This window comes from Streptomyces sp. NPDC126510 (assembly GCF_040302345.1).
In the GTDB taxonomy this organism is placed as follows: Bacteria; Actinomycetota; Actinomycetes; order Streptomycetales; family Streptomycetaceae; genus Streptomyces.
Genome location: NZ_JBEORR010000013.1, coordinates 56,277 through 110,917, shown reverse-complemented (window position 1 = coordinate 110,917; position 54,641 = coordinate 56,277). Strand labels below are relative to the sequence as shown.

Here is a 54,641-nt window from a genome sequence, read left to right as displayed (position 1 = left end):
CCTGGGCTTCGATTGGCCGGGCACCGGCAAGCCCGCCGCGGAGCCGACCCACGCCAAGCCCCCGGAGGACTTCCCGGCCGCCTACGAACCGGCTTGGGCCCACGAGGACACCGCGGACTCCACCGGCGACCCGGCCCGCGACCTGGACCGTCTGCTCGACCGCTTCCGGGACGACATCCGTGACGCGGCTCGCGACCACGGCGTGACCCCCGGCCAACTGCACGACGCCCGCCGCCATCTGTCGACGGCGGCGGCCCACATAGGAGCCCTCCTGCGCGCGCAGCAGAAGTAGGCACCCGGCGCGCAGCCTTTCAGCCGGCCTTGGCCTCGCCGCCACTCCCGTACAGCACCCGCGTCAGGGACGCGTACGTCACCCCGCGGTCGGCGAGGACCTCGGCCGGCACTCCGGGACGGATGGTCAGCGCCAGCAGGATGTGCTCGTCCCCGATGTGCCGGTCCCGCTGGGCGAGTGCGACCCGCAAGGAACGCTCCAGCACATCCTTGGCCCCCCGCCCGAAGGAGGTACGGCCCGACCACCACCGCTTGTCCGTCCGGTCACCGGCCAGGGCGCCGACCCCGTGCGTCTCCTCCACCCGGGCGACGATCTCCGCCACGTCGATCCCCAGCCCCGCGAGCGCATCGGTCTCGGCCTGCGTCAGCCCGGCTCGCCGCCGCGCCTCACGCAGCGCCTCGCGCACGGACTCCCGGCCCTCACCGAGCCCGAGAGCGGCGAGCGCGAAGGACCCCCGACTCCCCTCCTTGTCCAGCAGGGCCAGCAGCAGGTGCTCGGGCTCCACGCACCGCCCGCCTTCACCGCTCCCCTCCACATACGCGTAAGCACTCTTCACTACATCCCGGGCGTCTTTGGTGAACCGCTCGAACATCAATGCCTCCCGTACTTCTTGTGCACGGCCTGCCTGCTCACACCGAGTTCGGTGGCGATCTCCTGCCACGACCAGCCCTGGTTGCGCGCGCTGCGCACCTGTACGGCTTCCAGCTGCTCCAGCAGCCGACGCAGCGCGGCGACGGCCCGCAGGCCGACCCGTGGATCACGGTCACCCGCACGCTCGGCCAGATCCGTTGCTTCGGTCATGAAGTCAACCTACGTTGACAATCCCCTCGCGTCAACCACAGTTGACAGACGAAAACGGCCGGTCCACCCGGGACCGACCGTCAACGCACCTCTGAGGGCACTCAGGAATTCGTCAGCACGATCTTCCCGAACTGCTCACCCGAGGCCAGGCGCTCGAAGCCCTCACGCGCCCGGTCCATCGGCATGACCTCGTCGATGACCGGCCGCACCCCGGTGGCGGCACAGAAGGACAGCAGGTCCTCCAGCTCGTCCTTGGTGCCCATCGTGGACCCGACGACCTTGAGTTCGAGGAAGAAGATCCTGGTCAGCTCGGCGTGCGAAGGCCGGTCGCCACTGGTGGCGCCGGAGATGACCAGCGTGCCGCCGGGCTTCAGCGACTTCACCGAATGCGACCAGGTGGCGGCCCCGACGGTCTCGATGACGGCGTCCACCCGCTGCGGCAGCCGCGCCCCCGACTCCAGCGCCTCCACGGCCCCCAGCTCCACGGCCCGCTTCCGCTTGGCCTCGTCGCGGCTGGTGGCGAAGACCCGGAGCCCGGCGGCCTTGCCCAGCACGATCGCGGCCGTCGCGACACCGCCGCCGGCGCCCTGCACCAGCACGGAGTCCCCGGGCCGTACCCCCGCATTGGTGAACAGCATCCGGTACGCGGTCAGCCACGCCGTGGGCAGACAGGCGGCTTCCGCGAAGGAGAGCTCCTTGGGCTTGGGCAGGAGGTTCCAGGTCGGCACGGAGACCTGCTCCGCGAAGGTGCCCTGATAACGCTCGGTGAGGATGGAACGGGGCTCCTTCGGGCCGACCCCGTGCCCGCTCTGTCCGATCACGGAGTGCAGGACGACCTCGTTGCCGTCCTCGTCGACACCGGCGGCGTCACAACCGAGGATCATCGGCAGCTTGTCCTCTGCGAGGCCCACGCCCCGCAGGGACCAGAGGTCATGGTGGTTGAGGGAGGCGGCCTTGACCGTGACGGTGCTCCAGCCGGGACGGGCCTCGGGAGCCGGACGCTCCCCCAACTCCAGGCCGGACAGCGGCTGGTCGCGGTCGATTCGGGCGGCGTAGACAGCGAACATGACCTTGACGATAGGTTCCGCGAGGGACCGAAGGAACCATCCGCCCCTGTGAGACACGCCCTCTTGCCAGGCAGGCGGCGGTGCTGTGCGGATTCGACGCGAGGCGGGACGCTCCCGCACCCGCGTACGGCGAGAAGGGGCCGTGTCGGGGGGTGTCCGCCCGCAACGGTTGGCGCGTCAACGGACAGTCAGTCGGCGTGGGATCCCATCGCGCCGTTCCGAGGACGGACACCCCCGGCGCGGCCCCGACCCACCACCCGGCGTCACGCGAAGCCGCGCACCCCGCACCACCCGAACAGCCCCACCCCAGCGCAAAGAAATGGCCCCACCCGATCCCGGGCGGGGCCACCTCACACCAGCGTCGGCATCACCGTCAGCGCCGGGCCACGCCCTCCGCCCGAGCAGCCGCCGCCACCGCGGCCGTGACAGCCGGAGCGACCCGCTCGTCGAACGGCGACGGGATGACGTAGTCGGCGGCGAGATCGTCCCCGACCACGGCCGCCAGCGCCTCCGCGGCGGCCAGCTTCATCCCCTCGGTGATCCGGGAGGCCCGCACCTGCAGCGCCCCGGCGAAGATCCCCGGGAAAGCCAGCACGTTGTTGATCTGGTTCGGGAAGTCCGACCGCCCGGTCGCGACGACCGCCGCGTACTTGTGGGCGACCTCGGGATGCACCTCGGGGTTCGGGTTCGCCATGGCGAAAACGAACGCGCCCTTGGCCATCGTCGCCACCGCGGACTCCGCAACCGTCCCACCGGACACGCCGATGAACACATCGGCCCCGTCCAGCGCCGCCTCCAGCGACCCGGTGATCCCGGCCTTGTTCGTGAATCCGGCCAGCTCCTTCTTCACCGGCGTGAGGTCGTCCCGGTCCGCCGACACGACACCCTTGCGGTCGGCCACCGCGACATCCCCGATGCCGGCCTCGACCAGCATCTTCGCGATGGCGACACCGGCCGCGCCGGCGCCGGAGATGACGGCCCGCAGCTCCCCGAGGGCCCGCCCGCTCAGCCGCGCGGCGTTCCGCAGGGCCGCCAGCGTCACCACGGCCGTGCCGTGCTGGTCGTCGTGGAAGACCGGGATGTCCAGCCGCTCCTGCAGCTTCCGCTCGACCTCGAAGCACCGCGGTGCCGAGATGTCCTCCAGGTTGACGCCGCCGAACGACGGCGCGAGCCGCACCACGGTCTCGACGATCTCGTCGACGTCCGTGCAGTTCAGGGCGATCGGAACCGCGTCCACGCCACCGAACTGCTTGAACAGGATCGCCTTGCCCTCCATGACCGGGAGGGAGGCCTCGGGCCCGATGTCACCGAGCCCCAGCACGGCCGTACCGTCCGTCACGACGGCGACGACCGACGACTTCCACGTGTAGTCGTGCACGAGCTCCGGCTGCTCCGCGATCGCGCTGCACACCTTCGCGACGCCGGGCGTGTACGCCAGGGACAGGTCGTCCTTGTCGCGGACCGGCACGGTGGCCTGCACGGCCATCTTGCCGCCGCGGTGCAGTGCGAACGCCGGGTCGAAGGAGTCGAGGGGCTCCGCACTGCCCTCGTGATCCGTATCGCCGGTCTTGCTCTCGCTGCGAGGATTGACGATCTCCGCTGCCACTTCGTTTTACCCCTTAGATCTTCATTGTTTTGAGGGTGGCCACTCCTGGTGAGGGGTGGGCGGGCACCGCGTAGACCCATGTCGTGCTTGTACGGGTATCCGTACGGGCGCGTACGCGACGGGCGCGCCGCACACGCGCCCTGAGCCCCGGATGAGGGGTGTAAAGACCCTTCTTACCGGACGGACCGCGTCGCCGACGAGTCCATAACGCGAAGGTCACATGACGGGGGCCTGACTCTTCGTCCAAAATAGGGACAAGACCTGGACAAACGAGCTACACCCACTCAACCATCAGTGAAGTTCGCGGTCCCCGTATCGAAATCTCGGGATTTACCGAAGATCTTCCTGCCGGAACGGGTGATTCCCATAGAAGGTCCGGCCGTGATGTACCGGAGTGATGCGGTTCGGGGGTCGCCCGTTATCCGATTTTGACATGGCTGGCCCCCAGAATCGCGCAGTCCGAATGGCAAGATGCCGTAATCACACGAGGTCGCGGCACTCGAAGAGGTGTGCTCTCGTCGACCCACGGCACTGCCGAAACCTTCGGCGTGCCCCGGCCGTGCCGATCCCATCGGCGGCGGCCCGCCCCATCGGCAACTCCACCCATCCGCCGGAGGAACCCACCATGACCGCAAGCTCCACCCGTCGTACGACCGCCGCGCACTCCCGGCTAGCAGCGGTCGGTGCGATCGCGGTCGCAGGCGCGCTGATGCTCACCGGATGCGGTGACCAGACCAAGGACACCGGCTCCAGCGACACCGCGGCCTCCGCCCCGCTCGCGGACAAGCTGCCGCAGGCCATCCGCGACAAGGGCGTCATCAAGGTCGGCTCCGACATCGCCTATGCCCCGGTCGAGTTCAAGGACGGCTCCGGCAAGGTGGTCGGCATCGACCCGGACCTCGCCGCTGCCATGGGCAAGCAGCTCGGGGTCGACTTCCAGTTCGAGAACGGCACCTTCGACACGCTGATCACGGGTCTGCGCTCCAAGCGGTACGACATCGCCATGTCCGCGATGACCGACACCAAGGACCGCCAGGAGGGCATCGACTCCGACACCGGCAAGAAGGTCGGCGAGGGCGTCGACTTCGTCGACTACTTCACCGCCGGTGTGTCGATCTACACCAAGAAGGGTGACGACCAGGGCATCAAGACCTGGTCCGACCTGTGCGGCAAGAAGATCGTGCTGCAGCGCGGCACGGTCTCGGAGGACCTCGCCAAGGCCGAGTCGAAGAAGTGCCCGGCCGGCAAGAAGATCGCCATCGAGGCCTTCGACAACGACCAGCAGGCCCAGACCCGTCTGCGCGCTGGTGGCGCGGCCGCCGGCTCGTCCGACTTCCCGGTCGCCGCGTACGCGGTGAAGACCTCCGGTGGCGGCAAGGACTTCCAGATCGTCGGCGAGCAGGTCGAGGCCGCCCCGTACGGCATCGCGGTCGCCAAGAACCAGGCGCAGCTGCGTGACGCCCTGAAGGCCGCTCTCGACGCCGTCATCAAGAGCGGCGAGTACGAGAAGATCATGAAGAAGTGGGGCGTCACGGACGGCTCCATCGACGCGGCCACCATCAACGGCGGCAAGTGACCGCAGCGCAGCGGCACTGAAAGGCAACACCCGTGACTGTTGACATCGACAAGACGCCGGCCGACACGCCCCCGGCCGGACCGGAGGCCATCAAGGCCATCCCGGTCCGGCACTACGGGCGGTACGTCTCCGCCGTCGTCGCGCTCGCCCTGCTGGGCGGCATCGTCTACGCGTTCTCCCAGGGCAAGATCAACTGGGGCGCGATCCCGGACTACTTCTTCGACGACCGCATCCTGGACGGCGTCGGCAAGACCCTCCTGCTGACCGTCCTGTCCATGGCGATCGGCATCATCGGCGGCGTCCTGCTCGCCGTGATGCGCCTGTCGAAGAACCCGGTGACCTCGTCGATCGCGTGGTTCTACATCTGGTTCTTCCGCGGCACCCCGGTCCTGGTCCAGCTGATCGTCTGGTTCAACCTGGGCCTGGTCTTCGAGTACATCAACCTCGGGCCGTTCTACAAGGACGAGTGGTCGGACTTCATGACCCCGTTCCTGACGGCGCTGCTGGGCCTCGGCCTGAACGAGGCCGCGTACATGGCGGAGATCTGCCGTGCCGGTCTGCTCTCGGTCGACGAGGGCCAGACCGAGGCGTCGCACGCCCTGGGCATGAGCCACGCCAGGACGCTGCGCCGGATCGTCATCCCGCAGGCGATGCGCGTGATCGTGCCGCCGACGGGCAACGAGGTCATCAACATGCTGAAGACGACCTCGCTGGTCTCGGTCGTCCAGTATCCGGAACTGCTGCGCGCGGCCCAGGACATCGGCCAGACATCCGGTGCCCCCGCCGAGATGCTGTTCCTGGCGGCGGCTTGGTACCTGCTGCTGACCTCGGTCTTCAGCGTCGGCCAGTACTACCTGGAGCGGTACTACGCGCGTGGTTCGAGCCGGTCCCTGCCGGCCACGCCGTTCCAGAAGATCAGGGCGAACGTGCTCTCCCTGTCCAGCCGCTCCAAGCCGAAGGGAGGCACCGCATGACCGTCATGGTCAAGGCCGAGGGCGTCCACAAGTCCTTCGGCCCCGTAGAAGTCCTCACGGGCATCGACCTGGAGGTGAAGACCGGCGAGGTGTTCTGCCTCATCGGCCCCTCCGGCTCCGGCAAGTCGACCTTCCTGCGGTGCATCAACCACCTGGAGAAGATCAACGCCGGCCGTCTGTACGTCGACGGCGAGCTGGTCGGCTACCGGCAGAAGGGCGACAAGCTCTACGAGCTGAAGGACAGCGAGGTCGCGGTCAAGCGCCGGGACATCGGCATGGTCTTCCAGCGCTTCAACCTGTTCCCGCACATGACGTCCGTGGAGAACGTCATGGAGGCGCCGGTCCAGGTCAAGGGCGTGAGCAGGGGCAAGGCCCGCGAGCGCGCCCTGGAACTGCTGGACCGGGTGGGCCTGGCCGACAAGGCGGGCAACTACCCCTCCCAGCTCTCCGGCGGTCAGCAGCAGCGCGTCGCCATCGCCCGGGCCCTCGCCATGGACCCGAAGCTGATGCTGTTCGACGAGCCGACCTCGGCGCTGGACCCGGAGCTGGTCGGTGACGTCCTGGACGTCATGCGCGACCTGGCCGAGTCCGGCATGACGATGATCGTCGTCACCCACGAGATGGGCTTCGCCCGCGAGGTGGGCGACAGCCTGGTCTTCATGGACGGCGGCGTGGTGGTCGAATCCGGCCACCCGCGCGAGGTGCTGACCAACCCGCAGCACGAGCGGACGAAGTCGTTCCTGTCCAAGGTGCTCTGACGGTACGCACGGCGAGGGGGCGGCACGGAGTTTCCGTGCCGCCCCCTTCGTCTGCGCTACTTGAGGGCCAGCAGCAGGGTGTCCGAGGGCGAGCACCACACCGGCCTGGCCTCGCCGAACCCGTTGTCGCGCAGTTCGCGCGCGTGCCACTGCGCCGACGGCATGTCGCCGTCCGCGTGCTCGCCGTAGATCTCGTAGCGCCGGGCGGTGGGTCCCGCGAGAACCGGGTCCTCGGCCGCGAGCCGCCACCACTCGGCCCAGTCGAGGATGCCGTCCCGTTTGGCCTGATCCATACGGGCGTGCCGTTGCGCGCGCTCCGCCGCGTTGATCCGGGGCGTCGACTCGTCGATCATGTGGTCCGCGTTCATGAAGACACCGCCGGCGCGGACGAGTCCCGCGACCTGGCCGTAGAGGTCCGCGAGGGGTTCCCGGTGCAGCCAGTGCAGGGCCGTCGCGGTCAGGACGGCATCGTAGGAGTCGTACGGCAGCTTCGAGGGCCAGTCGGGATCCCTGAGGTCGGCGGTGACCAGGCCGACCCGCTCGTCACCGGCGAAGGTGCCCTCGGCGATGGCCAGGAGCGCCGGGTCGAGGTCGACGCCGGTGCTGGTGGCTGCCGGGAAGCGGGCGAGCAGCCGGGCGGTGATGCTGCCGGTTCCGCAGGCGAGGTCGAGGACGCGCGGGGCGGTGCCCACGAGTGCCTCCACCATGTCGAGCATGATCCGGAACCGCTCCTCGCGGTCGGGCAGGTACCACTCCTGCTGCCGGTCCCAGCTCTTCTGCCAGGCGTGCCAGTCGGCGGTGGCCGTGGTGGTGTCGGCGTCCGTCATCGAGCCCCTCCCTCGTAATACCCTGGAAGCATCATCAGCTCTTACACGTGCACGCCCTCGACCTCAAAGCCCCTCCGTAAGGACTACAAGTGGAACTGGCCTATTACTCGGACTACGCCGTGCGCCTCGTCAACACCGAGGAACCGGCCCGGGGCAAGGACGCCCTGACGTCGGTGGAGGCCGTCCGCGACCTGTTCGGGCCCAGCCAGTCGGCGGCCCGCCGCGCCACCGACGCGGACGTGACCCGCTTCCGCTCGGTCCGGGCGCGGCTGCGTGCCGTCTTCGAGGCGGCCGACACCGGGGACGAGAGGCTCGCCGTCGACCTGCTGAACTCACTGCTGCTGGAGTTCCCGGTGAGCCCGCAGATCTCCGGGCACGACTTCCGCGACGACGACGGCCGCCCCCTGTGGCACATGCACCTGGCGGACCACCCGTCGAACGCGACGGCGGGCTACGCGGCGATCGCGGCGATGGGTCTGGCGTTCCATCTGACCGAGCACGGCGCGGACCGCCTCGGTCTGTGCGAGGCCGCGCCCTGCCGCAACGCCTATCTCGACACCTCCACCAACCGCTCCCGGCGCTACTGCTCCGACCGCTGCGCGACCCGCGCCAACGTGGCGGCCTACCGCGCCCGCAAACGCCTGGAGGCCACCCGGCCCGACCTGCCCGAGAGCACGGGCCTGGCCGCCGACAGCGCCCAGCCCAGCAGCGCCCAGGGCGACCGCCGGCCGGACCTGCGCGGCCGGTAGCGGAACCGGACCCGTCCCAGCACGAGTTCATCGGGCACGACGCCGTAGTCGGTGCTGTCGCCGCCGGCGTACGCGTTGTCCCCGAGCACCCACCAGCCGCTGTCACGGCGCTGGGCGACCCGCTTGACGACCAGCAGGTCCTGCTGGAAGGGATGCCGCAGCACCACGACGTCGCCGGGCCTGACCCGGGCCCCGTAGTGCACCAGGAGCCGGTCCCCGTGGTAGAGCGTGGGCACCATGGACGGCCCGGTGACCTCGGCCACCCCGAAGGGCGGGGCCGGTCTCCCCCGCTCGGACTCCTGCGACAGCTCCGGCATCACCCGGCACCTCCCCGGTTCTTCGTCCACCAGTCTCAGTCTCACCCCGGACTTTTGTCCTAAGCCCATGGGGGCACCCGCGAAAAGCCGTCCCTCACGGAGTAATGTCCCCTGTGAGAAGACGATCACGAGGAAGGAATGCTCCATGCTTTCCCGCCTGTTTGCCCCCAAGGTCAAGGTCAGTGCCCACTGCGACCTTCCCTGCGGTGTGTACGACCCCGCCCAGGCCCGCATCGAGGCGGAGTCGGTGAAGGCCGTGCAGGAGAAGATGGCCGCCAACGACGACCCGCACTTCCAGGCGCGCGCCACCGTCATCAAGGAGCAGCGCGCCGAGCTCGCGAAGCACCACGTCTCGGTGCTCTGGAGCGACTACTTCAAGCCCCCGCACTTCGAGAAGTACCCGGAGCTGCACCAGCTGGTCAACGACACCCTGAAGGCCCTCTCGGCCGCCAAGGGCTCGACCGACCCGGCCACCGGCCAGAAGGCGCTGGACTACATCGCCCAGATCGACAAGATCTTCTGGGAGACCAAGAAGGCTTGATCTTCCTCCGTATCGCCCGGCCCGCGATGTCGCCGGCCGAGTGAAAGGGGACGGTGGGCCCCGTATCCGTTGCCGGGTACGGGGCCTTCGCTCTCCCTACGCCTCCGGCGGGCCGGGGCGGGCGTCTCCACGCTCGCGTCACCGTCGCTCAGGCGGCCGTGCCGACCTTGGCCGACGGCTCGGTGTGACGGGTGCCGTCCCGGGCGTCGTTGACGTTGTGCGCGTCCACCGGGTCGCGGCGCGAGATGGCGACGATGGCGACGGCGAGGGCCGCGCCGGTCGCGGCGACGGCAGCCGTGCCGATGTCGCCGCCGATGCGCACGATCGCGGCGGCCAGTCCGCCGACCAGCGCGGCGGCGGGCAGGGTGACCGCCCAGGCGACCGCCATCCGACCCGCTACGCCCCAGCGGACCTCCGCGAGCCTGCGGCCGAGGCCCGCCCCCAGGATGCTGCCCGAGGCCACCTGGGTGGTGGACAGCGCGAAGCCGAGGTGCGTGGAGGTCAGGATGACCGCCGCGGAGGCGGTCTCGGCGGCGAAGCCCTGCGGCGACCGGATCTCGGCGAGGCCCTTGCCCAGGGTGCGGATGATCCGCCAGCCGCCGAGGTAGGTGCCGAGGCCGATGGCCAGGCCCGCGGACGCGACGACCCACAGGGGCGGCCCGGCATGGTGGCCGAGGGCGCCGGCGGAGATCAGTGTGAGGGTGATGACGCCCATGGTCTTCTGTGCGTCGTTCGTGCCGTGGGCGAGGGAGACCAGCGAGGCGGAGGCGATCTGGCCGACGCGGAAGCTCCGGGTGACGCAGTCCCCGTCGGCCCGGTCGGTGAGCCGGTAGGCGAGGTGGGTGGCGAGCAGCGCGGCGACACCGGCCACGACGGGCGAGGCCACCGCCGGCACCAGCACCTTCTCGACGACCTTGCCGAAGTCCACGCCGTGGCTGCCCGCCCCGACCCACACGGCCCCGATCAGCCCGCCGAACAGGGCGTGCGAGGAGCTCGAGGGCAGACCGATCAGCCAGGTCAGCAGATTCCACAGGATGGCGCCGACCAGCCCCGCGAAGATCATGCCCGGGGAGACGAGCGTGTCGTTCACGATGCCGTCCGAGACGGTCCTGGCCACCTCGGTGGACAGGAAGGCGCCGACGACGTTGAGGACACCGCTGATCAGGACCGCCGTACGAGGTGCGAGCGCGCCGGTGGCGATGGACGTGGCCATCGCGTTCGCCGTGTCGTGGAAACCGTTGGTGAAGTCGAAGGCGAGTGCCGTGATGATGACGGCCGCCACGAGGAACGTGATGTGGTCCATTGCTGAATGCAAACAGCGCGGGCCGGTGGATCGGGATCGGTGCGGCGAGGGCCGGTCGAGGTTCACGCAGGTGGCGGTGGAACGTCCCTCTACGATCGCGCCCATGAGGATCAGATGGACGTACGCCTTCATCGACCGCCCGCGTCAGGACTTCGGCGCCGCCTGCGGCTTCTGGACGGCGGTCACGGACACCCGCCTGTCCGAACTGCGGGGGGAGCACGACGAGTTCGTCACTCTGCTCCCCGAAGGCGCCGACGCGTACGTGAAAGTGCAGGCGGTCGGCCCGGGTTCCGGCGGTGCGCACCTCGACTTCTGCGTGGACGACGTGGCGGAGTTCGCCGCCGCGGCGGTACGGCTCGGCGCGGGTGTGGTGGCCGACCTCGGGTCGCTCGTCGTGCTGCGTTCGCCCGGCGGGCAGTTGTTCTGCGCGGATCCCTGGCGCGGTCAGTCGTCGCGGCCGGGTGTGGTGCGGGGCAGCCGGCTCGACCAGGTGTGCGTGGACGTCCCGCCCTCGGCCTACGAGGGCGAGGTCGCCTTCTGGAGCGCGCTGCTCGACGGCTGGGAGTCGCTGCCGGGCGCCCTGCCGGAGTTCCACGTGGTGAAGCCGCCGCCCGGCCTGCCGGTCCGTCTGCTCCTGCAACGCCTCGGGGAGGAGGGGCCGGCCTCGGCTCACCTCGACCTCGCCTGCGCGGACGTCACGGCGACCCGGGCACACCACGAGCGGCTCGGGGCCGCCTTCGTCGCCGGTTTCTCCGGCTGGACGGTGATGCGCGACCCGTCGGGCGGCACGTACTGCCTGACGACCCGGGATCCCGTGACGGGCGGGTCGCGCGGTCAGGGGGTGTCGACGTAGGCGCAGGCGGCGAGCCCGGCTTCCCCGGTCGTCGGGCAGGGCGGCAGGTCCGGTGGCTCGTCGGGATTCGTCCGCTGCCAGACGTACGGCCCCCGCGGCTCCGTGGAGTCCTGCATCCACAGCGTCAGACCGCCCGCGACGGCCACGAGCAGCGCCCACCCGATCACCACCCGGCGCCACACCGTGCGGCGCCGCTCCCCCGGAACACCCATGCCTCTCAGGCTAGTCGCCCAACCGCGCCGCCCGGGACCGGAGATAACGCTGCTCGGACAGGCTGAGGGTCTGCGCCGCCGCCGACTCGTAGGCGGCCCGGGTGGCTTCGGGCGCACCCGCCCGCTCCAGGAGGTGACCTCGTACGGCGTCCAGGCGGTGGCCCCTCAACTCGCCCGTCAGGGTATGGACTTCGGCGAGGCCTGCTTTCGGGCCGTGGACCGTGGCGACGGCGACCGCGCGGTTGAGGCGTTCGACCGGGCCGGGGGCCAGGCCCACCAGGACGTCGTCCAGGCCCATCCCGCAGCTGGAACGGCCCCGGGACAGGGCCCGGGTGACCAGTGCGACGCCCTCCTCGACCGCCGCCCGGTGCCAGCGTCCGCGGTCCTGCTCGTCGAGGGGGATCAGCTCGCCGTGCGGACCGCTGCGCGCGTCACCGGGCGCCGGTGAGCAGCATCAGTGCGAGCAGACCTGCCACCTCGGGGTCGCCGGGCAGCAGCCGGTGGACCGTGCGGGTCAGCCGCACGGCCTCGCCCGCGAGGTCCCGGAGTTGCAGCGCGGCGCCGGAGGTGGCCGTGTAGCCCTCGTTGAAGATCAGACAGAGGGTCTGCAGGACGGACGGCGGCCGCTGCTCGTGGCCGGGGCCTCGTCCACGGCCTCGGCGAGGTCGGGGCGCGGGTCGCAGCGGTCCGGGCGGCCGAAGCCCAGGCCCCGCACCTTCTGCTTGGCCCGGCTGTCCCTCCCCCGAGTTCTCGCGCGCGATCTCCCGGGTGTGCGGGCGCCCCGCGAGGACGACACGCTGTGCGCGGACGGCGGGCCTTCCTGATCCCGGAACCCCGGGAGGCGGGGCCGTGAAGGCGTCCCGGGGCGTGAGCGCGGCAGCCCGCTCCTCGGGCTGCCGCCGGGCCCGGTCGCTGCGCAGGGCGTCGGCGAGCCGCCGCGAGGCGACCTTGATCAGCCAGCCGCGCGGATTGCCGGGCACGCCCGCTTCGGGCCGCTGTCCTGCCGCCGCGAGCAGCGCCTCCTGTACGGGCGTCCTCGGCGGCGTCGAAGTGCCCGTACCGTCTGACCAGCGCACCGAGGACCTGGGGCGTTGCCGCGCGGCAGGTCCTCGATCTCGGGCATGGTCCTCACGGGCGGGCCCGTCGCTGCCGGCCGTCCGTCAGAGGTCCCCGGAGCCGTCCATGATCGGGCGGATCACGACCGGATGGGCGGGGGCACCGGCCGGCTGGGGGCAGCGTGAGACGCGGTCGGCGATCTCCGTGACCCGCTCCAGGCTCTCGCACTCCAGGACCCAGTAACCGGCCAGCAGCTCCTTGGTCTCGCTGTACGGCCCGTCGGTGATCACGGCCTTGCCGTCGTCCCCGAGGGTGACGTGCCGGGTCTGCGCCGGCTCGGCCAGGCCCTGGGCGTCGACGAGCTCACCGCTCTCGGAGAGGTCGTCGTTGATGGCGCCCATGTAGGCGAACATCGTCTGCACCTCTTCCTCGCTCCAGGCCGGGGAGTCCGCCGACGCCTCGCCCCGCATGGCCTCGTAGTCCGCCTGCGTGCCCTGCACCATGACCAGGTACTTCATCAGTCCGCTCCTTCGGCTCTCACCGCCCCGGTGGGCGGCTCTTCACAGGGGACGTCGGAGCCGGGTGGCGCATCTCGACACGGGCTCAGGAATTTTCGGCGACGGTTTCCCCGGGGGCCGTTCCGGGCCCGTCCGGGGTGGTCTCCTCGGGGGTCGCGGGGACCTCCCTGCTGCGAGCGCCCTCGACCGGGTGGCCGCTCTCGGCGGCTTCCGCGTCGTAGGACCCGCACTCCGGGTTGCGGCACGGGCCCGCCACCCATCGGGGGACCCAGGTGCCCAGCGTCTTGTGACGCCGGACGACCGTGTCCACCGGCTGTCCGCACCCGGGACAGACGTGCTCTTCGCTGCCCATGTCCTCAGCGTAGGCCGGTCCGGGGCTCAGCGCTTCCTGCTGTACGTGCGCACCAGAGCGCCGTTGCCGAACGTGCGCACCGACTCCAGGGCGAACTCCGAGATCGCGAACCCGGAACCGAACATCGGCATGCCCGCGCCGTAGACGAGCGGGTAGGTCTTGATGACGAGCTCGTCGATCTCGTCGCGCAGTTCCCCCGCGACCTGCGAGCCACCGCAGAGGTAGATGTCGAAGCCGCTGTCCTCCGCCTTCAGTTCGCGGACCTTTCCGGCCAGGTCGTCCGCGATGATCTCGACGCTCGGATCGGGCGACTCCTTCAGGGTGCTGGAGGCGACGTACTCCCGCAGATGGGCGTAGGGGCTGGTGATGCCCTCGTCGAGGGCGAGGTCGTAACTGCCGCGCCCCTGGATGACGGTGTCGAAGCGCTTGTTCGGCAGGTCGTCGATGCCCATGGCCCGGCGGCCGTGGGTGGGAATCGTCTCGGGGTATTCCGTCTTCAGGAAGTCGAGGAACTCCTCGTCGAGGAGGCGCATCATCGCCGTGCCGTCGCCGCCCGGGTCGCCGATGAAGCCGTCGAGGGAACAGGCGATGTAGTACGTGAGCTTTCGCAAGCCGGTCTCTTTTCGTAGGCTGTCGCTGCAACAACTTAAGTTGTAGTACTTCTGGTGTAGTGGTTGCAAGGGAGCAACCCGGAATCATCGAAAGTGGGAGAAGGGACTCCGCATGGTCAGCAACCCCGGGCGCCGGGCAGCGCTCGTCGACGCCGGTGTCGAGGTGCTCGCGCGTGAGGGGGCGCGCGGGCTGACGTTCCGCGCGGTGGACGCCGAGGCCGGGGTGCCCGTGGGCACCGCCTCCAACTACTTCACGGGGCGGGCCGACCTGCTGCGCCAGATCGACACCCGGCTGCACGTACGGCTCGCGCCCGACCCCGAGGTGGTCGCCGACTTGATGACCCGGCCGAAGGACCGCTCCCTGGTGACAGCCTTCATGCACGACCTCATGGCCCGCGCGACCCGCGACCGCACGGGCTACCTGGCCCTCATGGAGCTACGCCTGGAGGCCACCCGGCGCCCCGAACTGCTCGCCTCCTACACCAAGTCGGTGCGTGGCGACCTGGAGGAGGCCATGGAGTTCCACCGCACGGCCGGACTCCCCGGCGGCGACGAGTCCGTCGCCGTGCTGTATCTGGCCATGCTCGGACTGCTCCTGGAGCATCTGACCCTGCCGGGCGTGCTGGAGGGCGTCCTGCCCGGGGTGGGCGTACCGGACGGGCTCGTGGAACGGATCGTGGCGACGGTGCTGCCGGAGGAGGGCCGGGCGGGACAGCACAGCTAGGGCCGGTGGTGCCGGAGCGGGTCGGGCGGAGGAGAGCCCACCGGTGTCGCCGGAAGCCGGGCGGAGGAGAGCCGCCACCGCGGTCGCGCAGTGGGTGCGGCCGGCCCCGCTGTCGTGCGGTCGGGCCTAGGCGGGCTGCCGGTGCGGGCCGGGCTCGCGCCACATGGGCCACATCGCCGGGCCGTCCGGGAGGTCGAGGACCGGGCCTGCGAGCTCGAAGCCCAGGCGCTCGTACAGCGTCCGGCTGCGGGCGCTGCTGGCCTCCAGGTAGGCGGGCAGGGCCTCACGGTCGCAGCGGTCGAGGACGGCCTCGATGAGCGCGGTGCCGAGACCCTCGCCCTGGCGGCCGGGTGCCACGCCGATCATCCACAGGTACTCGTGGGCCCGCCCGGTGGGGTGGATCGCGGCCGTCAGCCTGCCGATCAGCTCGATGCGTTCGTTGTCGGGGTCGACGGCCTCCCGCACCTGGGCCGGTCCTTCGTCCTCGGCGGCGCCGTCGTGCTCGTCGGGGCCGTCCTGGGCGGGCATGGAGAGCCACAGGGCGCAGGCCGAGCCGTCCTCGGTGACATCTATGCGGCCGGCCGCGAGCACGATGTCGGTGAAGGCGGCCATGAGCCCGGGGTGCTTGGCTCGGCGCTCCTCCACTCCGGGGAAGACCCAGCCGCTCACGGGGTCGTCCTGGAACGCCTCGTCCAGCAGCCGGACGATCAGCTCCCTGTCCCCTGCGCCCGCCGTCCGGATGGCCACACCCATGCCCCGCCCCTTCGGTCGTCCCGACGGGCGTTGATCGTAGGGGGGTTGGCCCGCACGGAGCGATGCGAGCAGGATCTTGGCGGGATTCAGTCGAACGTTTGCCCAAAGTCGATCGATACGGCAGCCGTACGGAAGGCGGTCCGGACCTCCGGGATCGTCCGGGAAACCGTCCCGGGAAGGAGGCGGGCCCCGCACACCGTGGGGCAGTGCGGGACCCGCCAACCGGAGGCCGGTGACCGTGCGGGGTCAGGAGCCGCACGGCCCCGGGCGCTCCGGGGTCTTGCCCGCCGGTGGCCTGAGGAGCGTCGCCGGTGCTGCCGCTCGTCGGCCCTGGCCGATCACCGGTTGCTGACGGCCGCCCGCTTGCCGCGGGCGTCAGCCGGCCCGCCGGGTCACGAACTCGGCGAGGGCCAGCAGACCGCCCGCCGCCTCCGGGTCCGGCACCGCACGGGCCAGTTGCTGCATCGCCCGGGCCATCCGGTCGGCCGCCTGGCCCTGGCCCAGTCACGGCCGCCCGCACGCTCCACTGCCAGGGCGATGTGCTCCAGGTCGTCCGTCTCGCCGGGTCGTGCGTACAGCGCGGCGAGTTCGGCCGCCGCCGGGTGGCCGGAGGCGAAGGCCGCCACCACCGGCAGCGACTTCTTGCGGGCGGCCAGGTCGGCACCGACGGGCTTGCCGGTGCGTCGAGGGTCGCCCCATATGCCGATGACGTCGTCGATGAGCCGGAAGGCGAGCCCGGCCTCCCGTCCGAACGCGTCCAGCGCCGTCACGTCCGCCTCCGGGGCGCCCGCGTACAACCCGCCGATGGCGCAGGCGCTCCCGAGCAGGGCGCCCGTCTTGGCCTCGGCCATGGCGAGCACCTCGTCGAGCGTGACCTCCACCGGGGCGCGGCGTTCCATCGCCGTGTCCGCGTGCTGCCCCGCGCACAGTTCGACCACACAGTCCGCGAGCCGGGCGGCGGCGGCCGGGGCCGCCGGGTGCGGGTCCTGGGCGAGCAGCCGCAGGGCCAGCGCCTGCAGGGCGTCCCCGGCGAGGATGGCGTCGGCGTCGCCGAACACGGACCACGCGGTGGGGCGATGGCGGCGGGTGGTGTCCCGGTCCATCACGTCGTCGTGCAGCAGTGTGAAGTTGTGGACGAGCTCCACCGCGGCCGCCGCCCGAGCCGCCCCCGCCCGCGCCTCGGACCCGCCGCCGGCGGCCGCAGCGGCGAGGACCAGAGCGGGCCGGACGGCCTTGCCGGAGTTCCCCTCCGCCGCGGTGCCGTCGGCGTGTTCCCAGCCGAAGTGGTAAAGCGCGATCCGGCGCATCGGCCCGGGCAGCGAGCCGAGCGCGGTCCGCAGCACCGGATCGACCTCCGCCCGGGCCCGCTCCAGCACCATGACCGCCTCGTGTCCCTCGGTCGGCGCCGGCCGGCCGTCCCGCTGTGTCCCGATGGTCCCTCGTCGTCCCGGTGTTCCGGCGGCCTGCCGGGGCTCGGCGTACCTCTGCCGGCCCGGGGCGGGCAGCGTCGGCTCCGTCCTGGACTCCGTGAGGGACTCACTCATGGGACCGCCTCGGAGGATGAGCGGAGGGTGGTGCCTCCGCTGTCGCTGGGCGCGTGCCCCGAGGGTGTACCCGCCCCGACGGGCGGGGACACGGCCGGTCTGCCGGCAGCGTCACTGCCAGCGGCCGATCTCGACGTTCTCCAGGACGCCGAGCGCGTCCGGTACCAGGACCGCGGCGGAGTAGTACGCCGTGACCAGGTACTTGATGATGGCTTGTTCGTTGATGCCCATGAAGCGCACCGACAGGCTCGGCTCGATCTCGTCCGGGATGCCGGAGGCGCGCAGACCGATGACGCCCTGGTCGGCCTCGCCGGTACGCAGGGCGATGATGGACGTCGTACGGGCGTCAGAGACCGGGATCTTGTTGCACGGGAAGATCGGCACACCGCGCCAGGTCGGGATGCGGTTGCCCGTCATGTCGATGGTCTCGGGCACCAGCCCGCGCTTGTTGAGTTCGCGGCCGAACGCGGCGATGGCCCGCGGGTGCGCGAGGAGCATCTTGGTGCCGCGGCGCCTGCTGAGCAGCTCGTCGAGGTCGTCCGGGCTGGGCACACCGTCGTGCGGCTGGATCCGCTGGTCGTACTCGCAGTTGTGCAGCAGCCCGAAGTCCCGGTTGTTGATGAGCTCGTGCTCCTGGCGCTCCTTCAGCGCCTCGACCGTCAGCCGGATCTGCTGCTCGGTCTGGTTCATGGGCTGGTTGTAGAGGTCGGCCACGCGCGTGTGGATGCGCAGTACGGTCTGGGCGACGCTCAGTTCGTACTCACGGGGGCTGCCCTCGTAGTCGACGAACGTGTGCGGGATGTCCGGCTCGCCGGAGTGACCGGCGGAGAGGTCGATCTCCTTCTCGCCGTATTTGTTGGAGCGCTGCGAGGGGATCGAGCGGCGCCGCTGGAGGTGTTCGCGCAGGGTGTCCGAGCGCTCCGCGATCTGCTGGAAGTCCTGGCGGGGCAGCACGAGCACGGTGCACGCGGTGAGGGCACGGGCCGTGAACTCCCAGATCGCGTCCTCGTTGAGCAGCGCCTCGTCGCCGAAGTAGGCGCCGTCGGCGAGGACTCCGAGGGACTCGTCGTCGCCGTAGGGGCCGGTGCCGACCTTTTCCACCCTGCCGTGCGCCAGGAGGTACACCTCATCGGACGGGCTGCCGAAGGAGGCGATCACCTCGCCGGCCGGGACCTCCCGCTGTTCGCAGCGGCGGGAGATCTCGAAGAGCACGTCCTCGTCCTCGTACGACCGCAGCGCCGGCAGCTCACCCAGTTCCGCCGGGATGACCTCGACGCGGTCGCCGGTCTTCACGAACGTCACCCGGCCGTCCCCCACGGCGAACGTGAGCCGGCGGTTCACCCGGTACGTGCCGCCCTGGATGTCGACCCAGGGCAGCATCCGCAGCAGCCAGCGCGAGCTGATCTCCTGCATCTGCGGCACGGACTTGGTCGTGGTGGCCAGGTTCCGCGCGGCCGCCGTGCCGAGACTCTGCTGCGGCTTGGTCTGCTCCGTGCGGACCTCTTCGCCTACCGACATAGAGAACTGCCCTCCCGGTTGTGACCGACGCCCCCATGCCTCGGGCATCGATGTGCACCCGCAAGCCTTCCGCACGCGACGCGGTGGTGCTATTACCCGAAAGAGCGGGAATGGATCTTCGCGCTGCTGGGCAGGGGGGCCGTCACGGCGTTCGAAAGTGAGGCGTCCGGCGAAGGCGCCGCGTCCGGGACGCGGACCGGGTGCCCGGGAGTACCGAGGGCGTCGGCCTCGCGCCCCCTCCTCCCCACGTGCGGGTGACAATGGCTCGATGACCAGCACCGACCCGCCCGGACTCGCCGCGCTGCGTCCCCGTTTGCCGTCACCGGTACAGGAAGTCGTGGACGACCGGTTCGGGGGCCGGGGTGTCCGGCTGCTGCTGAAGCGGGACGATCTGATCCACCCGGAGCTGATCGGGAACAAGTGGCGCAAGCTCGCGCCGAACCTGACCGCGGCGGCCGGCCGGACCGTCGTCACCTTCGGCGGCGCGTGGTCCAACCATCTGCGCGCCACAGCCGCGGCCGGCCGGCTGCTCGGCATCCCCACGGTCGGTGTCGTACGCGGCGACGAGCTGGCCGGCCGGCCCCTCAACCCCTCGCTGACGCGCTGCGCGTCCGACGGCATGCGGCTGCACTTCGTCGACAGGGCGACCTACCGCCGCAAGTCCTCGCCCCGGGACCTGGCCGGCATCCTGCGCGCGGCCGACGCCGAGGACGCGTACGTCGTCCCCGAGGGCGGCAGCAACGCCGAGGCCGTACGCGGTTGCCGCGCACTCGGCACCGAGTTGCGGGGCCGGGCCGACGTGGTCGCCGTGGCCTGCGGCACCGGTGGCACGCTCGCGGGCCTGTCCGCCGGTCTGGACCCCGGGGTGCGCGCCCTGGGCGTGCCGGTGCTCAAGGGTGGCTTCCTGGCCGCCGGGACGGAGGCCCTGCAGCGTGCGGCGTTCGGCGGCCGGCGTGGCACCTGGAGCCTGGACGAGCGCTTCCATTTCGGTGGCTACGCGCGCGTGCCCGCCGAGCTCGACGCCTTCGCGGCGGACTTCGAGCAACGGCACGGCCTGCCCGTGGAGCGTCTGTATGTCGCGAAGCTGCTGTACGGGCTCGTCACACTGGCCGGTGAGGGGGCCTTCGCGCGCGGGACGGCGGTCGCGGCGGTGATCACCGGCCGTCCCTTCCCTTGAGGCGTCGCTTCCCTCGGGTGCCGTTCCCCTCGGGTGCCGCTCCCGTTTCGGCGCCGCTCCCCGTTTCGGTGCCGCTTCTCGCCTCAGGAGCCCCTTTCCCTTGAGGTACCGCTCCGTCTGTCCCCCGCGCACGGCGCCGGCCATAGCGCACCATGCGGGCGAGGGTCCGCCGTCACGCCGCCTCCCGGAACGCCGCCGCCTCCTCCAGGTCCAGCCTGCGCAGCAGGGTCCGCAGCATCTCGTCGTCGATGTAACGGCCGTCCCGGAGTCTGACGAACACCTCACGCTCGGCGCTGATCATCTCGCGCGACAGCCGCCGGTAGGTGTCGTCGACGGATTCCCCGGTGATCGGGTTGGCCTGGCCGAGCCGCTCCCAGACGGCGTTGCGGCGGCGCTCGAGGACGATGCGCAGCCGGTCGGCGAGCGGGGCGGGCAGGGCGTTGCGCTCGTCGGTGAGGAGTTCGTCCAGGCGCCGTTCGGCGGCCCGGGAGGCCTGTGCCTGGGCGTTGGCCTCGGCCAGCGTCTCGGTCTGCGCGTCCCGCCCGGGGAACTTCAGCAGCCGGATCAGCGGGGGCAGGGTCAGGCCCTGCACCACCAGGGTCCCGATGACCGTGGTGAAGGTCAGGAAGAGGATGAGATTGCGCTGTGGGAAGGGCTCCTCCCCGTCGTGCATGGTGAGCGGGATGGAGAAGGCGATGGCGAGCGAGACGACCCCCCGCATCCCGGCCCACGCGATCACGAACGGTCCCTTCCAGGTCGGGTTCTCTTCCCGTTCCCGCACCCGGGCCGACAGCAGCCGCGGCAGGAAGGTGGCGGGGTACACCCAGACGAACCGGGTGGCGACGGCGACCAGGAACACGGCGATCGCGTACCAGGCGGCGTCCACGCCCTCGTACTCCCCGAGGCCCCTCAGCACCACCGGCAGTTGCAGCCCGATCAGCGCGAACACCGCCGACTCCAGGACGAAGGCGACCATCTTCCAGACCGCCTCCTCCTGCAGGCGCGTCGCGAAGTCGACCTCCCACGCGCGGTGCCCCAGGTAGAGCGCGACGACCACGACCGCGAGGACACCCGAGGCGTGCAGCTGCTCGGCGACGGCGTATGCGGCGAAGGGGATCAGCAGGGACAGCGTGTTCTGCAGCAGTGCTTCCCTCAGGTGCGTGCGCAGCCAGTGGATCGGCGCCATCAGCAGCAGGCCCACCACGACGCCGCCGACCGCCGCGAGCAGGAACTCGCCGATGCCCCCGGCCCAGGTCGCGCCCTCGCCGACGGCGGCGGCCAGGGCGACCCGGTAGGCGGTGATCGCGGTGGCGTCGTTCAGCAGGGACTCGCCCTGGAGGATCGTGGTGATCCGCGACGGCAGCCCCACCCGGCGGGCGACCGCCGTGGCCGCGACGGCGTCCGGAGGCGCCACCACCGCGCCGAAGACCAGGGCCGCGGTCAGCGGCATCCCCGGCACGATCACGTACAGGGCCCAGCCGACGACGAAGGTCGCGAAGAGCACGTATCCGACGGACAGCATCGCGACCGGCCGCAGCTGCGCCCGAAGGTCGAGGTAGGAGCTGTCGGTCGCGGCCGTGTGCAGCAGCGGGGGCAGGATGAGTGGCAGGACGACATGCGGGTCGAGCGTGTACTCGGGTACCCCGGGGATGTAGCTGACCGCCAGCGCCACGGCCACCAGCAGCAGCGGCGCCGGCACCGGTGTCCGCCGCGCCGCCGCGGCGATCGCGGCACTGCCCGCCACGAGCAGCAGCAGTGGCATCACGTCCATCGTTCTCGCCCGCCCTCATTTTCCGACGCGGTCTTCCGCCCGACCGTCGTAACCTGGCAATCATGAAACAGTGCACGCACGCCGACGCGCTGCCGCACCCCGAACCCGGCCCGCGCAGCGAGACGTGTCCGGAGTGCTTGGCGGAGGGCCTGGATCCGGTGCAACTACGGCTGTGTCTCAGCTGCGGTCACGTCGGCTGCTGCGACTCCTCGCCGGGACGGCACGCGGCGGAGCATCACAAGGAGTCCGGTCACCCCGTGATGCGGACCCACGAGCCCGGAGAGACCTGGCGCTGGTGCTTCGTCGACCACGTCCTGGTGTGACGCGACGGGACCCCGGCGGCGGACGGTTCGACCGTCTGACGTCTGGGTACGTCAACCCGGCGCGCGCTCTTCCCATTTGGGCCCGCCCAACCCCTAGACACGGAGCGTATCCACAGGTTTACTGTGAGTGACGACCAGGGGTTGGGGTCCCGGGGACAGGACCGTCGAGAGCGCGGTAGCGTCACCGCTGAACCACGTATCGCGTTACCCCGAGGGGCGACCCTCGGCCCTGAAACGCTTGTACCACCATGGAGGTGAGGGTGTCCCAGATCGCAGGCGAGCCCGCGACCCAGGACTTCGTGGAAGTCCGGCTGCCGGCCGCGGGGGCCTACCTGTCGGTGCTGCGTACGGCCACGGCCGGTCTCGCGGCCCGTTTGGACTTCACCCTCGACGAGATCGAGGACCTGCGCATCGCGGTGGACGAGGCCTGCGCGATCCTGCTTCAGCAGGCCGTGCCCGGCTCGGTGCTCAGTTGTGTCTTCCGCCTCGTCGACGACTCACTCGAGGTCACCGTCTCGGCGCCGACCACGGATGGTCATGCCCCTTCGCGGGACACCTTCGCCTGGACCGTCCTGTCCGCTCTGGCGGGCAAGGTCTCCTCCGCCGTGGACAAGGACAAAACCGTTTCGATCAGCCTCTACAAACAGCGCGGCGCGGGACCCGGGCCGGCGTGAGGAGCGAGGACGGGCCGGTGCGGGACGAAGAGCGCGGCACACGAGAGCTGCCGGCCGAGGGCACGGGCACGAGCGGCCCGACCGGTGCCCGACGCATGGCGGACGGCATCGACGGCATCCCCGAGCAGGCCCGCCCGCATCCCGAGGACGACTCCGTGGGGGCCGTCCTCCCGGGTGGCGGGCGGCTGGACCGGGACGGTGTCCTGCGGAGCACGCCTCCGGGCGAGGGGATCGCCGTACCCCCGGCCCAGGGGGGTCCCCCCACTCCCGCGAAGTCGAGGGTGGCGGAGGAGGCGAGGGCTCGGGGAAGGGCGACGGGCGGGACGATGAGCGAGCACGAGCGACACTCCGAGGATCAGACGCCACGCGCGCACCGAGCGCAGCACGGCTCTCCGGACCGCAGCGGGGCGCGCGAGATGTTCCTCAAGCTGCGCACCCTGAGCAGCGACAGTCCCGAGTACGCGGAGCTGCGCAACCAGCTGGTCCGTATGCATCTGCCGCTCGTGGAGCATCTCGCGCGCCGCTTCCGCAACCGGGGCGAGCCGCTGGACGACCTCACCCAGGTCGCCACGATCGGACTGATCAAGTCGGTCGACCGTTTCGACCCGGACCGCGGCGTGGAGTTCTCCACGTACGCGACCCCGACGGTCGTCGGCGAGATCAAGCGGCACTTCCGCGACAAGGGCTGGGCGGTGCGCGTCCCGCGTCGGCTGCAGGAGCTGCGCCTGGCGCTGACCACGGCGACGGCCGAGCTCTCGCAGCTGCACGGCCGCTCCCCCACGGTCCACGAGCTCGCCGAGAAGCTGGCGATCTCCGAGGAGGAGGTCCTGGAGGGCCTGGAGTCCGCCAACGCGTACTCCACGCTCTCCCTGGACGTCCCCGACACCGACGACGAGTCCCCGGCGGTCGCGGACACCCTCGGCGCCGAGGACGAGGCGTTGGAGGGGGTGGAGTACCGGGAGTCCCTCAAGCCGCTGCTGGAGGATCTTCCACCGCGCGAGAAGCGGATCCTGCTGCTGCGTTTCTTCGGCAACATGACGCAGTCGCAGATCGCGCAGGAGGTCGGCATCTCCCAGATGCACGTCTCCCGGTTGTTGGCGCGCACGCTGGCCCAGCTGCGGGAGAAGCTCCTCGTCGAGGAGTGACGGCTACTTCTTCTCCAGGTTGCCGGTGTTGCCGGGCCCGCGGATCCCGAGGGCCCGGGTCGTCTCGGGGTTCACCAGCAGCACCAGCGACGCGACGGCAGCCGCCGCGAGGGCGATCCCGCCTGGAATGGCCATGCTGTCGGCCTGCAGCAGGTTGTAGGCCACCGGCAGCGCCATCAGCTGGGTGATCACGGCCGGGCCGCGGCTCCAGCTGCGCAGGGCGAGCAGGCCGCGGGCCGCGAACAGCGGCAGCAGTGCGAGCACGACGAGCGTGATGCCGCCGGTCACGGCCTGCTGCCGGTCGTCGGGATGCCCCGTGAGGCCGAGGACGAGGATCCAGACCCCGCCGACGACCAGAGCGAGGCCTTCCAGCGCGGCCAGCAGCGCGGCGTACGTCACACGCCGGGGGCGGGGGCCGGTGGTTTCCTCGGTGGTGGGGGTCTGCTCACTGCTCACCCCTGAAGAGTAGCCCCCGTCGTACACGCCCCCCGAGGTGCCGTTCACCTCCGCTCTCTTACCCGATCCCTACCTCGGTATGGGCCCGGTACCCCCCAGTAGGTACGCTGCCAGTCATGCGTGCACTCCTCGTGGTCAATCCGGCGGCAACCACCACAAGTGCGCGCACACGCGACGTACTGATCCATGCGCTTGCCAGCGAGATGAAGCTGGAGGCGGTCACCACCGAGTACCGGGGGCACGCGCGCGACCTCGGCCGGCAGGCGGCGGACAGCGACGACATCGACCTGGTGGTGGCCCTCGGCGGCGACGGCACGGTCAACGAGGTGGTCAACGGCCTCCTGCACGCCGGCCCCGCGCCGGGCCATCTGCCCGGCCTCGCCGTGGTCCCCGGCGGCTCCACCAATGTCTTCGCCCGCGCCCTGGGGCTGCCCAACGACGCCGTGGAGGCCACCGGCGCCCTGCTGGACGCCCTGCGCGACGGCAGCGAGCGAACCGTCGGCCTGGGCCTGACCTCGGGCACGCCGGGCACGGAGGACGAGTCGGTGCCGTCCCGCTGGTTCACCTTCAACGCGGGGCTCGGCTTCGACGCCGGTGTGGTGGGTCGTGTGGAGCAGCATCGCGAGCGGGGCCGGAAATCCACACACGCTCTCTACGTACGCCAGGTGATGCGTCAGCTCCTGGGCGAGCCGAACCGCCGCCACGGGACGATCACGCTGGAGCGGGCCGGCGAGGATCCGGTCACGGATCTGGTGCTGTCCATAGTCTCGAACACCTCGCCCTGGACGTTTCTGGGGAATCGTCCGATCTATGCGGCACCTAAAGCCTCGTTCGATACCGGCCTCGATCTCTTCGGTCTCAGCCGCCTGTCCACCGCGGCGGTTGCCCGGTATGGCACCCAGTTGCTCACTTCGTCCCCCGAGCGTGGACCCCATGGCAAGCACGCCACCTCTCTGCACGACTTGACAGAGTTCACCTTGCATTCGAAGGTCCCGCTCCCCCTTCAGATGGACGGTGACCACCTGGGGCTGCGGACCAGCGTGACGTTCACAGGCGTACGCCGTGCACTGCGTGTGATTGTGTGAGCAGAACTGGCTAAAGTCCTTTCACTCGAACGTTTAGGCCAGGATCCACCCCATGGAAGTACGGCTGTGACCTAGTCGACACCGAAGAATCAAAAAAAACTTTCCAGAAGGGGTTGTATCCGCCGCTGAGGTTTGCGAGTCTCTACGTGGCGATCGGGACGGCCCGCAAGACCGGCCTCCACTGATCACCAGAACCCCTCTCCAACTCACAGGACCTTCGTCGGGTAACCCTGACGGTCGGCCCTTCACTTGTTGAGGGATTCGTGAAAGCGTTCACATTCACAAGCACTTGCACGTAATACCAAGGAGAGGTAGCAGCCATGGACTGGCGTCACAACGCCGTTTGCCGCGAGGAAGACCCCGAGCTCTTCTTCCCCATCGGCAACACCGGTCCTGCGCTGCTGCAGATCGAGGAAGCCAAGGCCGTCTGCCGTCGCTGCCCGGTTATGGAGCAGTGCCTGCAGTGGGCGCTCGAGTCCGGCCAGGACTCCGGCGTCTGGGGTGGTCTCAGCGAGGACGAGCGTCGCGCCATGAAGCGCCGCGCCGCCCGCAACCGGGCTCGTCAGGCCTCCGCCTGACAACCCACCCCTGCTGACAGCCTGAGCTTGGCGGCGCGTACAGCGCGTACGCATCTCCCGCCCCCGAGCCGCAGCGCGCAGTTCCCCCGATGCGCTTAGTTAAGCAGCAACGAGCTTTAGCCCCGGGCCACTTGGTGGCCCGGGGCTCATTGCTTTTCCGGGCCCTTCCCGAGGCTTTCGGATTCCCTCACTTCTGGGACCGCACCGGAATGTCGAGGATCACACGGGTTCCGCGCTCCGGTGCCGGGACCATGTCGAAGGTTCCACCCAACTCGCCTTCCACCAGGGTCCGCACGATCTGCAGGCCGAGATTGCCGGCCGTGTGCGGATCGAAGCCTTCCGGCAGGCCGACCCCGTCGTCCTGGACCGTGACCAGCAGTCGGGCCTCCTTGGTCGTGCCGCCGCGGACCGCCGACACCTCGACCGTGCCGGTGTCGCCCTCGCGGAAACCGTGCTCCAGCGCGTTCTGCAAGACCTCGGTCAGCACCATCGACAGCGGCGTGGCGACCTCGGCGTCGAGAATGCCGAAGCGGCCGGTGCGCCGACCCGCCACCTTGCCCGGGGAGATCTCCGCGACCATCGCCAGGACGCGGTCGGCGATGTCGTCGAACTCCACGCGCTCATCCAGGTTCTGGGAGAGCGTCTCGTGCACGATCGCAATCGACCCGACGCGCCGCACCGCCTCTTCGAGGGCCTCGCGCCCGCGGTCGGACTCGATGCGCCGGGCCTGGAGGCGCAGCAGGGCCGCCACCGTCTGAAGGTTGTTCTTGACGCGGTGGTGGATCTCCCGGATCGTCGCGTCCTTGGTGATCAGCTCGCGCTCGCGCCGACGCAGTTCGGTGACGTCCCGGAGCAGGACGAGGGAACCGATTCGGGTGCCCTTCGGCTTGAGCGGGATCGCGCGGAACTGGATGACCCCGTCGCTGGCCTCGATCTCGAACTCGCGCGGTGCCCAGCCGCTGGCCACCTTGGCGAGCGCCTCGTCCACCGGGCCCCGGGTCGGGGCCAGTTCGGCGGTGGTCCTGCCCAGGTGCTGGCCGACGAGGTCGGAGGCGAGGCCGAGCCGGTGGTAGGCGGACAGGGCGTTCGGGGAGGCGTACTGGACGATGGCGTCGGCGTCGAGCCGGATCAGGCCGTCGCCGACGCGGGGCGAGGCGTCCATGTCGAGCTGCTGGTTGGCGAACGGGAAGGAGCCGGCCGCGATCATCTGCGCCAGGTCGGAGGCGCTCTGCAGGTAGGTGAGTTCCAGGCGGCTCGGGGTGCGGACGGTGAGGAGGTTGGTGTTGCGTGCGATGACTCCGAGGACGCGCCCCTCCCGCCGTACGGGGATCGACTCGACCCGGACGGGCACCTCCTCGCGCCACTCCGGGTCGCCCTCGCGCACGATACGGCCCTCGTCGAGGGCGGCGTCCAGCATCGGGCGGCGGCCGCGCGGGACGAGATGGCCCACCATGTCGTCCTGGTACGAGGTCGGGCCGGTGTTGGGCCGCATCTGGGCGACCGAGACGTACCGGGTGCCGTCGCTGGTGGGGACCCACAGGACCAGGTCGGCGAAGGAGAGGTCGGAGAGCAGTTGCCACTCCGACACCAGCAGGTGCAGCCACTCGAGATCGGTGTCGTCGAGGGCGGTGTGCTGGCGTACGAGTTCGTTCATGGAGGGCACGTGTGCGAGCGTACCCGGGGGTTCGTACGGCCCTGAAACACCCGCGGGCCGCGGCGCCTGGGAGGGACCCTCAACCCTCCCGGCACCGCAGCCCGGAGCAGCATCGGCCGTGGGGTGTGCGGTCCCGGTCGGCCGAAGGATGAGGAGCCGGGGCAGTCAGGGCAGAGAGCCTCGGTTCCTCGGTCCGCCTTCCTGTGCGGGGAAGACGGAGGCTGGTGCGCGTTGCACACGCGCTCTCGTCACGCATTGTGGACTAGACCACTTAGGGGTGTCCATGCGTGGGAGGCTGTTCGTTGTTGTCATTTCCGTGACGCGTCGGACGCACCGGCGTCCAGCAGGCAGCCTAACCCGTGTTGGTTCCTGTGCGGGGCCAGATGGACAGGGCAATTTCCGCGACCGCCTCCAGTTCCTCCCTGCTCGCCCCGTCGCGTGCCTGTTGTGACATGCCCTGGATCATCACTCCCGTGTGACGGGCCAGGGCGGCGGCGTCGGTGGCGGGCGGCAGCACCCCGGCGGCGACATCGGCTCTGATACGGCTTTCGAAGGCGGCGATGTTGGCGTTGCGGCGGTCCCGCAGCGACTGCTCCACCTCCGGGTTCGAGCAGTTCACGGCGGCGTGGACGACGAGGCAGCCGTGCGGGTGGCCGGGTTCGGTGTACGCGGTGGCGGCTTCGCGCAGGGTGCGCTCCACGGCGGCCCGTGCGGTGGGCTCCTCGGCGAGGGCGCGCTCGGTGAAGGATCCGTAGCGCGTGCCGTACACGCGGACGACCTCTTCGAAGAGGGACCGCTTGTCGCCGAAGGCGGAATAGAGGCTGGGGGCCCCGATGTCCATGACGCGGGTGAGGTCGGAGACGGATGTGGCTTCGTAGCCGTGCTCCCAGAAGGCCAGGAGGGCCTTCTCCAGTGCGGTCTCGCGATCGAAGGAGCGGGGGCGGCCGCGGGGCCTGGTCCTGGCCTTGGCCGGACCGGCGGGCGTCGCACTCGTGGCGTCGGGCCCCTTCGGCGCCTTCGCGGTTCCGTCTTCGTTCACCATGGGGTGCATTTTATAGCGGGCACTAGAGAAATGAAGGCGGGCTGTTGTACGGTCATTTTTGTAGCGACCGCTAAAAAAAGAGAGGGGGCGCCGCCATGGGCGTGCTCACGGGCAGGACGGCACTCGTCACGGGGGCGAGCAGGGGCATCGGGCGAGGTATCGCCGAGCGACTGGGGCGCGACGGCGCTCGGGTCGCGGTGCACTACGGCAGGAACGAGACGGCGGCGAAGGAAACGGTCGCGGCGATCGAGCAGGCCGGCGGCTCGGCGTTCACGGTGGGCGTGGAGCTGGGGACACCCGGGGATGCCGAGGCACTGTGGCAGGAGTTCGACCGGCACGCGGACGGGCTGGACATCCTGGTGAACAACGCGGCGATCGGCAGCACGCGGCCCATCGATCAACTGGAGGAGCGGGAGTACGACGAGGTCTTCGCGGTGAACGTGAAGGCACCGTTCTTCATCCTCAAGCACGGCATGGCGCGCCTGCGGGACGGCGGCCGGGTCGTCAACATCTCGTCGGGTCTGGCCCGGACGGCGGCGATGCCGGACAACATGGCGTACGCGATGACGAAGGGCGCGCTGGACGTCCTCTCGCGAGACCTGTCCAAGGTGCTGGGGCACCGGGGCATCACGGTGAACTCGGTGGCCCCCGGGATCATAGACACGGACAACACGGCGGCCCTGCTGCACGGAAGTCCCGACGGCTGGGCGAAGGCGGCGGCATTCTCGGCGCTGGGCGGGGTGGGCCGGCCCGCCGAAGTCGCCGACGTGGTGGCGTTCCTGGTGTCGGACGGCGGGCGGTGGACAACGGGGAGCTGGGTGGATGTGACGGGGGGTTCGCTCACCTAGCCGTGAGAGAGCGGGACGCGTGCGCCCTCCTCAGCGGGTCTCCGTCACCTTCGCCAGTGCCCGCGGTGCGTCCGGGTCCTGGCCCCGGGCGATGGTGACCTCGTAGGCCAGGAGCTGGAGCGGGATGATCTCCAACACGGGCTGGACCTCCTCCGCCACGTCGTCGGTGGGCAGCACGAAGCCGGCCGAGGCCTGCTCCACCTGGTGCCGGGGTCCGATGACGACGAGGTCGGCGCCGCGGCCGCGCAGCCGGTCCAGGACGGGCTGGAGGGCTTCACCGCCCTTGCCGTCGGTCACCACGGCGATGACCGGGGAGACGTTGTCGACCATGGCGAGCGGCCCGTGCAGCAGGTCCGCGCCGGAATAGGAGAGGGCGGGGATGTAACTGGTCTCCATCAGCTTGAGGGCGGCCTCCTTGGCCGTGGGGTAGCCGTAACCGCGGGAGGTGATCACCATGCGCTCGGCGAAGCGGTAGCGGGCGGCGAGCGTGCGCACCTCCCCCTGACGGGTGAGCAGTTGCTCGGCGAGCTCCGGCAACACCCGCGCAGGCGCGCCGTCGCCGCCCCGCAGGCCCTCGACGAAGAGGTAGAGCGCGAGAAGGGAGGCCGTGTACGTCTTGGTCGCGGGGAGGGCCTTCTCGGGCCCGGCCATGATGTCGATGTGGTACTCGGAGACACCGGCGAGCGGTGAGTCCGGGTTGTTGGTGACAGCCAGCGTGATGGCGCCCGCCTCACGGGCGGCGCGGGTCGAGGCGACCAGGTCGGGGGAGCCGCCGGACTGGCTGACGGTGACGACCAGGACGTCGGTGAGGTCGGGCCGGGCGCCGTAGGCCGTGGTGGTGGACATCGAGGTGAGTCCGCAGGGCAGGCCGAGCCGGATCTCCAGGAGGTACTTGGCGTACAGGGCGGCGTTGTCGGAGGTGCCGCGGGCGGTCAGCAGGACGAAGCGGGGCGTGCGGGCGGCGATCCGCCGGGCCACGTCCTGGATGGCGGGGGCGCCCTCGGACAGGATCCGGCGCAGGACGGCGGGCTGCTCCGCCATCTCGCGGGCCATGGTCCGGCCCGGGAGTTCGCTGAAGGGGTCCGGTGTGGCTGCGGCGGTCATGGCGGCTTCCTTCCGGGGGCGGGCCGGGTGCAGACCCCATTCCACTCCCCCGGGCCGGACACCGCCCGCCCGGGAGGCCTGACCGGCATGTCCGCACCCTGTGCAGCCCGCGCTGTTCACCCCCTGATGCCCTGGCCGGCACAGCAGCGCCACCCGCGTGGGAGCGCCCCTACGCACCCTGGGAGCGGCAGGACCGCTCTGTTAGATTGGTCTAAACCACACGACCCCTCCCGGGTCCGGTCCCAGTTGAGCAGTCCTCTCAGATCGGCAGGCCCAGCGTGGAAGTTGTCATCGTTCCGGACGCCAAGGCGGGCGGCGAGCTCATCGCCGAGGCCATGGCACAGCTGCTCCGGCGCAAGCCCGACGCTCTGCTCGGCGTGGCCACGGGCTCGACACCGCTGCCTGTCTACGAGGCGCTGGCGGAGAAGGTGCGCTCCGGCGCGGTGGAGGTCGGGCGGGCGCGGATCGCGCAGCTCGACGAGTACGTGGGGCTGCCCGCCGATCATCCGGAGTCGTACCGGTCGGTGCTGCGGCGAGAGGTTCTGGAGCCGCTCGGGATCGGGATGGAGCAGTTCACGGGCCCGGACGGTACGGCGGCGGACGTGCCGGGGGCGTGCGAGGCCTACGACAAGGCGCTGTCGGACGCGGGGGGTGTGGACCTTCAGCTGCTCGGCATCGGGACGGACGGGCACATAGGTTTCAACGAGCCGTGCTCGTCGCTGGCGTCGCGGACGCGGATCAAGACGCTGACCGAGCAGACCCGGATCGACAACGCGCGTTTCTTCGACGGTGACATCGGCCAGGTGCCGCACCACGTGATCACTCAGGGGATCGGCACCATCCTGGAGGCGCGGCACCTGGTGCTGCTCGCCACCGGCGAGGGCAAGGCGGACGCGGTCGCGGCGACGGTGGAAGGGCCGATCGCCGCGGTGTGCCCCGCGTCCGCGCTCCAGCTCCACCCGCACGCGACCGTCGTCGTCGACGAGCCCGCCGCGTCGAAGCTGAAGCTGGCGGACTACTTCCGCCACACCTACGCGAACAAGCCGGACTGGCAGGGGATCTAGGCCCGCCTTCGGCGCCCTCGCAGCCTTCCGCGTCCTTGGCGGTCCTTCGGCACCCTCGGGCCCCTTCGGTGTCCTCGGGTCCCATCGGCACCGGACAGCACCCGAGCACCCTGGGCTTGCCCGGCTCCCGATCCGGGCAGCAGGCTCTATCGGCCCAGGGCCCCGGCCTCCAGGACGTCGTCGTCGGTCGGTTCGTCCTGGGCGCGCCAGCCGGCCACCCACAGGGGCATCAGGTGGTGCACCACGAGGACGGCGATGAGCAGGGGCGCGGCGTAGGCCTTGGGGGCGTCGCCGGCGATCCCGCCCGTGGTGAGCAGGGCGACCGCCGCCGCGGCCAGGAGCAGGGTCGTCACACGGTGGGCCCGGGCCAGGACGCGGGTGCGTTCCGCCGACTGCCGCTCGTCCAAGGCGCGTTCACGCAGTTCCAGCAGGCCGCGGGTGGCGCCGTTGATCACGCCCGTCGCGACCATCCAAGGGAGAAGCAGCACCGACATGACGGCCACGGCCCACAGGGGCTCGCCTTCGGCGAGGCAGAAGTGGGTCATCAGGCTGCCGATGGCGACGGTGAGGACGACGTGGGTGAAGACGGCCGGACGGCGGCGCGCCGCCGTTGCGTGCCAGGCCGCTGCACGCCGGTCGTTCATCAGCCGCAGCATGCTCTGGTCGTACCGGGTCAGGCGGGTCGTCGTCATGTCTGCTTCCTCCCGTAGAGCTCGTCGGTGAGCGGGCGGAACGGTTCGAGGGAGAACAGGGCCTCGACCGGCAGACCGAAGAACTTCGAGATCTTCAGCGCCAGGTCGAGGCTCGGGTTGTACTGCCCCCGCTCGATGTAGCCGATGGTCTGGTAGTGGGCTCCCACTGCCTCGGCCAGGCGCTGGCGCGACACCTTGTGTTCAGCGCGCACCACCGCCAACCTGTTGTGCACCTGCTCGCTCATGTATAAGAAGTACTACATGCAGACGCAGGATTACAACTGCCAGCGCGGCTGAGACCGCCCTCTTCAGGCGAAGGTGCGTCAGTGGTGATGCCCTTGCCCGCCGAGGGCCTTGACGGGGGGGGGCACACGAGGGCGGGTCCACTGGGGCACGGGGCGGCCGGCCGGGCCCCGGTGGCGTTGCCGGCGGCGTCCGGGCGTCAGGACCAGCACGCGTCGCGGCTCTCGGGCCATCCCCCGGGGTGGTCCTCCCAGGCCTCGCCGCGGCCGTAGGACGTCATGGCACGTCCCCCGGCACTCACAGCCCCGTGATCCCGGCGATCACTTCGGCCGCCGCCCGGCCGCAGACGCGGGCCGCGCCGTGGGTGGCGATGTGCAGGGCTCCACGCGGGTCGGCCTGGGGAACGCCCATCTCCACGACGAGGGTGTCGGGGCGGGCCGCCAGCAGGGTGTCGAGAGCCGAGGACATCCAGGGGTGGCGGTGTTCGTCGCGGACGACCGCGACGATGCGGCGCGGGCCGGCCGCCTCCAGTGCCGCCCGCCCGGCGCTCTCACCGGCCGCGTTCTCCGGGCCGTCCCCGGCGGAGAAACGGCCCGTCACCGTGCCCGGCAGGAGGTGGACGAGCTCCGCGGCGACGCCCCAGGGTGTCTCGTCGCCCACGGCGATGTTGGCGACGGGGGTGAGGGCGGCGACGTAGGGCGGTTCCGTGAGGGGCTTGAAGGAGCCGGGGCTGCCGAGGCCGGGCGCGGCGGTCACGGTGAGGGCGCGGCGGGCGGCGTGCAGGCCGATCTCGGTGCCGTGGGCGCTGTCGGCCGGGCGGCCCGGCGTGTCCGCCCAGCGGGCCAGTGCGCGTACCCGTTCGGCGGCCTCGGCGAGGCGCTGCTCCGGGAGTTCACCCGCCCGCACGGCCGCGACCAGGGCGTCCCGAAGGCGCAGCACGGTCGCGTCGTCGGAGAGGCCGCCGCCCACGCAGATCGCGTCGGCGCCCGCGGCGATGGCGAGGACGCTGCCGCGTTCGATGCCGTAGGTGCCGGCGATGGCCTGCATCTCCATGCCGTCGGTGACGATGAGGCCGTCGTAGCCGAGCTCCTCGCGGAGCAGGCCGGTGAGGATGCGGCGGGAGAGGGTGGCCGGGTGGTCGGGGTCCAGCGCGGGGACCAGGATGTGGGCGCTCATGACGGCCCGGGTTCCGGCGGCGATGGCGGCGCGAAACGGGGTCAGTTCGCGCTCGGCCAGCACCTCGGCGCGGACGTCGATGCGCGGCAGGGCGTGGTGGGAGTCGACGGCGGTGTCGCCGTGCCCCGGGAAGTGCTTGGTGCAGGCGGCGACCCCGGCGGACTGCAGGCCGGTGACGTAGGCGGCGGTGTGCCGGGCGGCCAGGTCGGTGTCGGCGCCGAAGGAGCGGACGCCGATGACCGGGTTGCGCGGGTCGGAGTTCACGTCGGCGGACGGGGCCCAGTTGAGGTTGACGCCGCAGGCGGCGAGGCGGCGGCCCAGCTCGTGGGCGACCTGGTGGGTCAGCTGCACGTCGTCGACCGCGCCGAGCGCGTGGTTGCCCGGGAAGGAGGAGCCGCTGCCCACCTCCAGGCGGGTCACGTCGCCGCCCTCCTCGTCGAGCGCGACGAGGACGTCGTCGCGCTCGGCCCGCAGCTGGGCGGTCAGGGCGGCCAGTTGGTCCGGCGAGGCGATGTTGCGGCCGAACAGCCCCACGGAGGCCAGGCCCTCACCGAGCCGGCGCAGCAGCCAGTCGGGGGCGGTGGTGCCGGTGAAGCCGGGCTGGAGGACCGTCAGGGCGTCGCGGGTGAGCGTGTCGGTGCCGTTGGCGAGTGTCGTCATCGGGTGAGGTCATCCCTTCACTGCGCCCGCGGTCAGGCCCGCGGCCATCTTGCGCTGGACGAGGAGGAAGAGGGCGACGATCGGCACGGCCATCATCGTGGCGCCGGCCATCATCGGGGCGTATTCGGTGCCGTGTTTGGTGGTGAAGTTGCCGAGCCAGACGGTCGCGGTCTGGTTCTTCTGGCTGAGGAGCATCAGGGCGTACAGGTACTCGTTCCAGGCCTGGATGAAACCGTAGACCGAGGTGGCGACCATGCCGGGGGCCAGGAGCGGGAAGACGACCCGGAGGAAGGCGCCGGTGCGCGAGCAGCCGTCGACCATGGCCGCCTCCTCCAGTTCCTTCGGGATGTTGACGATGAAGCCCCGCAGCGTCCACACCGTGAACGGGAGGATGAAGGTCAGGTACGTGATGATGAGGCCGGTGAGCCGGTCGTACTGCCCCAGGGCGTTGAGCAGCAGGAACACCGGGATGATCATGGCGACCAGCGGGACCATCTGGACCGCGAGGATGCCCACGATCACTATCTTGCGGCCGCGGAAGGCGAACCGGGAGATGGCGAGCGCGGCCAGCAGTCCGACGACCATGCCGATGACGACCACGGCCAGCGACACCACCAGGCTGCGGCCCACCGGGCCCCAGAAGTCGGCGATGTCCAGCGCCCGGCCGAAGTTGTCGAGGGTGAAGCCGGTCGGCAGCAGACTGGGATCGGGGTCGATGGCGTCCTTGGCCGGCTTGAACGCCGTGTTGAGCATCCAGTAGAGCGGGAAGCCCGCGACGAGGAAGACCAGGAGACCGAGGAGGTTCCAGCCGAGCCGGGGGTTCCTGCGGCGGCGCGCTCCGGCGAGTGTGCTCATTCGACCTCTCCGATCTTCAGCATCTGCCGCATGTAGACGGCGACCACGCCGAGCAGCAGCAGGACGGTGATCAGCGCGATGGCCGAGCCCTGGGCGTAGTCGTTGACCACGAACGCCCGGTCGTAGGAGTAGGTGTTGAGGACCTGGAACTCCGGCTCGGGGTGGCCGCCCCGCATGACGAACACCTGGGGGAAGACGCCCATGTCCCAGATGACCGACAGGGTCGTGAGCATCACGATGATCGGCTTGAGGACGGGCAGGGTGACGAAGCGGAAGACGCCCCAGGAGCTTGCGCCGTCCAGGCGGGCTGCCTCCTCCAGCTCCTTCGGGACCTGGGTGAGACCGGCGCTGAGGGTGATGACCACGAACGGCACGGCTCCCCAGATCACCAGCAGCATGATCACGGCCAGGCCCTCGGGGCCGCTCGCGAACCAGTTGTGGCCGACCATCTCGACGCCGGGCAGTTTGCTGAGCAACGCGTTGAAGACGCCGTAGTCCGAGTCGAAGAGCCATTTGAAGACGGTGGTCGCCACGATCACCGGCATGCCCCAGCTCGCCACCAGCACGATGTTGATCAGCATCTTCAGCCAGCCGGAGACCCGCTGGAGCAGCAGGGCGAGCGCCATGCCGATCACCATGGTGAAGACGACGGCGCCGGCCGCGAAGACGATCGTGCGCACGACGACGGCCCAGAACTCGCCGTCGCCCAGCACCGCGGCGAAGTTGTCGAACCCGACCGACTCGGCCGGCTGGAAGCCCCACAGCTGGGACTGCCCGAACTTCTGGAAGGACAGGGTGACCAGGCGGGCCAGTGGATAGCCCATGACCAGGGCGAGGATCAGCAGGCAGGGCGCGAGCAGCAGCCAGGGGACCGAGGCCCCGCCCGACGTGCGCTGTCCGCGGGGCCGCCGGTCCTTCGGAGGCGGCGGTGGTGCCTGCCGCGGTGGCGGCACCTTGGCGGTGGTGGTGGTCTCTGCGGCACTCATCGCGCGCTCCTTGACGGTCCCTCAGGTCGTTCGTGAATCAGGGCCCCGTCGAGGACTGCGGGGAGGCGACGGGGCCCTGCGCTCAGGTCACTTGGTGTTGATGACCTTGTCGATCGCGGCGTCCGCCTCCTTGGCGGCTGCCTCGACGGACTTCTTGCCGGTGCCGATGCTCTGCAGCATGGTCTGCAGGACCTGGGCCTTCTCGACCTGGCCCCAGCCGGGAGCCATCGGGACGAACCAGCTGGACTCGGCCGCGGTGGCGGGGACGGCAGTCTTCGGGTCGTTCTTGAGCGTCGCGAGGTCGGTCTTGTTGTTGGGCAGGTTGCCCTTGGCCATCAGGCCCTTCTGCCCGGAGGACCCGGTGAACGCGTTGATCCACTCGGCGGCCAGGGCCTGCGCGTCGGACTTCACCGGCACGGCGAGGTCGGAGCCGCCCAGGAAGACGGGCATGTTCTTGCCGGACGGGCCGGGCATCACGAAGTTCTCGAGGTTGCCCTTGAGCTTGCCGGTCTTGTCGTTCTTCGGGTCCTCGGCGGTGGCGCCCTCCCAGGCGGCCGCGAAGATCATGGCGGACTTGCCCTGGCCGTAGACGATGTAGCGGTCGGACTCGTCCTTGGTCTTGTCGCCGTGCATGTAGGAGTCGACGACGTTCTCGAATTCCTTCAGACCCTTGATGGACTCGGGCGAGGAGAGGGAGGCCTTCCACTTGCCGCCCGACTCGGTGGCGATGGCGCCGCCCGCGTCGTAGACGAAGGACATGGCCGCGTACCAGTCGCGGGTGGGCTGGTACCAGGCGCTGAACTTGTCGCCCTGCTTCTTCTGGATCTTGTCGAGGGCGGCGGTCAGCTCCTCGTAGGTCTTCGGCGTCGACTTCACGCCGACGGACGCCGCCACGTCCTTGCGCCAGTTGGCGACGCGGCCGCCGGCGTAGTACGGGACGCCGTAGGTCTTGCCGTCGTAGGTGACCGAGGCCTTGAGGCCGTCCAGCCAGGCGTCGGAGTTGTCGAATTTCGCCTGGTCGAGGGGGGCGAAGGCGCCCTTGACCATGTAGCCGAGCATTTCGGTGTTGCCCATCTCGACCACGTCGGGGGCCTTGTCCGTGGCGAGGACGGCGTCGAGCTTGGCGTTCTTGTCGGGCCAGCCGTAGTACTCGTGGTTGATCTTGAGGCCGGGGTGCTTCTTCTGCACCGCGGCGTCGGCGGCCTTCACCAGTGCGGGCCAGTTGTTCTGTGCGTCGACGGTGAGCCAGACGGTCAGCTCCTTGGCGTCCGCGCCCTTGTCGGAGCCCCCGCCGCCCTCGCCCCCGCATGCCGCGATGGAGACCATCATGCCCGCGATACCGATCGCGGCTGTCAGCTTGCGCTTCACGCCACCCTCCTCAGGGATCCCACAACCCCCCTGGCTCCCCGCAGTGAACGTGGGGCCGGGCCTGGACCAATGGTGTAGACCAGTACCGGGGAGCTTGGACCAGACCAGAAGGCCTGTCAAGGGCCCCGATACGGCCCTGACCAGCCGTTATGCGACCTACATATGCAGGAACCTTTAAGTAAGAAGCCAGCGAAAACCCGAGCGGGACACGGCATACTGCGGGTAGACCACAGGGAATGGTGGACTAGACCAAAAGAGACGCCGACGGTATACAAGTGGGATCGTGTCGGCAGACCGGGCCGGGAAGGCGGAGCATGAGCACCGACGTCAGCAGTGCGGAGAACGAGAACGGGGTGCCCGTCCGGACCGCGCGCGTGCCCAAGTACTACCGCCTGAAGAAGCACCTGCTCGACATGACGGAGACCCAGGCGCCGGGCACGCCGGTCCCGCCCGAGCGCACGCTGGCGGCGGAGTTCGACACCTCGCGCACGACCGTGCGCCAGGCGCTGCAGGAGCTGGTCGTCGAGGGCCGGCTGGAGCGCATCCAGGGCAAGGGCACCTTCGTCGCCAAACCGAAGGTCTCGCAGGCGCTGCAACTGACCTCGTACACCGAGGACATGCGCGCCCAGGGCCTCGAACCCACCTCGCAGCTGCTGGACATCGGCTACATCACCGCCGACGACCGCCTGGCCGGGCTGCTCGACATCACGCCCGGCGGACGCGTGCTGCGCATCGAGCGGCTGCGCATGGCCAACGGCGAGCCGATGGCCATCGAGACCACCCACCTGAGCGCGAAGCGCTTCCCGGCACTGCGGCGCTCACTGGTGAAGTACACGTCCCTCTACACGGCGCTGGCCGAGGTCTACGACGTCCGGCTCGCCGAGGCCGAGGAGACCATCGAGACGTCGCTGGCGACCCCGCGCGAGGCCGGTCTGCTGGGCACCGACGTCGGGCTGCCGATGCTGATGCTCTCCCGGCACTCGCTGGACCGGGACGGCCGGCCGGTGGAGTGGGTGCGGTCGGTCTACCGGGGGGACCGGTACAAGTTCGTGGCCCGACTCAAGCGGCCTGCCGAGTAACCGCACCGCAGGGCTTCCCTCGCTGCTGACGCCTGGTTTCGGTTGGGTACCGCATTGCGGACGAGGGGTTCCGTTCCCGCCTCACCCTGACCTAGATTGCCTGCGCCACAGGTGATCACCAAGGGGACGGAGCCGCCTGATGTCGCAAGCCCCGGAAGCCAGCAGAGGGCCGGTGGTGACGCCTGTGCGCGTCGTCATCGCCGTCTGCCTCATAGCGCCCTTCGTGGCCATGCTGTGGGTCGGCTCGTACGCCAAGACCGACCCGGCCTTCATCGGGATCCCGTTCTTCTACTGGTACCAGGTGGCCTGGGTACTGATCTCCACCGCTCTGACGATGATCGCCTACAAGCTGTGGCAGCGTGACCAGCGCGCCCGCTCGGCCGCGAAGGGCGGTGCGTCGCAGTGAAGGACGGTGTGAACGGCGTCGCGCTCGGCGTCTTCATCTTCTTCTTCCTGGCCGTGACGGTCATGGGCTTCCTGGCCGCGCGCTGGCGCAAGGCCGAGAACGAGCACAGCCTTGACGAATGGGGCCTGGGCGGCCGCTCGTTCGGCACCTGGATCACCTGGTTCCTGCTCGGCGGCGACCTGTACACGGCGTACACCTTCGTCGCCGTGCCGGCGGCGATCTACGCGGCGGGCGCGGCAGGCTTCTTCGCGGTGCCGTACACGATCCTGGTGTACCCGCTGATCTTCACCTTCCTGCCCCGCCTGTGGTCGGTCTCCCACAAGCACGGCTACGTCACGACGTCCGACTTCGTGCGCGGCCGCTTCGGCTCGAAGGGCCTGTCGCTGGCGGTGGCCGTGACCGGCATCCTGGCGACGATGCCGTACATCGCGCTCCAATTGGTCGGCATCCAGGCCGTGCTGGACGTGATGGGCGTCGGTGGCGGTGAGAACACCAACTGGTTCGTCAAGGACCTGCCGCTGCTGATCGCGTTCGGCGTGCTCGCGGCGTACACGTACTCCTCGGGTCTGCGGGCCCCCGCGCTCATCGCGTTCGTGAAGGACACGCTGATCTACATCGTCATCGCGGTGGCGATCATCTACATCCCGATCAAGCTGGGCGGCTTCGACGAGATCTTCGCCAAGGCCGGCGAGGCGTACAGCCAGACCAACCCGGCGACGGGCGCGCCGCGCGGTGCGCTGACACCGGCCGAGCCGGGCCAGTGGACGTACGCCACGCTGGCGCTGGGCTCCGCCCTCGCGCTCTTCATGTACCCGCACTCCATCACGGCGACGCTGTCCTCGAAGAGCCGTGAGGTGATCCGCCGCAACACCACGATCCTGCCGCTGTACTCGCTGATGCTGGGTCTGCTGGCGCTGCTCGGTTTCATGGCGATCGCGGCCGGCATCAAGGTGCAGAACGGGCAGCTGGCGATCCCGCAGCTGTTCGAGACGATGTTCCCGGACTGGTTCGCGGGCGTGGCGTTCGCGGCGATCGGCATCGGCGCGCTGGTGCCGGCGGCGATCATGTCCATCGCGGCCGCGAACCTCTTCACGCGCAACATCTACAAGGACTTCATCAAGCCGGACGCCACTCCGGCGCAGGAGACCAAGGTCTCCAAGCTGGTCTCCCTGCTGGTGAAGGTCGGCGCGCTGGCCTTCGTCCTCACCATGGACAAGACGGTCGCCATCAACTTCCAGCTGCTGGGCGGCATCTGGATCCTGCAGACCTTCCCGGCCCTGGTCGGCGGCCTGTTCACCCGCTGGTTCCACCGCTGGGCCCTGCTGGCGGGCTGGGCGGTCGGCATGGTCTACGGCACGGTCGCGGCCTACGGCGTGGCCTCCCCGACGCAGAAGCACTTCGGCGGCTCCGCGAAGGAGATCCCGGGCATCGGGGAGATCGGCTACATCGGCCTCACGGCGTTCGTCCTGAACGTGGTGGTGACGGTGGTCCTGACCTTCGTCCTGAGGGCCCTGAAGGCCCCCGACGGCGTCGACGAGACCAAGCCGGAGGACTACACGGCGGACGCGGGCGACCCCGGCGTCCAGGTGGAGCTCCCGCCTGCGACAGCAGGTACCTCGCACTAAGGGCCTTCAGGGGCGCGGGACCGTATCAGTCTGCGGCTCCGCCGCGTGGGCGCGAGCAACCACACACAACCGGCAGCGGGCCGCCGAGGGGCAAGCACCCTCGGCGGCCCGCTGTCGTGCACACTCACGCCATGGACCTCCTGATCCGCCCCGTGGAACCCACCGAATACGACGAACTCGGCGCCATCACCGTCCAGGCCTACCTCCAGGACAACCTCCTCGACTTCGGTGACAGCGACCCGTACCAGCACGTGCTGCGGGACGTCGCCGGAAGGGCGACCTCCGCGGAGGTCCTGGCCGCACTCAGGGACGGCCGCGTGCTCGGCGGCGTCACCTTCGTCCCGTCCGGCGGCCCCATGGCCGACATAGCCGGCCCGGGAGAGGCCGAGATCCGCATGCTCGCCGTCTCCCACGCGGCGCGCGGCCGGGGTGTCGGCGAGGCCCTCGTCCGCTCCTGTCTCGACCGGGCGCGGGCCACCCCGGGCTGCCGGAGCGTCGTGCTGTCGACCCAGCGCACCATGCACGCGGCCCACCGCATCTACGAGCGGCTGGGCTTCACCCGCACACCGGAGCGTGACTGGAACCCGGTGCCGGAGCTGACAGAGATCACTCTCCTCACCTATCAGTTGACGCTCTGAAACCACCGCGACACAACATCTGGGGGTGCCGCCCGAACCCGGCACAAGATGTATGCTCATGCTCGCTGTCGCCGCAGGGGAATCCGGTGCGAATCCGGAACTGTCCCGCAACGGTGTACTTGTACATGTCTGTTCCCGGAACCGCTCTGTTTCCGGAACCGGCCCGCACAGGAGTCAGTCCGAGGACCTGCCGACAGCGCGCCCGGCCACCCGGCCGGTGCGCCCAGACGTCCGGGCCTCGTGGAATGGGCCGGTGGACGCGACGCCGCGTGCGCTCGTGTGCTGCCCCCTGCCCTCGACGAGGCCCCCGTGCCGAGCGAGGGAGAGCCCCACGTGACCATCGCGCCAGCCGAACCGGTCTCAGCCGCCGAAGAAGAGCACGACGCCCCCGGTGCCGCGCTGCTGCGGACCCTGACCGAGCTGACCGCCGACCTCCCCGACGCCGATCCCGGCAGGGTCGCAGCCGCCGCGTTGCGGGGCCGGTCCGCGCGGGCGGACGAGCGGGAGTTGCGGGAGCTGGCGACGGAGGCCGCGGCCGGTCTGATCTCCGAGGACCCCGCCTACTCCCGGCTGGCCGCCCGGCTGCTGACGATCGGCATCCGCGAAGAGGCCGCCTCGCAGGGCGTCACGTCCTTCACCGAGTCCGTCGCGGTCGGCCACCGCGAGGGCCTCATCGCCGACCGGACCGCCGAATTCGTGCGCGTGCACGCCACCCGCCTCGACGCGCTGATCGACCGGGCGGCCGACGACCGCTTCGGATACTTCGGCCTGCGCACGCTGCACAGCCGCTACCTGCTGCGCCACCCGCACACCCGCAAGGTCGTCGAGACTCCCCAGCACTTCATGCTGCGGGTGGCGAGCGGCCTCGCCGAGGACGACACCACGCGCGCACTGGACGAGGTCGCGGCGCTCTACGGGCTCATGAGCCGCCTCGACTACCTCCCCTCCTCCCCCACGCTGTTCAACTCCGGCACCCGGCACCCCCAGATGTCGTCCTGCTACCTCCTCGACTCCCCCAAGGACGAGCTGGACTCCATCTACGACCGGTACCACCAGGTGGCCCGGCTGTCGAAGCACGCCGGCGGCATCGGACTCGCGTACTCCCGCATTCGCGCCCGCGGTTCGCTGATCCGCGGCACCAACGGCCACTCCAACGGCATCGTCCCGTTCCTGAAGACCCTGGACGCCTCGGTCGCCGCCGTGAACCAGGGCGGCCGCCGCAAGGGCGCGGCAGCGGTCTACCTGGAGACCTGGCACTCCGACATCGAGGAGTTCCTGGAGCTGCGCGACAACACCGGCGAGGACGCCCGCCGTACGCACAACCTGAACCTCGCGCACTGGGTGCCGGACGAATTCATGCGGCGCGTGAACGCAGACGCCGGCTGGTCGCTGTTCTCCCCCTCGGACGTGCCCGAGCTGGTCGACCTGTGGGGCGAGGAGTTCGACACCGCGTACCGGGCGGCCGAGGCGAAGGGCCTGGCGAAGAAGACCCTGCCCGCGCGCGAGCTGTACGGCCGCATGATGCGCACCCTGGCGCAGACCGGCAACGGCTGGATGACATTCAAGGACGCCGCCAACCGCACCGCCAACCAGACGGCCGAGCCGGGCCACGTCGTGCACTCCTCCAACCTGTGCACGGAGATCCTGGAGGTCACCAGCGACGGGGAGACGGCGGTCTGCAACCTCGGCTCGGTCACCCTCGGCGCGTTCGTGACCGGCGGGGACATCGACTGGGAGCGGCTGGACGAGACCGTCCGCACGGCCGTCACGTTCCTCGACCGGGTCGTGGACATCAACTTCTACCCGACCGAGCAGGCGGGCCGCTCCAACGCCCGCTGGCGCCCGGTCGGCCTCGGCGCGATGGGCCTGCAGGACGTCTTCTTCCAGCTGCGCCTGCCCTTCGACTCGCCCGAGGCCAAGGCCCTGTCCACCCGCATCGCCGAGCGCATCATGCTCGCCGCGTACGAGGCCTCCGCCGACCTCGCCGAGCGGAGCGGCCCGTTGCCGGCCTGGGAGAAGACCCGCACCGCCCGGGGCGTGCTGCACCCCGACCACTACGCCACCGAGCCGGCCTGGCCGGAGCGCTGGGCGGCCCTGCGCGAGCGCGTGGCGTCGACCGGTCTGCGCAACTCGCTGCTGCTGGCCATCGCCCCCACGGCGACGATCGCGTCGATCGCGGGCGTGTACGAGTGCATCGAGCCTCAGGTGTCCAACCTGTTCAAGCGCGAGACGCTGTCGGGCGAGTTCCTCCAGGTCAACTCCTACCTGGTGGACGAACTGAAGCGGCTCGGTGTGTGGGACGCCCGCAGCCGTGAGGCCCTGCGCGAGGCCAACGGCTCGGTGCAGGACTTCGCCTGGATCCCCGAGGACGTCCGCGCCCTCTACCGCACGGCGTGGGAGATCCCGCAGCGCGGCCTGATCGACATGGCGGCGGCCAGGACCCCGTACCTGGACCAGTCCCAGTCCCTGAACCTCTTCCTGGAGACGCCGACCATCGGCAAGCTCTCCTCGATGTACGCCTACGCCTGGAAGTCCGGGCTGAAGACGACGTACTACCTGCGCTCGCGCCCGGCGACCCGCATCGCCCGCGCCGCGAAGGCCACCGTCCCCGTGCAGGCCACCCCCGATCCCGAAGCGGTCGCCTGCTCCCTGGAAAACCCCGAGTCCTGCGAGGCCTGCCAGTAATGAGCACCCAGAACCTTCTCGACCCCGGCTTCGAGCTCACCCTGCGCCCCATGCGCTACCCGGACTTCTACGAGCGCTACCGGGACGCCATCAAGAACACCTGGACCGTGGAGGAGGTCGACCTCCACTCGGACGTCGCCGACCTCGCCAAGCTGTCACCGGCGGAGCAGCACCTGATCGGCCGGCTGGTCGCCTTCTTCGCGACGGGTGACTCGATCGTCGCGAACAACCTGGTGCTGACGCTGTACAAGCACATCAACTCCCCCGAGGCCCGGCTGTACCTGAGCCGTCAGCTCTTCGAGGAGGCCGTGCACGTCCAGTTCTATCTGACGCTGCTGGACACCTACCTGCCCGACCCGGAGGACCGCGCGGCGGCCTTCGCGGCCGTGGAGAACATCCCGTCCATCCGCGAGAAGGCCTCGTTCTGCTTCAAGTGGATGGACTCGGTGGACAAGCTGGACCGGCTGGAGACCCAGGCCGACCGCCGCCGGTTCCTGCTCAACCTGATCTGCTTCGCCGCGTGCATCGAGGGCCTGTTCTTCTACGGCGCCTTCGCGTACGTCTACTGGTTCCGCAGCCGGGGCCTGCTGCACGGCCTGGCCACCGGCACCAACTGGGTGTTCCGCGACGAGACGATGCACATGTCCTTCGCCTTCGACGTGGTCGACACCGTCCGCAAGGAGGAGCCGGAGCTCTTCGACGACGGGCTCCGGCAGGAGGTGACGGACATGCTCCGGGAGGCCGTCGAGGCCGAGCTGCAGTTCGCGCGCGACCTGTGCGGTGACGGTCTCCCGGGCATGAACACCGAGTCGATGCGCCAGTACCTGGAGTGCGTGGCGGACCAGCGGCTGACCCGCCTCGGCTTCGCGCCGGTGTACGGCTCCGAGAACCCCTTCTCCTTCATGGAGCTCCAGGGGGTTCAGGAGCTGACCAACTTCTTCGAGCGGCGGCCCTCGGCGTACCAGGTGGCGGTGGAGGGCACCGTCGACCTGGACGAGGACTTCTGAGCCGGCACCTCTTCGCGGGCCTCCTGGGCCTCCCGGATCTGACGGTCGATGCGCCTCTCGCGCACCAGGCCGAACACGGACGGGAGGATCAGGAGGACCAGGATCCCGAAGGTGGCGGACAGTCCGATCAGTGCTTCGATCTGGTTCGTGTTCATGGACACCACTGTCGCGCCGATTACTCCTTACCGTCAGTGGCAGTACTGCCGTAGACCCTCGAATTACTGCCAACGGCGAGGCACACTGGACCCATGCTGCAGAACGTGGCCGTCGCCCTCCTCGACGGCGTGAACCCCTTCGAACTCGGTGTGGTGTGCGAGGTCTTCGGCACCGACCGCAGCGACGAAGGCCTGCCGGTGTACGACTTCGCGGTCGCCTCCGCCGAGGGCCCGGTGCTGCGGATGAACTCGGGCTTCTCGCTCCAGGCCGAGCACGGCCTGGAGCGGCTGGAGACGGCCGACCTGATCGCCGTGCCGGCCGGGCAGAGCTACGCGCACCGGGACTTCCCGCCGGAACTGCTGGACGCCCTGCGCCGCGCGGTCGACCGCGGCGCCCGGGTGCTGAGCGTCTGCTCCGGCGTCTTCGTGCTGGCCGCGGCCGGGCTCCTGGACGGCCGCCGCTGCGCCACGCACTGGAAGCACGCCCAGGAACTCGCCCGGCAGTACCCGCAGGTGGTCGTCGAGCAGGACGTGCTCTACGTCGACGAGGACCCCGTGATCACCTCCGCGGGCACGGCCGCCGGGATCGACGCCTGTCTCCACCTGGTGCGCAAGGAGCAGGGCACCGAGGTCGCCAACAAGATCGCCCGGCGCATGGTGGTGCCGCCGCACCGCGACGGCGGCCAGGCCCAGTACATCGAGCGCCCGCTGCCGCTCCCCGAGGCCGACACGATCGGCGAGGTGCTGGCGTGGATGGAGCGGCACCTGGACGAGGAGGTCACCGTCGAGCAGCTGGCCGCCCACGCCCACATGTCCCCGCGGACCTTCGCCCGCCGCTTCCAGCAGGAGACGGGCACGACTCCCTACCGCTGGATCCTGCGCCAGCGCGTGCTGCTGGCCCAGCGGCTGCTGGAGGCGACGGACGAGACCATGGACGCGATCGCCGGCCGAACGGGGTTCGGCAACGCGGCCACACTGCGCCACCACTTCGTCCGGGCGATCGGGACCACCCCGAACGCCTACCGGCGCACGTTCAGAGGCCCCGAAGCGGCCTGAAGCACGGCTTCGGTCACCGCGCGACCGGCCGCACCAGCAGGTCGTGCGGCCGGAGCGTGATCCCCACCCGAGCGTCGTCCTTCGACCCCGCCACCTGCTCGAAGCGGTACCTGGTGGCCAGCGCCGCCGTGATCAGCGTCAGCATGGCCATCGAGAAGTGGTCGCTCGGGCACTTGCGGTTGCCCACGCTGAAGGGGCTCATGGCGTGCTTCGGGATGTCCTTGACCCGGTCCGGAAGCCAGCGGTCCGGGTCGAACTCCAGGTTTCGCTCGTACGACCTCGGGTCGCGCTGGATCGCGAAGGGGCTGTAGATGATGTCCGCCCCGGACGGAATACGGTATCCACCGAGTTCCGTGTCCCGCACCGCCCGGCGCGTCAGAATCCACACGGCGGGCCTCAAACGTATGCACTCGACCACGACATTGTTGGTGTGCTTGAGTCCTCGGACGTCTGCGAATGCCACCGGACTCCCACCGGTGACGGCTCGCACTTCGTCGCGCACCCGGTCGGCGTGTTCGGGGTGCTCCGCGAGCATATGCAACAGCCACATGATCGTGGAGGCGATGGTTTCGCTGCCGGGGGTGAGGATCGCGACGACCTGATCATGGATCTCCTGTTCCCCGATCGGCTCGCCATTGTCGTCCTTCGCCTCCAGCAATGCCGTCAGCAAATCGTCCGGCTTTTGACCGGATGCCCGGCGCTCGGCGACGATCTCGTCGACCAGGAGATGCAAATCGGCCAATGCCCGGTTGAATTCGCGGTTGGCCGGGAGCGGCAGGTTGTAGAGCGGCCCGAGCGGGACCACCATCCGCCGGTACATCCCCCGGAAGACGGTGGCGAGGGCGACGCACAGCCGCTCGGCCCGCTCGTCCATGTACTCGCCGCGCAGCAGACAGCGGGCCGCGACGCGCACGGCCACCCGGAAGGACTCGGAGGTGCAGTCGATCGTCTCGCCGGGCTTCCAGCGCTCGGTGAGCGCGTGGGCCTCCTCCTCCATGATCGGGCCGTAGGCGGGTATGGCGTCGAGCCGGAAGGCGGGCTGGATGGTGCGCCGCTGACGCCGGTGCCGCGGGCCGTTCGCCGTGGCCACGCCCTCCTTGCCGAGCAGGCCCTCCAGGGACTCCCACAGCGGCCCGGCGATGATGAAGTCGTTGCTCAGCGCCAGGGCGCCGGTCAGGTCCGGGGTGGTGACCGCGTACACCGTCTTCGGCCCGAGCTTCAGCCGTACGACGTCGCCGTCGTCGCGCAGCCGGGACATGAACGCCAAGGGATCGCGTGCCAGCTTCCAGCCGTGCCCGAGGACCGGGACACCACCGCCCGCCCGGGGCGGTTCCCGCAGCTCCACGGCCGGCGGGGTTTCGGGCTTCACAGACTCGACGGTCATTTCTCACCTGCCGTTTCGTTGTTGACGTACGGGGGCGTGGACCGGTCGTCCCAGCTGTCGACCATGTACCGGCCGGACTCGTGGTGGAACCAGTAGACGGAACTGAACCAGTTCCGCATATTGCTCAGACAGGCCCGCACGGCGGCGCCCAGTTCCTTTCCCCGCACGGTGCCGTCGGCGAGGTCGTCGGCGAACCGTAAAGCCTCCTGCTCGGCATCGAGGAAATCGGTGATGCTTTTCTCGACACGGCGCCGGACTTCTACGACCGCCTGTTCCAGAGTCAGCCCCTCATGAGTGATGAGACTGATTCCGAGATTGTGCACCTCGTCACCCGCTATCTCTTTCGGGAGGGAGCACAGATCGTTGTACCAGGCGGCGAATTCCTGACTCAGCAGTGCCGCCTTCCGAAACGCCGGGTGTTTCCGTACGCCGTCGGGGAGTTCACAGCCGGCAGCCGTCTCCAGCAGGTCCGTCCATATCCAGTGCGCGAAGGTGAGCCGGCGCAGCCGGAGGTACTCCTCGACCGTCGGGACGATTCCCTGCGTGCGATTGTGGAACTCCCGGTCGTACGCGTCGATCACAGCGTGGAAGTGCCGGGCGAACCGGAGGTTCCATGCCTGGGGCAGGAACGCGTACAGCCGCAGCACACTGTCCGCGAACCCGGCGACCAGTGGGTCCTCATGGTGCAGGTGCTCCCCGGGGGAGTCGAGGGCCGAGTGCAGCCGGTCCCGCAGCAGCCGCCAGGCGGCGGGACGGCCGTGCACGATGTCGCGGTCGTGACGGTCGTCCCAGACGAAGAACCACGCGCTGTAATCGGCGATCGCCTGCATGACCTCGTCCTGCGAGCCGATGTAGTACCCGGCCATGAGGTCGGTGTAGCAAAGGCCGTCGGCATATTCCTCCACCTTGTCCGCCGGCATGAGTCGCTTTTCGAGCAGCCAGGCCCGGGTCTTCTCCTGGCACTTCGGCCAATACGGGTGGAGTTGCCGGGGAAACTCCGCCTCGATCACCGGGAGAGAGAGCGACGGTGGAACTGCGATCGTGACCGGTGTCGATGTGGTGCCCTGTGACAAAGCATGCACGAACTAACCCCTCTCAGCCGCCAGTTGGCGCGGGCGCCCCTCCCTTCGTGCCGGGCGTGCGCCGTTGCATACCCCGCTCATCCCATTCAGCACTACAACTGACCGTTCTGGGAACGTATTTGCTTCATTCACCACCCCGCAGCGCCGGGAATCTCCCGTTGTGTGACTTCCCGCGGATCACCGGGAGAGCAGCAGGGGTCGAACGTGCGACGGACAGGCGAACGGCACAGAGGAACGGCGCCTGTTCGGGTGCGAAACCCGAACAGGCGCCGTGCGGCTGGTGAGGCCGAGGTCTCAGTCGTTGGCCACCACGGGGTAGCGAGGCTCGTTCTCGGCCATCTGACGCAGGGCGTCCTTGCGCTCGCGCTTCGAGAGCCGGTCGATGTACAGGTAGCCGTACAGGTGGTCCGTCTCGTGCTGCAAACACCGAGCGAAGTATCCGGTGCCGCGCACCCGGATCGGGTTGCCCTTCTCGTCCTGTCCGGTCACCTCGGCGTAGTCGGGCCGGGCGAGCGGGGCGTACGCGGTGGGCACCGACAGACAGCCCTCGTTGCTGTCGTCCAGGCGGCGCTTCTCGGCGGGCAGTTCGACCAGCTTGGGATTGCAGACGACACCGGTGTGCCGGACGCCCTCGTCGTCGGGGCAGTCGTAGACGAAGACCTTCGCGTCGACGCCGATCTGGTTGGCGGCGAGGCCCACGCCCTCGGCGGTGCGCTGGCTGGCGAACATGTCCGCGACGAGCTGCTGGAACTCCTCGCCGAAGTCGGTGACGTCCTTGCACTCCTTGTGCAGCACCGGGTTCCCGACCACCGTGATCGGCCGCGAGGTACCGCGCTCCCGCCAGGCCGCCTCGCGCTCCTCGCAGTCCTCCGTGTCGATCACGTACCCCTCGTCATCGACGGGGAGCACGCCCGCACGCTGCTGATCGGTGTCCTGCTGAGCCATGACGTTACGTACGCCTTCCTGAACAAATCCAAGCCGGGATGCAGATACAGGGTACGGGGAAGGCGCCCCGTCAGGGGCGCGGGGAACTGCGCGACCAGCCACGGCGCACCCGCAGCCGACGACGGCGCTAGCAGACCTCTTCCAAATCCCGCCAATCCCGGGAATCCGGACTGTCGGCCACCCACCCGTCCAACAACCCCCGAACCAGCGAAGCCGGCGCAGCCAGCCCACACTCCCGCTCCGGCACCCACAGCTGCCCGTCCGTGCGATGGCCCAACGGCCCGGGATGCCCCGGCTCACTGTGATCGTGCGGGTCGAGGTGCTCCCCGTCACCCTCGTCCGACGGCATACGGGACTCGGAACACATCCGGCACAGCAGCCGCACCGAGGAGGACCAGTCCTCCGCGGCGAACCCGGCGTCCGCCGCGAGCTGCTCCAGCGCGTCCCGGTCCGACTCGGTCGCCGCCTCCAGCAGTACCACCCAGGTCGGCACCGGCGAGGGCGCCCACAGCTCGATCTCGTCGAACACCGGGTACGCGTGCCCGGCGACGGTCGTCCGCTCGCCGTGCGGCACACCGTCGTGCAGGACGACCTCGCCCCAGCGCCGCCCCGACGACGGCAGCGGAATGGACAGCACCTCGATCCGCGCGGGATCCAGCCGCCGCCCCCACACCACCTCGGCCTCCCCCTCCGGGGACAGTCGTACGGCCGCGCTGCCGAGGTCCATGCCGAGGGGCTCACCGGAGTCGTTGGCCGCCCCCGGCACCCGCAGCCCGTAGGCCTGCCAGGCGCGCCGGGCCAGCGGCCAGTCCTGCAGCGCGGTCGCGGCGATGCCGACGTTCCACCAGTCGGGCGCGCCGGTGTCCCGGTCGAGCAGGGCCACGGCCCTGAGGCCGGCCGCCCGCGCCTGCTCCCAGTCGTGCCGGAATTTGTGCAGCAGCGCGAGATTGAACCAGGACTCGGAAAGCCAGGGCTCCAGATCGGCGGCACGTGTCAAGAGTGCGCCTGCGTCCTCGTACCGGCCGTCGCCGATGAGGGTGAACGCCCGGTCCGTGGCCTGCCGCCAGGAGGCGGAGGGCCGGTGCCGTCCCTTGCCGAAGATCCTCACGATTCCCGCCTGCCAGTTCCGTGCGGTGGGCTGGCCGTAGCTGTGTTTCGAGCCCCCGGACACCTTCTCCTCGCATCCAACCACGTACGGCCTCGAGGGCGCTCATTACCCATGGGTTACCCAGCCACGGGCAGGGTCAGACTGTTCCTTGCCAGTACCCGGGCCAGTGATTCCACCACCTCCGGGGCGTACGTCCCGGCGGTGGCGAGCCGCAGTTCCTCCAGCGCCTTCAGCGGCCCGCCCGGCCCTCCTTCCCGGGACTTCTCCTCGTACGCGTTCACGGCCCGGACGATTCGCGCGGCGACCGGCTGCTCGGCGTAGGGATCGGCCTGCCGCTCCACGACCACGGCCACCGCCTCGTCGACGCCCGTCTGCCGTACGACGGCCCCGCCGAGCAGGGCGATCCGCCGCTGCTCGGCGGCCGGCAGGGCGGCGGTGGCGCCCGCCGGCACGGGGTCGACGAGGCTCAGCTGGCCGATGTCGTGCATGAGCGCGGCGTACTCCAGCACGGCCAGCTCGGGCTCGGTCAGCCCCAGGTCACGCCCCACGGCCTTGCTGACCGCGGCGACCCGCCGGGCGTGGCCGCACGGGGTGTATCCGGCGACCTCGGTGGCCCGGGCGAGGGAGGCGATGGTCTGCCGGTAGGTCGCCCGGACGGCGGCGTAGCGGCGGAAGGACATCTGGGCGAGCAGCAGCGGCACGGAGAAGACGGGCAGCGCCCACAGCCCCACGACGGCGACCGCCAGCGCCATCACCGCCCCGGTGGCGATGACGGCGGACCCGATGCCGCACACGGCCCGCAGCTCGTCCCGCAGCACCGGCCCGAACGGCCAGCCGGTGCGGGTGTGGGCCACGGCGGCGGCGAGCACCGCGTCGCACAGCGCGGTCAGGGACAGCAGGGCGAGCAGCAGCAGGGCGTACGCGGGGCCGCCCCAGTCGTCGAACATGCCCCGGTTGTAGGGGGGCTGGAAGCACAGGGCGACGAAGCCGACGGTGAGCACGCGGCGTGCCAGGTGGTCGAGCGTGGGCCCCTGTCCGCGGGCGACGTGCGGAACGCTGCCGATCAGCGAGGCGGCGAGCACCACGGCGACGACCTGGGTGGGGCCGTGGTGGGTGGCCCGTCCGCCGGCCTCCCCGAGCAGGGCGTAGGACAGGGCCGCGGCGGCTCCGAGCGGTGCCGGCTCCCGGACCCGCGCGCCGTTGCGCCGGGTGAGCTCACCGAGGGTGACGAGGACACCGAAGGCGAGGGCGACCCTGCGTTCCTCGAGGCCGTCGTAGAGGGTGACGGCGAGGGAGCCGGCGGCGAGGAGGGCGGCGCAGACGTGGACGAGAGTGAGGAGCGGGGGCGGCCGGTACGCGCTCACCGGTGTGCCCCCGGACGGCTCGACAGGAGCGCGCCGGGCAAGGGCGGCCGGTACGCGCTCACCGGTGTGCCCCCGGACGGCTGGACAGGGGTGCGCCGGGCAGGGGCACCCGGGTCGGGCGGGTCTCCTCGTCGTCGGCGGTCACCGCGGGGTGCCACCCCGTCCGCCCGACGGCTTCGACGAGAGCCGCGACCATCACCGGGTCGAACTGGCTGCCCGCGCACCGCTCCAGCTCCGCCAGGGCCACGTCGACGGGCCGGGCCCTGCTGTAGCTGCGTGTGGAGGTCATGGCGTCGAAGGCGTCCGCGACCGCCACGACCCGCGCCGACTCGGGGATCTGACAACCCACCAGGCCGTAGGGGTAGCCGCTGCCGTCCAGCCGCTCGTGGTGGTGCAGCACGGCGGCGCGGGCCTCGCCGAGGAAGCCGATGCCGCGCACCATCTCGTGCCCGTACTCGGGGTGCAGCTCGATCACCCGCCGCTCCTCGGGCGTCAGCGGCCCGTCCTTCCTGAGCAGCCGGGTGGGCACGCCCAGCTTGCCCACGTCGTGCAGGATCCCGGCGAAGCGGAGCACCTCGACGCGCTCGTCGGCCATGCCCAGCTCGCGCGCGATCATCATGGAGGCCTGCCCGACCCGCTCGCTGTGCCCGCGGGTGTACCCGTCCTTGATGTCGACGGCCTGCACCAGCGCCCGGATGGTCGCCTGGTGGGCGGCGTGTTCCCGGTGATACTGGGCGAACGCCCACCACGAGACGCACATGGGCAGCAGCACGAGCAGCGCGGCCACGGGCCCGTAGGGACTGCGCCACAGGACGGCCATCATCAGCCCGGCGAGGCCGTGCACGGCGATCGGCGCGAGCGAGCGCGCCACCAGTCCCCGCCAGGCGCGCCGCACCGGAACCCGCTCCGCCACGGCCAGGATCCCGCCGTCGAGCAGCGCGAGCACCAGGCAGAACGCCAGCACGGCCGCCCCGGCAGGCCCGAGGGCGTACGGCACGTCGCCCGTGGCGACCGCGTCCGGCCCGCCGAGCAGCCGGTGTGTCCCGGCCGCGGCCCAGACCCCGAGGACGAGCTGGGCGGCCCGCCAGAGGCGTCGCAGCGCCACGGGCCGCCGACCGACCTGCGAGAGCAGTGCGCCGGGCACGGCCACCAGCGCCGCCGCGGGCGCCGGCAACAGGAAGGCACCGGCGAGCAGCACGGGGTAGAAGGTCCCGGCCGGGTGGGAGATCCCCACGAACCGGCACCGGGCGACGCGCTCGCATCCGGCGTACAGCCCGGCGAGCAGGACGACCGCCCACCAAGTGGTGTGGGCGCCCGGCTGCGGCAGCAGGCAGAGCAATGCGGCCAGGACGACACAGGCGATGTAGACACGCGCCCGTGCCGGTACCGCTTCCATGAGCCCCTCCCCTGGCCAGGTCCGTCAGGGGCGGAGCCTAGGACGCGGGCAGGGGGATCCACGGGCCGATCACGTGGGGATTACCACGTTCGAGTGACGTGTTCGAGGGGACTACCCGCGCAGAGGTGGGGTAGTTGAAAGATGCAGGAGTGTCAGGACTCCCGCGGCGTGGCGGGGGAGGCCGTGACGTCCTGCTCGGGGACGGTCTGGCCGGAGCGGATCAGCTCGATCCGCCCCATGACCTTGTCCCGCAGGTCGCCCGGCACGTCGTCGTGCCCGCAGCAGCGCTTGACGAGCTTCTTCACAGCCTGCTCGAGCCCGTACTTCTCAAGGCAGGGCGAGCACTCCTCGAAGTGGTGCTCGAACTTCACGCAGTCCGAGTCGGGCATCTCACGGTCGAGGAACTCGTAGAGATGATCGAGGATTTCGCTGCAATCCGTCTCGTGCGGCTCTCCGCAGCTCATGACCCCGAGCCTTTCGCTTCGTTCGACTCTCCGGCACCGGCCGGCACCATCCCGCGGTCACGGGCGTAGTCCTCCAGCATGCCGCGCAGCTGACGGCGGCCCCGGTGCAGCCGGGACATGACCGTACCGATGGGTGTCCCCATGATGTCGGCGATCTCCTTGTAGGCAAACCCCTCGACGTCCGCGAGATAGACGGCGATGCGGAACTCCTCGGGGATCGCCTGGAGCGCCTGCTTCACGTCAGAGTCGGGCAGGTGGTCGAGCGCCTGCGACTCCGCGGAGCGCAGACCCGTCGACATGTGCGACTCGGCGCGGGCGAGCTGCCAGTCCTCGATCTCCTCGGCCGCGGAGCGCTGAGGTTCACGCTGCTTCTTGCGGTAGGAGTTGATGAAGG

Annotated in this window: 57 protein-coding genes, 3 pseudogenes and 1 riboswitch (2 of these 61 cut by a window edge); of the genes and pseudogenes, 23 read left to right on the top strand and 37 right to left on the bottom strand. The window is 70.4% G+C overall.

The window, feature by feature from the left end:
• On the top strand, positions 1-292 hold the final stretch of the coding sequence (locus ABTX60_RS20310; RefSeq protein WP_352098394.1) for a PadR family transcriptional regulator. 776 nt of this gene lie to the left of the window's left edge; only the last 292 of its 1,068 coding nucleotides appear in the window; its start codon lies beyond the left edge, outside the window; it ends in the stop codon at positions 290-292.
• Positions 293-311: 19 nt separating this feature from the next.
• Here the strand turns inward: ABTX60_RS20310 and ABTX60_RS20305 are convergent, their stop codons facing one another.
• The 4 genes from ABTX60_RS20305 to ABTX60_RS20290 all read right to left on the bottom strand — a co-directional run bounded on the left by ABTX60_RS20305 (position 312) and on the right by ABTX60_RS20290 (position 3,766).
• A complete protein-coding gene (locus ABTX60_RS20305) occupies positions 312-884 on the bottom strand; it encodes a Clp protease N-terminal domain-containing protein (RefSeq protein WP_352098393.1) in 573 nt (190 codons plus the stop codon).
• Positions 884-1,093 (bottom strand): helix-turn-helix domain-containing protein, encoded by a 210-nt coding sequence (locus ABTX60_RS20300; RefSeq protein WP_009313642.1) that lies wholly within the window; start codon positions 1,091-1,093, stop codon positions 884-886. Before ABTX60_RS20300 ends, ABTX60_RS20305 begins: the two co-directional genes overlap by 1 nt.
• A 101-nt stretch (positions 1,094-1,194) precedes the next feature.
• Positions 1,195-2,160, bottom strand: a complete 966-nt coding sequence (locus ABTX60_RS20295) for a zinc-binding dehydrogenase (RefSeq protein ID WP_352098392.1) — start codon at positions 2,158-2,160, stop codon at positions 1,195-1,197.
• Between the two features lie 373 nt (positions 2,161-2,533).
• Positions 2,534-3,766, bottom strand: coding sequence for an NAD(P)-dependent malic enzyme (locus tag ABTX60_RS20290; RefSeq protein ID WP_352098391.1), 1,233 nt, complete (start codon positions 3,764-3,766; stop codon positions 2,534-2,536).
• 625 nt (positions 3,767-4,391) lie between these two features.
• Here ABTX60_RS20290 and ABTX60_RS20285 point away from each other — a divergent pair.
• From ABTX60_RS20285 to ABTX60_RS20275, 3 genes are read left to right on the top strand one after another with little or no spacing between them, the layout of a single operon-like run.
• The gene (locus ABTX60_RS20285; protein ID WP_352098390.1) at positions 4,392-5,342 is read left to right on the top strand and encodes an ABC transporter substrate-binding protein; all 951 of its coding nucleotides are present in this window, start codon (positions 4,392-4,394) and stop codon (positions 5,340-5,342) included.
• A 32-nt stretch (positions 5,343-5,374) separates the two neighbouring features.
• Positions 5,375-6,316 (top strand): amino acid ABC transporter permease, encoded by a 942-nt coding sequence (locus tag ABTX60_RS20280; protein WP_352098389.1) that lies wholly within the window; start codon positions 5,375-5,377, stop codon positions 6,314-6,316.
• Positions 6,313-7,074, top strand: a complete 762-nt coding sequence (locus ABTX60_RS20275) for an amino acid ABC transporter ATP-binding protein (protein ID WP_352098388.1) — start codon at positions 6,313-6,315, stop codon at positions 7,072-7,074. The genes ABTX60_RS20280 and ABTX60_RS20275 overlap by 4 nt, the downstream gene beginning before the upstream one ends.
• A 56-nt stretch (positions 7,075-7,130) precedes the next feature.
• Here the strand turns inward: ABTX60_RS20275 and ABTX60_RS20270 are convergent, their stop codons facing one another.
• Positions 7,131-7,901, bottom strand: a complete 771-nt coding sequence (locus ABTX60_RS20270) for a class I SAM-dependent methyltransferase (RefSeq protein ID WP_352098387.1) — start codon at positions 7,899-7,901, stop codon at positions 7,131-7,133.
• Between the two features lie 89 nt (positions 7,902-7,990).
• Here ABTX60_RS20270 and ABTX60_RS20265 point away from each other — a divergent pair.
• Positions 7,991-8,479: pseudogene (locus ABTX60_RS20265) on the top strand (CGNR zinc finger domain-containing protein); the annotation flags it as partial.
• 44 nt (positions 8,480-8,523) lie between these two features.
• Here the strand turns inward: ABTX60_RS20265 and sodX are convergent.
• A complete protein-coding gene (sodX, locus tag ABTX60_RS20260) occupies positions 8,524-8,967 on the bottom strand; it encodes a nickel-type superoxide dismutase maturation protease (protein ID WP_352098386.1) in 444 nt (147 codons plus the stop codon).
• 145 nt (positions 8,968-9,112) lie between these two features.
• Here sodX and sodN point away from each other — a divergent pair, with 145 nt between their 5' ends.
• Complete coding sequence (gene sodN, locus ABTX60_RS20255; RefSeq protein ID WP_031140564.1) at positions 9,113-9,508, top strand: superoxide dismutase, Ni; 396 nt, start codon at positions 9,113-9,115, stop codon at positions 9,506-9,508.
• 148 nt (positions 9,509-9,656) lie between these two features.
• Here sodN and ABTX60_RS20250 read toward each other — a convergent pair whose 3' ends face one another.
• Positions 9,657-10,811, bottom strand: coding sequence for an inorganic phosphate transporter (locus ABTX60_RS20250; RefSeq protein WP_352098385.1), 1,155 nt, complete (start codon positions 10,809-10,811; stop codon positions 9,657-9,659).
• Between the two features lie 103 nt (positions 10,812-10,914).
• Between ABTX60_RS20250 and ABTX60_RS20245 the strand changes: the two genes are divergently transcribed.
• Positions 10,915-11,664 (top strand): VOC family protein, encoded by a 750-nt coding sequence (locus ABTX60_RS20245; protein WP_352098384.1) that lies wholly within the window; start codon positions 10,915-10,917, stop codon positions 11,662-11,664.
• Here the strand turns inward: ABTX60_RS20245 and ABTX60_RS20240 are convergent.
• The 6 genes from ABTX60_RS20240 to ABTX60_RS20215 form a co-directional block, all read right to left on the bottom strand.
• A complete protein-coding gene (locus tag ABTX60_RS20240) occupies positions 11,646-11,876 on the bottom strand; it encodes a hypothetical protein (protein WP_352098383.1) in 231 nt (76 codons plus the stop codon). The genes ABTX60_RS20245 and ABTX60_RS20240 overlap by 19 nt on opposite strands.
• A 10-nt stretch (positions 11,877-11,886) precedes the next feature.
• Entirely contained in the window at positions 11,887-12,279 is a 393-nt protein-coding gene (locus ABTX60_RS20235; RefSeq protein ID WP_502992360.1) for a hypothetical protein, read from the bottom strand.
• 28 nt (positions 12,280-12,307) lie between these two features.
• The gene (locus tag ABTX60_RS20230; RefSeq protein ID WP_352098381.1) at positions 12,308-12,952 is read right to left on the bottom strand and encodes a DUF6596 domain-containing protein; all 645 of its coding nucleotides are present in this window, start codon (positions 12,950-12,952) and stop codon (positions 12,308-12,310) included.
• Positions 12,953-13,036: 84 nt separating this feature from the next.
• Positions 13,037-13,450: a YciI family protein gene (locus ABTX60_RS20225; protein WP_352098380.1), complete on the bottom strand. Its 414-nt coding sequence runs from the start codon at positions 13,448-13,450 to the stop codon at positions 13,037-13,039.
• Between the two features lie 85 nt (positions 13,451-13,535).
• Positions 13,536-13,802, bottom strand: coding sequence for a hypothetical protein (locus tag ABTX60_RS20220; RefSeq protein ID WP_352098379.1), 267 nt, complete (start codon positions 13,800-13,802; stop codon positions 13,536-13,538).
• A gap of 26 nt (positions 13,803-13,828) precedes the next feature.
• The gene (locus ABTX60_RS20215) at positions 13,829-14,413 is read right to left on the bottom strand and encodes a dihydrofolate reductase family protein (protein ID WP_352098378.1); all 585 of its coding nucleotides are present in this window, start codon (positions 14,411-14,413) and stop codon (positions 13,829-13,831) included.
• Positions 14,414-14,525: 112 nt separating this feature from the next.
• On the opposite strand from ABTX60_RS20215, the gene ABTX60_RS20210 reads away from it, so the two are divergent.
• On the top strand, positions 14,526-15,137 hold the full coding sequence (locus ABTX60_RS20210; RefSeq protein ID WP_352098377.1) for a TetR/AcrR family transcriptional regulator: 612 nt from the start codon (positions 14,526-14,528) through the stop codon (positions 15,135-15,137).
• 126 nt (positions 15,138-15,263) lie between these two features.
• Here ABTX60_RS20210 and ABTX60_RS20205 read toward each other — a convergent pair whose 3' ends face one another.
• From ABTX60_RS20205 to ABTX60_RS20195, 3 genes and pseudogenes are all read right to left on the bottom strand, one after another.
• Entirely contained in the window at positions 15,264-15,890 is a 627-nt protein-coding gene (locus tag ABTX60_RS20205; protein ID WP_352098376.1) for a GNAT family N-acetyltransferase, read from the bottom strand.
• A gap of 375 nt (positions 15,891-16,265) precedes the next feature.
• A pseudogene (locus tag ABTX60_RS20200) lies at positions 16,266-17,434 on the bottom strand (family 2 encapsulin nanocompartment cargo protein polyprenyl transferase).
• A 111-nt stretch (positions 17,435-17,545) separates the two neighbouring features.
• Complete coding sequence (locus ABTX60_RS20195) at positions 17,546-18,952, bottom strand: family 2B encapsulin nanocompartment shell protein (protein WP_352098375.1); 1,407 nt, start codon at positions 18,950-18,952, stop codon at positions 17,546-17,548.
• Positions 18,953-19,220: 268 nt separating this feature from the next.
• Between ABTX60_RS20195 and ABTX60_RS20190 the strand changes: the two genes are divergently transcribed.
• Positions 19,221-20,129: a 1-aminocyclopropane-1-carboxylate deaminase/D-cysteine desulfhydrase gene (locus tag ABTX60_RS20190; protein ID WP_352098374.1), complete on the top strand. Its 909-nt coding sequence runs from the start codon at positions 19,221-19,223 to the stop codon at positions 20,127-20,129.
• A gap of 172 nt (positions 20,130-20,301) precedes the next feature.
• Here ABTX60_RS20190 and ABTX60_RS20185 read toward each other — a convergent pair whose 3' ends face one another.
• Positions 20,302-21,900, bottom strand: coding sequence for a Na+/H+ antiporter (locus tag ABTX60_RS20185; protein WP_352098373.1), 1,599 nt, complete (start codon positions 21,898-21,900; stop codon positions 20,302-20,304).
• Between the two features lie 62 nt (positions 21,901-21,962).
• Here ABTX60_RS20185 and ABTX60_RS20180 point away from each other — a divergent pair, with 62 nt between their 5' ends.
• The 3 genes from ABTX60_RS20180 (at position 21,963) to ABTX60_RS20170 (ending at position 24,042) form a co-directional block, all read left to right on the top strand.
• Positions 21,963-22,223, top strand: a complete 261-nt coding sequence (locus ABTX60_RS20180) for a UBP-type zinc finger domain-containing protein (protein WP_352098372.1) — start codon at positions 21,963-21,965, stop codon at positions 22,221-22,223.
• A 260-nt stretch (positions 22,224-22,483) separates the two neighbouring features.
• Positions 22,484-22,897 carry an ATP-binding protein gene (locus ABTX60_RS20175; RefSeq protein ID WP_003992877.1) on the top strand — a complete coding sequence of 138 codons (414 nt, stop codon included), beginning with the start codon at positions 22,484-22,486 and terminating at the stop codon, positions 22,895-22,897.
• 17 nt (positions 22,898-22,914) lie between these two features.
• Positions 22,915-24,042, top strand: a complete 1,128-nt coding sequence (locus tag ABTX60_RS20170; protein WP_352098371.1) for an RNA polymerase sigma factor SigF — start codon at positions 22,915-22,917, stop codon at positions 24,040-24,042.
• A gap of 3 nt (positions 24,043-24,045) precedes the next feature.
• On the opposite strand, the gene ABTX60_RS20165 is transcribed toward ABTX60_RS20170, so the two are convergent.
• A complete protein-coding gene (locus ABTX60_RS20165; RefSeq protein ID WP_352098370.1) occupies positions 24,046-24,498 on the bottom strand; it encodes a hypothetical protein in 453 nt (150 codons plus the stop codon).
• A gap of 116 nt (positions 24,499-24,614) precedes the next feature.
• Between ABTX60_RS20165 and ABTX60_RS20160 the strand changes: the two genes are divergently transcribed.
• The gene (locus ABTX60_RS20160; protein WP_352098369.1) at positions 24,615-25,583 is read left to right on the top strand and encodes a diacylglycerol/lipid kinase family protein; all 969 of its coding nucleotides are present in this window, start codon (positions 24,615-24,617) and stop codon (positions 25,581-25,583) included.
• A gap of 320 nt (positions 25,584-25,903) precedes the next feature.
• Positions 25,904-26,161 carry a WhiB family transcriptional regulator gene (locus ABTX60_RS20155; RefSeq protein WP_016639615.1) on the top strand — a complete coding sequence of 86 codons (258 nt, stop codon included), beginning with the start codon at positions 25,904-25,906 and terminating at the stop codon, positions 26,159-26,161.
• 187 nt (positions 26,162-26,348) lie between these two features.
• Here the strand turns inward: ABTX60_RS20155 and ABTX60_RS20150 are convergent, their stop codons facing one another.
• Together ABTX60_RS20150 and ABTX60_RS20145 are read right to left on the bottom strand one after the other, a co-directional pair.
• Positions 26,349-27,815 carry a sensor histidine kinase gene (locus ABTX60_RS20150; RefSeq protein WP_053672411.1) on the bottom strand — a complete coding sequence of 489 codons (1,467 nt, stop codon included), beginning with the start codon at positions 27,813-27,815 and terminating at the stop codon, positions 26,349-26,351.
• Between the two features lie 352 nt (positions 27,816-28,167).
• Positions 28,168-28,857: a TetR/AcrR family transcriptional regulator gene (locus ABTX60_RS20145; RefSeq protein ID WP_352098368.1), complete on the bottom strand. Its 690-nt coding sequence runs from the start codon at positions 28,855-28,857 to the stop codon at positions 28,168-28,170.
• A 95-nt stretch (positions 28,858-28,952) separates the two neighbouring features.
• On the opposite strand from ABTX60_RS20145, the gene ABTX60_RS20140 reads away from it, so the two are divergent.
• Positions 28,953-29,705, top strand: coding sequence for an SDR family oxidoreductase (locus ABTX60_RS20140; RefSeq protein ID WP_352098367.1), 753 nt, complete (start codon positions 28,953-28,955; stop codon positions 29,703-29,705).
• A 30-nt stretch (positions 29,706-29,735) separates the two neighbouring features.
• On the opposite strand, the gene ABTX60_RS20135 is transcribed toward ABTX60_RS20140, so the two are convergent.
• Positions 29,736-30,809 (bottom strand): SIS domain-containing protein, encoded by a 1,074-nt coding sequence (locus tag ABTX60_RS20135; RefSeq protein ID WP_352098366.1) that lies wholly within the window; start codon positions 30,807-30,809, stop codon positions 29,736-29,738.
• A gap of 278 nt (positions 30,810-31,087) precedes the next feature.
• Between ABTX60_RS20135 and nagB the strand changes: the two genes are divergently transcribed.
• Positions 31,088-31,873, top strand: a complete 786-nt coding sequence (gene nagB, locus ABTX60_RS20130) for a glucosamine-6-phosphate deaminase (protein ID WP_352098365.1) — start codon at positions 31,088-31,090, stop codon at positions 31,871-31,873.
• A 146-nt stretch (positions 31,874-32,019) separates the two neighbouring features.
• Here the strand turns inward: nagB and ABTX60_RS20125 are convergent, their stop codons facing one another.
• The 7 genes and pseudogenes from ABTX60_RS20125 to ABTX60_RS20095 form a co-directional block, all read right to left on the bottom strand.
• The gene (locus tag ABTX60_RS20125) at positions 32,020-32,565 is read right to left on the bottom strand and encodes a hypothetical protein (RefSeq protein ID WP_352098364.1); all 546 of its coding nucleotides are present in this window, start codon (positions 32,563-32,565) and stop codon (positions 32,020-32,022) included.
• Positions 32,562-32,810, bottom strand: coding sequence for a helix-turn-helix transcriptional regulator (locus ABTX60_RS20120; protein WP_352098363.1), 249 nt, complete (start codon positions 32,808-32,810; stop codon positions 32,562-32,564). Before ABTX60_RS20120 ends, ABTX60_RS20125 begins: the two co-directional genes overlap by 4 nt.
• Positions 32,811-32,888: 78 nt before the next feature.
• A pseudogene (locus ABTX60_RS20115) lies at positions 32,889-33,139 on the bottom strand (hypothetical protein); the annotation flags it as partial.
• Positions 33,106-34,644 (bottom strand): glycoside hydrolase family 3 protein, encoded by a 1,539-nt coding sequence (locus ABTX60_RS20110; protein ID WP_352098362.1) that lies wholly within the window; start codon positions 34,642-34,644, stop codon positions 33,106-33,108. The pseudogene ABTX60_RS20115 and the gene ABTX60_RS20110, both read right to left, overlap by 34 nt.
• A 9-nt stretch (positions 34,645-34,653) precedes the next feature.
• On the bottom strand, positions 34,654-35,499 hold the full coding sequence (locus ABTX60_RS20105; protein ID WP_352098361.1) for a carbohydrate ABC transporter permease: 846 nt from the start codon (positions 35,497-35,499) through the stop codon (positions 34,654-34,656).
• Positions 35,496-36,485 carry a carbohydrate ABC transporter permease gene (locus ABTX60_RS20100; protein ID WP_352098360.1) on the bottom strand — a complete coding sequence of 330 codons (990 nt, stop codon included), beginning with the start codon at positions 36,483-36,485 and terminating at the stop codon, positions 35,496-35,498. The genes ABTX60_RS20105 and ABTX60_RS20100 overlap by 4 nt, the downstream gene beginning before the upstream one ends.
• A gap of 87 nt (positions 36,486-36,572) precedes the next feature.
• Positions 36,573-37,853: an extracellular solute-binding protein gene (locus tag ABTX60_RS20095; RefSeq protein WP_352098359.1), complete on the bottom strand. Its 1,281-nt coding sequence runs from the start codon at positions 37,851-37,853 to the stop codon at positions 36,573-36,575.
• A 314-nt stretch (positions 37,854-38,167) separates the two neighbouring features.
• Between ABTX60_RS20095 and ABTX60_RS20090 the strand changes: the two genes are divergently transcribed.
• The 6 genes from ABTX60_RS20090 to ABTX60_RS20065 all read left to right on the top strand — a co-directional run bounded on the left by ABTX60_RS20090 (position 38,168) and on the right by ABTX60_RS20065 (position 45,293).
• Complete coding sequence (locus ABTX60_RS20090) at positions 38,168-38,932, top strand: GntR family transcriptional regulator (protein WP_053672402.1); 765 nt, start codon at positions 38,168-38,170, stop codon at positions 38,930-38,932.
• Between the two features lie 139 nt (positions 38,933-39,071).
• Positions 39,072-39,338, top strand: a complete 267-nt coding sequence (locus ABTX60_RS20085; protein WP_352098358.1) for a DUF3311 domain-containing protein — start codon at positions 39,072-39,074, stop codon at positions 39,336-39,338.
• On the top strand, positions 39,335-40,963 hold the full coding sequence (gene mctP / locus ABTX60_RS20080; protein ID WP_352098357.1) for a monocarboxylate uptake permease MctP: 1,629 nt from the start codon (positions 39,335-39,337) through the stop codon (positions 40,961-40,963). Before ABTX60_RS20085 ends, mctP begins: the two co-directional genes overlap by 4 nt.
• 131 nt (positions 40,964-41,094) lie before the next feature.
• A complete protein-coding gene (locus ABTX60_RS20075) occupies positions 41,095-41,601 on the top strand; it encodes a GNAT family N-acetyltransferase (protein ID WP_352098356.1) in 507 nt (168 codons plus the stop codon).
• Between the two features lie 52 nt (positions 41,602-41,653).
• Positions 41,654-41,810: riboswitch (cobalamin riboswitch) on the top strand.
• 124 nt (positions 41,811-41,934) lie between these two features.
• On the top strand, positions 41,935-44,286 hold the full coding sequence (locus ABTX60_RS20070; protein WP_352098355.1) for a ribonucleoside-diphosphate reductase subunit alpha: 2,352 nt from the start codon (positions 41,935-41,937) through the stop codon (positions 44,284-44,286).
• On the top strand, positions 44,286-45,293 hold the full coding sequence (locus ABTX60_RS20065) for a ribonucleotide-diphosphate reductase subunit beta (protein WP_352098354.1): 1,008 nt from the start codon (positions 44,286-44,288) through the stop codon (positions 45,291-45,293). Before ABTX60_RS20070 ends, ABTX60_RS20065 begins: the two co-directional genes overlap by 1 nt.
• On the opposite strand, the gene ABTX60_RS20060 is transcribed toward ABTX60_RS20065, so the two are convergent.
• Positions 45,206-45,448 (bottom strand): hypothetical protein, encoded by a 243-nt coding sequence (locus tag ABTX60_RS20060; RefSeq protein WP_352098353.1) that lies wholly within the window; start codon positions 45,446-45,448, stop codon positions 45,206-45,208. The genes ABTX60_RS20065 and ABTX60_RS20060 overlap by 88 nt on opposite strands.
• Positions 45,449-45,541: 93 nt before the next feature.
• Between ABTX60_RS20060 and ABTX60_RS20055 the strand changes: the two genes are divergently transcribed.
• A complete protein-coding gene (locus ABTX60_RS20055) occupies positions 45,542-46,504 on the top strand; it encodes a GlxA family transcriptional regulator (RefSeq protein ID WP_352098352.1) in 963 nt (320 codons plus the stop codon).
• Between the two features lie 13 nt (positions 46,505-46,517).
• Here ABTX60_RS20055 and ABTX60_RS20050 read toward each other — a convergent pair whose 3' ends face one another.
• The 8 genes from ABTX60_RS20050 to sigR form a co-directional block, all read right to left on the bottom strand.
• Positions 46,518-47,888 (bottom strand): bifunctional albaflavenone monooxygenase/terpene synthase, encoded by a 1,371-nt coding sequence (locus ABTX60_RS20050; protein ID WP_352098351.1) that lies wholly within the window; start codon positions 47,886-47,888, stop codon positions 46,518-46,520.
• Complete coding sequence (gene cyc1 / locus ABTX60_RS20045) at positions 47,885-48,970, bottom strand: epi-isozizaene synthase (RefSeq protein ID WP_352098350.1); 1,086 nt, start codon at positions 48,968-48,970, stop codon at positions 47,885-47,887. The genes ABTX60_RS20050 and cyc1 overlap by 4 nt, the downstream gene beginning before the upstream one ends.
• A gap of 294 nt (positions 48,971-49,264) precedes the next feature.
• On the bottom strand, positions 49,265-49,915 hold the full coding sequence (gene def, locus ABTX60_RS20040) for a peptide deformylase (protein WP_104784983.1): 651 nt from the start codon (positions 49,913-49,915) through the stop codon (positions 49,265-49,267).
• Positions 49,916-50,042: 127 nt separating this feature from the next.
• The gene (locus tag ABTX60_RS20035) at positions 50,043-51,023 is read right to left on the bottom strand and encodes a tetratricopeptide repeat protein (protein WP_352098500.1); all 981 of its coding nucleotides are present in this window, start codon (positions 51,021-51,023) and stop codon (positions 50,043-50,045) included.
• Positions 51,024-51,139: 116 nt separating this feature from the next.
• Positions 51,140-52,387, bottom strand: coding sequence for an HD domain-containing protein (locus ABTX60_RS20030; RefSeq protein WP_352098349.1), 1,248 nt, complete (start codon positions 52,385-52,387; stop codon positions 51,140-51,142).
• Between the two features lie 58 nt (positions 52,388-52,445).
• Positions 52,446-53,783 (bottom strand): HD-GYP domain-containing protein, encoded by a 1,338-nt coding sequence (locus ABTX60_RS20025; RefSeq protein ID WP_352098348.1) that lies wholly within the window; start codon positions 53,781-53,783, stop codon positions 52,446-52,448.
• 152 nt (positions 53,784-53,935) lie between these two features.
• Positions 53,936-54,247, bottom strand: a complete 312-nt coding sequence (rsrA, locus tag ABTX60_RS20020) for a mycothiol system anti-sigma-R factor (protein WP_352098347.1) — start codon at positions 54,245-54,247, stop codon at positions 53,936-53,938.
• Positions 54,244-54,641, bottom strand: partial view of an RNA polymerase sigma factor SigR gene (gene sigR, locus ABTX60_RS20015; protein WP_311127667.1) — the 3' portion only. Its footprint extends 289 nt past the window's final position; the window shows 398 of its 687 coding nt (coding positions 290-687); the start codon falls outside the window, past its right edge; the stop codon is at positions 54,244-54,246. The genes rsrA and sigR overlap by 4 nt, the downstream gene beginning before the upstream one ends.

Excerpts from the sequence above, each read along its gene's own strand:
- ABTX60_RS20090 (WP_053672402.1), top strand. The coding sequence starts at position 38,168 with ATGAGCACCGACGTCAGCAGTGCGGAGAACGAGAACGGGGTGCCCGTC.
- ABTX60_RS20050 (WP_352098351.1), bottom strand. The coding sequence starts at position 47,888 with ATGACCGTCGAGTCTGTGAAGCCCGAAACCCCGCCGGCCGTGGAGCTG.
- ABTX60_RS20150 (WP_053672411.1), bottom strand. The coding sequence starts at position 27,815 with ATGAACGAACTCGTACGCCAGCACACCGCCCTCGACGACACCGATCTC.
- ABTX60_RS20295 (WP_352098392.1), bottom strand. The coding sequence starts at position 2,160 with ATGTTCGCTGTCTACGCCGCCCGAATCGACCGCGACCAGCCGCTGTCC.
- ABTX60_RS20300 (WP_009313642.1), bottom strand. The coding sequence starts at position 1,093 with ATGACCGAAGCAACGGATCTGGCCGAGCGTGCGGGTGACCGTGATCCA.
- ABTX60_RS20270 (WP_352098387.1), bottom strand. The coding sequence starts at position 7,901 with ATGACGGACGCCGACACCACCACGGCCACCGCCGACTGGCACGCCTGG.
- ABTX60_RS20205 (WP_352098376.1), bottom strand. The coding sequence starts at position 15,890 with ATGGGTGTGGCCATCCGGACGGCGGGCGCAGGGGACAGGGAGCTGATC.
- ABTX60_RS20245 (WP_352098384.1), top strand. The coding sequence starts at position 10,915 with ATGAGGATCAGATGGACGTACGCCTTCATCGACCGCCCGCGTCAGGAC.
- ABTX60_RS20085 (WP_352098358.1), top strand. The coding sequence starts at position 39,072 with ATGTCGCAAGCCCCGGAAGCCAGCAGAGGGCCGGTGGTGACGCCTGTG.
- rsrA (WP_352098347.1), bottom strand. The coding sequence starts at position 54,247 with ATGAGCTGCGGAGAGCCGCACGAGACGGATTGCAGCGAAATCCTCGAT.
- ABTX60_RS20065 (WP_352098354.1), top strand. The coding sequence starts at position 44,286 with ATGAGCACCCAGAACCTTCTCGACCCCGGCTTCGAGCTCACCCTGCGC.
- ABTX60_RS20185 (WP_352098373.1), bottom strand. The coding sequence starts at position 21,900 with ATGGACGTGATGCCACTGCTGCTGCTCGTGGCGGGCAGTGCCGCGATC.
- ABTX60_RS20140 (WP_352098367.1), top strand. The coding sequence starts at position 28,953 with ATGGGCGTGCTCACGGGCAGGACGGCACTCGTCACGGGGGCGAGCAGG.
- ABTX60_RS20285 (WP_352098390.1), top strand. The coding sequence starts at position 4,392 with ATGACCGCAAGCTCCACCCGTCGTACGACCGCCGCGCACTCCCGGCTA.
- ABTX60_RS20195 (WP_352098375.1), bottom strand. The coding sequence starts at position 18,952 with ATGTCGGTAGGCGAAGAGGTCCGCACGGAGCAGACCAAGCCGCAGCAG.
- ABTX60_RS20120 (WP_352098363.1), bottom strand. The coding sequence starts at position 32,810 with ATGAGCGAGCAGGTGCACAACAGGTTGGCGGTGGTGCGCGCTGAACAC.
- ABTX60_RS20305 (WP_352098393.1), bottom strand. The coding sequence starts at position 884 with ATGTTCGAGCGGTTCACCAAAGACGCCCGGGATGTAGTGAAGAGTGCT.
- ABTX60_RS20240 (WP_352098383.1), bottom strand. The coding sequence starts at position 11,876 with ATGGGTGTTCCGGGGGAGCGGCGCCGCACGGTGTGGCGCCGGGTGGTG.
- ABTX60_RS20125 (WP_352098364.1), bottom strand. The coding sequence starts at position 32,565 with ATGACGACGACCCGCCTGACCCGGTACGACCAGAGCATGCTGCGGCTG.
- ABTX60_RS20145 (WP_352098368.1), bottom strand. The coding sequence starts at position 28,857 with ATGGTGAACGAAGACGGAACCGCGAAGGCGCCGAAGGGGCCCGACGCC.
- ABTX60_RS20135 (WP_352098366.1), bottom strand. The coding sequence starts at position 30,809 with ATGACCGCCGCAGCCACACCGGACCCCTTCAGCGAACTCCCGGGCCGG.
- ABTX60_RS20105 (WP_352098361.1), bottom strand. The coding sequence starts at position 35,499 with ATGAGCACACTCGCCGGAGCGCGCCGCCGCAGGAACCCCCGGCTCGGC.
- ABTX60_RS20210 (WP_352098377.1), top strand. The coding sequence starts at position 14,526 with ATGGTCAGCAACCCCGGGCGCCGGGCAGCGCTCGTCGACGCCGGTGTC.
- ABTX60_RS20075 (WP_352098356.1), top strand. The coding sequence starts at position 41,095 with ATGGACCTCCTGATCCGCCCCGTGGAACCCACCGAATACGACGAACTC.
- ABTX60_RS20155 (WP_016639615.1), top strand. The coding sequence starts at position 25,904 with ATGGACTGGCGTCACAACGCCGTTTGCCGCGAGGAAGACCCCGAGCTC.
- ABTX60_RS20110 (WP_352098362.1), bottom strand. The coding sequence starts at position 34,644 with ATGACGACACTCGCCAACGGCACCGACACGCTCACCCGCGACGCCCTG.
- ABTX60_RS20160 (WP_352098369.1), top strand. The coding sequence starts at position 24,615 with ATGCGTGCACTCCTCGTGGTCAATCCGGCGGCAACCACCACAAGTGCG.
- ABTX60_RS20220 (WP_352098379.1), bottom strand. The coding sequence starts at position 13,802 with ATGGGCAGCGAAGAGCACGTCTGTCCCGGGTGCGGACAGCCGGTGGAC.
- ABTX60_RS20190 (WP_352098374.1), top strand. The coding sequence starts at position 19,221 with ATGACCAGCACCGACCCGCCCGGACTCGCCGCGCTGCGTCCCCGTTTG.
- def (WP_104784983.1), bottom strand. The coding sequence starts at position 49,915 with ATGGCTCAGCAGGACACCGATCAGCAGCGTGCGGGCGTGCTCCCCGTC.
- ABTX60_RS20100 (WP_352098360.1), bottom strand. The coding sequence starts at position 36,485 with ATGAGTGCCGCAGAGACCACCACCACCGCCAAGGTGCCGCCACCGCGG.
- sodN (WP_031140564.1), top strand. The coding sequence starts at position 9,113 with ATGCTTTCCCGCCTGTTTGCCCCCAAGGTCAAGGTCAGTGCCCACTGC.
- ABTX60_RS20060 (WP_352098353.1), bottom strand. The coding sequence starts at position 45,448 with ATGAACACGAACCAGATCGAAGCACTGATCGGACTGTCCGCCACCTTC.
- sodX (WP_352098386.1), bottom strand. The coding sequence starts at position 8,967 with ATGCCGGAGCTGTCGCAGGAGTCCGAGCGGGGGAGACCGGCCCCGCCC.
- ABTX60_RS20225 (WP_352098380.1), bottom strand. The coding sequence starts at position 13,450 with ATGAAGTACCTGGTCATGGTGCAGGGCACGCAGGCGGACTACGAGGCC.
- ABTX60_RS20275 (WP_352098388.1), top strand. The coding sequence starts at position 6,313 with ATGACCGTCATGGTCAAGGCCGAGGGCGTCCACAAGTCCTTCGGCCCC.
- ABTX60_RS20025 (WP_352098348.1), bottom strand. The coding sequence starts at position 53,783 with ATGGAAGCGGTACCGGCACGGGCGCGTGTCTACATCGCCTGTGTCGTC.
- ABTX60_RS20055 (WP_352098352.1), top strand. The coding sequence starts at position 45,542 with ATGCTGCAGAACGTGGCCGTCGCCCTCCTCGACGGCGTGAACCCCTTC.
- ABTX60_RS20250 (WP_352098385.1), bottom strand. The coding sequence starts at position 10,811 with ATGGACCACATCACGTTCCTCGTGGCGGCCGTCATCATCACGGCACTC.
- ABTX60_RS20180 (WP_352098372.1), top strand. The coding sequence starts at position 21,963 with ATGAAACAGTGCACGCACGCCGACGCGCTGCCGCACCCCGAACCCGGC.